The organism is Azospirillum sp. SYSU D00513, assembly GCF_017356015.1.
In the GTDB taxonomy this organism is placed as follows: domain Bacteria; phylum Pseudomonadota; class Alphaproteobacteria; order Azospirillales; family Azospirillaceae; genus Azospirillum.
Genome location: NZ_JAFIQV010000018.1, coordinates 39,434 through 94,890 on the forward strand (window position 1 = coordinate 39,434; position 55,457 = coordinate 94,890).

Here is a 55,457-nt window from a genome sequence, read left to right on the forward strand (position 1 = left end):
CCCCTTCGTCATTTGGTCGGAGAGAGAGGATTCGAACCTCCGGCCCCTGCTTCCCGAAAGCAGTGCTCTACCAGGCTGAGCTACTCTCCGTTCGGTGCCGGCAGCGTCTCGTCCGCCGGTGAGCGGGGTATATAAAGGCCTCCGCGCGGGGACGCAAGCGTCCTGAGAGACCGACTGCCACTTTCTTTCGGAGCCGGAACGGAACCCGGATCCGGTGGCCCGGAACGGCAAAAGGGCCGGCGTTGCCGCCGGCCCCTTCGTCATTTGGTCGGAGAGAGAGGATTCGAACCTCCGGCCCCTGCTTCCCGAAAGCAGTGCTCTACCAGGCTGAGCTACTCTCCGTCAGTCACCGGCGGGCGTCTCGTCCGCCGGTGAGCGGGGTATATAAAGGCCCCCGGCGGGGGGCGCAACATCAAAAATCGCGGTCGATGACGAAATCGATCACGTCCAGCATGGCGCGCTTCACCGGCGCGTCGGCGAACAGGCCGAGCGCGTCGCGGGCGATGGCGCCATAGTGGCGGGCGCGCTCCACCGTGTCCTTCAGGGCGTTGTGCTTGGCCATCAGCGCCTGGGCGTGCTCCAGGTCGCCGTCGCGCTGGTCCAGCTCCTCCAGCGTGCGGCGCCAGAAGGCGCGCTCCTCGTCGTTGCCGCGCCGGAAGGCGAGCACGACGGGCAGGGTGATCTTGCCCTCGCGGAAATCGTCGCCGACCGTCTTGCCCAGCTTCGCCTGGAGCGCCGAGTAATCCAGCACGTCGTCGACGAGCTGGAAGGCGATGCCCAGGTTCATGCCGTAGTCGTACAGCGCCATCTCCTCGGCCGGCGGGCGCTTGGCGACCACCGCGCCGACGCGGCAGGCCGCGCCGAACAGCTCCGCCGTCTTGGCCTTGATGACGTCGAGATAGGCCTGCTCGCTGGTTTCCGTGTCGTTGGTGGTGCGCAGCTGCAGCACCTCGCCCTCGGCGATGATGGCCGAGGCGTTGGACAGGATGCGCAGCACGTCCAGCGACCCGACCTCGACCATGAGCTGGAAGGAGCGGGAGAACAGGAAGTCGCCGACGAGCACGCTGGCCTTGTTGCCGAACACCGCGTTCGCCGAGGCGAGGCCCCGGCGCAGGTCGCTTTCGTCCACCACGTCGTCGTGCAGCAGCGTGGCGCTGTGGATGAACTCCACGACCGCCGCCAGCATCCGGTGATTCTCGCCCTGATAGCCGCACAGCTCGGCCGAGGCCAGCGTCAGCACGGGGCGCAGCCGCTTGCCGCCGGCGGCGATGAGATAGCCGGCGAGCTGCGGGATCAGCTCCACCGACGAGTCCATCCGCTTGACGATCAACTCGTTGACGGCGCTCAGATCGTCGGCCACCAGGGCGGTCAGCTCGTCGAGCGGGGTGGACTTGCGCCGTTTCGGCTCGAGGTTGGTCACGACCGCCAAGGTCGACTCCAATGATGATTGAGATGATTGACGGATTCCATTCCGGGACGGAGCATAACGGCCTAGCCTGTTCGGTCAAGCCCGCAAGGCTTGCGCCGCCCCTACGTCCCACTTTTGAGAGAGCGTGCCGACACAGCGATGCGAGAGATCCTGCGCAGCAACGACCCGGTCCGCCTGTCCTGGCTCACGGCCCTGCTGGCCGATGCCGGGATCGAGGTGGTGGTGTTCGACACCCACACCAGCATATTGGAGGGCTCCATCGGCGCCATCCCGCGCCGTCTGATGGTCGCGGACGAGGACCACGCGGACGCCCTGCGCGTCCTGCGGGATTCGGGCGAGACGCCGTGACCGTCCCCGCCATGACCGTCCCTGCCGACAGCGCGCCGGAGGACTTCCTTCTCGGCGGCCGCGTCCGCCTGACCCAGCCCGAGGGCGCCTACCGCGCGGCCATCGACCCGGTGCTGCTGGCCGCCTTCACCGCCGCGCGGGAGGGGGAGCGGGTGCTGGACGTCGGGGCCGGCACCGGCGCCGCCTCGCTTTGCCTCGCCGCCCGCGTCTCCGGCGCCCAGATCACCGGCCTGGAGCAGCGGGCCGACGCCGCCGCCTATGCCCGGCGCAACATCGCGCTGAACGAGATGGAGGAGCGCGTCGCCCTGGTCGAGGGCGACCTTCTGGCGCCGCCGCCGGTTCTCGCCGGTCTCCGCTTCGACCGCGTCATGATGAACCCGCCCTACCTGAAGGCCGGCGCCGCCTCCGTCCCCCCCGACGACTGGAAGGCCGCCGCCAACGTGGAAGGGGCGGCAAGCCTCCCCGACTGGCTGCGCTTCGCCGCCCGCATGCTGAAGCCGCGCGGCACCCTGACCCTGGTCCACCGCGCCGACCGGCTGGACGAAATCCTGGCGGCGCTGCACGGCCGCTTCGGCGGGGTCCTGCTGGTCCCCGTCTGGCCCAAGGCGGGGGAGGCGGCCCGGCGCGTCCTCCTCTCCGCCCGCCTCGGCGGCAAGGCCCCCTTCCGCCTGTCCGCCGGCCTGACCATGCACGAAGCGGCCGGCGGCTACACCGAAGCCGCCGAACGGGTGCTGCGCGGTGCAGAGGCGCTGGAGGGATAGGGCATGGACCTGAGAAACACGGCGCTGGCCTCCGAACGCCTGTCCTTGAGATCCTTCACACCGGGGGATGCGCCGGAGATCTTCGCGGCCGTCACGCCGACTCTCACGCGCTTCATGGTCTTCGATCCGTCGCCTTCCCTTGTGTCCTTCTCGGAGGTCTGGCGGATTTGGCTGCCGAACATGGCGGCCGGCACAGATCTTTACCTGGTGGTGCGCGCCACCGGATCGGGGGAGTTCCTGGGCCTCACTGGCCTGCACGGCATCGGCGCGCCGGAACCGGAAGCCGGCATTTGGATCAAGGAGAGCGCACACGGCTCCGGATTCGGACGGGAGGCGGTCTCGACGTTGGTCGGCTGGGCTGGCCGCGTCATCGGTGTGAGGAGCATCCTTTATTCCGTCGCCGAGGAGAACCGGCCAAGCCGCAGGGTCGCCGAAAGCCTCGGCGCGCACGTCGTCGGGACGAGCAAGCTGCCGAAAGCCGGCGGCGTCCTGCATCCGATGCTCGTCTATCGGATTCCGGTTCCCCAATCCGCCGTTTGATCAACAAGCCTCGGTGAAATGACCGTCTATCTTAATCACGGCAGGAATTTTATCATGTCCGGAGCCGTTGGATAGACGCACGCCAATCCCTGCCTTCGTCGGAGTCTCAGAATGGCCGTGATGCAGAACGAAGTGTACGAGGCGTTCCGAGCCATCGACATTCCGGAGGACAAGGCGCTCAAGGCAGCGGAAGCGCTGAGCAAGCGCGACGATGACGTCACGGCCCTGAAAACGGACACCATGATCCTGAAATGGATGATGGGGTTCGTCCTGGCCTTCCAGGTCGCCGTCTTCGTGAAGCTCTTCCTCCAGTAGCCCGCGGCCCGCAAGCCGGCGCGCACCGGCTCATTGAAAGCAGCTTCAGCGTCACCATGTCTGCGCGATGACGATGCAAACCTTCCTTGCCAAGCTCCCGTTCGGCCCCTGGCGCAAGGCCGGGCCGGTCGTGTCCGTCCTGCGGCTGTCCGGCGTGATCGGGCAGGTCGGTCCCCTGCGCGCCGGCCTGACCATGGCCGGCACCGCCGGGCTGATCGAGCGCGCCTTCGCGCCGAAGCAGCAGGCGGCGGTCGCGCTGATCGTCAATTCGCCGGGCGGCTCGCCGGTCCAGTCGGCGCTGATCGCCAAGCGCATCCGCGACCTCGCCACCGAGAAGAAGGTCCCCGTCTTCGCCTTTTGCGAGGATGTGGCGGCGTCCGGCGGCTATTGGCTCGCCTGCGCGGCGGACGAAATCTGGGCCGACGACAGCTCGATCATCGGCTCGATCGGTGTCGTCTCCAGCGGCTTCGGCCTGCACGAGTTCATCCAGCGCCACGGCATCGAGCGGCGCGTCCACACCGCGGGCGAGAAGAAGGTTCTGCTCGACGCCTTCTCGCCGGAGCGCGAGGACGCCGTCGCGCACCTGAAATCCATCCAGGCGGACATACACGAAAGCTTCAAGGCGATGGTCCGCGCGCGCCGTGGCGCGCGGCTGAACGGGCCGGAGGAGGACCTCTTCTCGGGCAGCTTCTGGGCCGGACGCAAGGCGCTGGAACTGGGGCTGATCGACGGGATCGGCGACCTGCGCTCGATCCTGCGCGGCCGCTTCGGGGAGAAGGTCCGGCTGCGCGTCATCCAGGAGGACCGCCGCTGGTTCCGCCGCCCCGGCCTGCGCATCGGCGGGGCGACCATCGACCCGTCGGCGCTCGACCTCTCCACACTGGCCGCGAACCTGCCCGGCGCCGCGCTCGCCACGGTGGAGGAGCGGGCGCTCTGGGCGCGGTTCGGACTGTAGGGGTTCCCTTACTCGTCCACCATCCGCAGGCGGCGCGACGGCTCGGGCATCCGGGTGCCGGCGGCCCTGGCGGCGTCGATCAGCGTCTGGATGGCGGCCAGCACATTTTCGTTGGCTTCCGCCGGCGTCGCTCCGCTGGAGACGCAGCCCGGCAGGTCGGGCACTTCCGCCACGTAGCCGGTGCCGGCCTCGGGCGCCATCGGGCGGACGATGACCGGATACTCGCTGGCGTCCATTTCGACTCTTCCTCCGGAGGAACGTTTCGTTGGGACCTATCAATGTACGGAATCCGAAAAATCCGGCAAGTGTCATAAGCCTTGAGGCGTAAACACCCGGAGCAAAGGATAAGCCGCAGTTCCTGACCCCGGCCCCGGCCCCCGGCACTTGCCCCCTGCACTTGACCGCGGCCCTTCGGCCCAATAAAGCTGGACCCATGTTCTCGAAGATCCTCTTCCTGGCGCTGGTGATCGGCGCCGTCTGGTTCGGCTGGCGCTGGTACAACCGCATCGGCGCGGTCGGGCGCGAACGGCTGCGCGAGCGGCAGGCCCGCCGCCAGGGCGGGGCCAATCCATTCGCCGGCACGCCGCCCCAGCCCGGCCTCAAGGCCGAGGACATGGAGAAATGCCCGGAATGCGGAGCCTACGTCGCGCCGCGCTCCGCCGTCTCCTGCGGGCGCCCCGCCTGCCCCTACGGGCGCTGAACGTCGCCGGGAAGCTGCGGCGAAGCGTCGGGTTGATTCCGCGGACTCCGCCGCGTATCGTGCGGCGCGCCTAGCAAACCGTTGAAACAACCCATTTCGTGATATCGCCCATGGCCTCCCAGAGCGGGTCTTCCCCCGGCAGCCGCGGCCTGTCCTTCCAGGCCCTGATCCTCAAGCTCCACCAGTACTGGTCGGAGCAGGGTTGCGTGATCCTCCAGCCCTACGACATGGAGGTGGGGGCCGGCACCTTCCACCCGGCGACGACGCTGCGCGCCCTGGGCCCGGACCACTGGAAGGCCGCCTATGTGCAGCCCTCCCGCCGCCCGAAGGACGGTCGCTATGGCGAGAACCCGAACCGGCTCCAGCACTATTACCAATACCAGGTCATCATGAAGCCCTCGCCGGCCAACGCGCAGGAGCTGTACCTGGACAGCCTGCGCGCCATCGGCATCGACCCGGCGCTGCACGACATCCGCTTCGTCGAGGACGACTGGGAGAGCCCGACGCTCGGCGCCTGGGGCCTGGGCTGGGAGGTCTGGTGCGACGGCATGGAGGTGACCCAGTTCACCTATTTCCAGCAGGTCGGCGGCATCGAGTGCGACCCCGTCTCGGTCGAGCTGACCTACGGGCTTGAGCGCCTCGCCATGTACGTACAGGGTGTCGAGAACGTCTACGACCTGGACTTCAACGGCCAGGGCGTCTCCTACGGCGACGTCTTCAAGCGCGCCGAGATCGACTATTCCAAGTATAATTTCGAGCATGCCGACACCGCCAAGCTGCTCGTCCATTTCGAGGACGCGGAGGCCGAGTGCCGCAAGCTCGTCGAGGCGGGTCTGGCCCAGCCCGCCTACGACCAGTGCATCAAGGCCTCCCACCTCTTCAACCTGCTGGACGCGCGCGGCGTGATCAGCGTGGTCGAGCGCGCCGCCTACATCGGCCGCGTCCGCGCGCTGGCGAAGGCCTGCTGCGAGGCCTGGGTGAACGGCGCCGCCACCGGCGCGCAGAAGGTCTGATCCGATGGCTGAACTTCTCATCGAATTCTTCTCCGAGGAAATCCCCGCCCGCATGCAGGCGCGCGCGGCCGACGACCTGCGCCGCCTCGTCACCGACAAGCTGGGCGCGGCCGGCCTGACCTTCGCGTCGGCCGCCGCCCATTCCACCCCGCGCCGCCTGGCCCTGGTGGTGGACGGCCTGCCGGAGCGCACCGCCGACGTCCGCGAGGAGAAGAAGGGCCCGCGCGTCGGCGCCCCCGACCAGGCCGTCCAGGGCTTCCTGAAGTCCGCCGGCCTTTCCAGCCTCGACCAGTGCGAGCAGCGCGACAGCGGCAAGGGCGTCTTCTGGTTCGCCGTCGTGGAGAAGCCCGGCCGCGACACGGCCGAGGTGCTGCCGGAGATCATCCTGGCCGCCATGGCCGAGCTGCCCTGGCCGAAGTCCATGCGCTGGGCCGCCAACACGGTCCGCTGGGTGCGCCCGCTGCACTCCATCGTGGCGCTCTTCGGCGGCAAGGTTCTGACCGGCGCCTTCGATCTCGGCAACGGCGCCTCCGTGCCCTTCGGCGACACCACCCGCGGCCACCGCTTCCTGTCGCCGGACGCCTTCACAGTCACCGGCTTCGCTGATTACCGCGACCGGCTGCGCGCCGCCCACGTCATTCTCGACCGCGAGGAGCGCAAGGCGAAGATCAAGGCCGACGCCGAGGCGCTGGCCGCGGCGCAGGGCCTGACCCTGTCGCCCGACGACGCGCTGCTCGACGAGGTCTGCGGCCTCGTGGAATGGCCGTCCGTCCTGATGGGCGGCATCGACGAGGCCTTCATGGACGTGCCGTCGGAGGTGCTGATCACCTCCATGCGCACGCACCAGAAATACTTCGCCGCCCTGGATGCGGAGGGGCGGATGGCCCCGCGCTTCATCGTGGTCACCAACATGATCACGACGGACGGCGGCCGGATGGTCATCGCCGGCAACGAGCGCGTCCTGCGCGCCCGCCTGTCCGACGCCAAATTCTTCTGGGACCAGGACCGAAAGACGAAGCTGGAATCCCGCCTGCCGGCGCTGGAGAAGATCACCTTCCACGCAAAACTCGGCACGGTCGCCCAGAAGGTCGAACGCATCCAGACCCTGTCCGCCGCCATCGCGGAGGCCACCGGCGCCGACGTGGAGGCCGCCAAGCGCGCGGCCCTGCTGACCAAGGCCGACCTCGTGACCGAGGTGGTCGGAGAGTTCCCCGAGGTCCAGGGCATCATGGGCCGCTACTACGCGCTGGGGCAGGGCGAGAGCCCGGAGGTGGCCGACGCCATCGCCAACCATTACAAGCCGCTGGGACCGTCGGACAGCTGCCCGACGGCCCCGGTCTCGGTCGCCGTCGCGCTGGCCGACAAGCTGGACACGCTGGTCGGCTTCTTCGCCATCGACGAGAAGCCCACGGGATCGAAAGACCCCTACGCGCTCCGCCGCGCGGCGCTCGGCATCATCCGGCTGGTGCTGGAGAACGGTCTGCGCCTGCCGCTGACCCGCGTCTTCGCGGCGGCCCACGGCGCCTATTCGGTGGGCGGCCTTGCCCCGGCCGAAACGGTGGCCTCGGACCTGCTGGCCTTCTTCGCCGACCGGCTGAAGGTGGTGCTGCGCGAGCAGGGCGTGCGCCACGACCTCGTGGACGCGGTCTTCGCGCTGGGCGGCGAGGATGACCTGTCCCGCCTGCTGGCCCGCGTGAAGGCGCTCCAGTCCTTCGTCGGCTCGGAGGACGGCGCCAACCTGCTGACCGCCACCAAGCGCGCCGGCAACATCCTGCGCATCGAGGAGAAGAAGGACGGCGCCAGCTACGACCAGCCGGTGGACGCCGCCAAGCTGGCCCAGCCGGAGGAGAAGGACCTCTACGGCGCCCTGTCCGCCGCGTCCGAGGCCGCCCGCCCGCTGCTGGCGTCGGAGGATTTCGCCGGCGCCATGGCGACGCTCGCCCGCCTGCGCGGCCCGGTGGACGCCTTCTTCGACAAGGTGACGGTGAACGCGGAGGACGCGGCGCTGCGCGCCAACCGCCTCCGCCTCCTCAGCCAGATCCGCGCGACGCTGAACGCGGTGGCGGACTTCTCGAAGATCGAGGGCTGATCAAAGGCAAGGGCCGCCCCTTCCCATCCCGACGCCCATTCCTTCTCCCCTCCGGGGAGAAGGTCAGGATGAGGGGGGCGCCCAAAGGCGGCCCGCGCCGCCCGGCGAGTCCTCCGCAGAACGTTGGAGCCAAATCCTCTCCCCTCCGGGGAGAGGGTAGGGTGAGGGGGATGTCCACCCGCCGAACGTCGCGCCGAACCTCGCGTTTCAAACCCGGTCCCGGATTTCGTTACACCGCTCTTACCCTCGTGCCGCCATCCGGTTGGAACGCTTCTCACCCAACCTTGGTGGCCTTTTCCCGCTACGTCATCAGCCACGGCAAGATCCCCGACAACCTTGCACATGGGCGCCCCGGCCACTTCCATATTCAAGGTTTTCCTCATAACCTTAAATATGGATGCCGATCGGCCGCCTTGATGAAGGTTCACGGGTATGCGACGCGACGATCTGTGCCCGGCAATCCGCGAACGGCTGCACCGCTTGCCGTCGCCCTATCAGGCGCATTACGGAGTTATCCCTCCGCCGCCGCCCGAGGAAGCCGTGTTCATGGAACCGGTGCGCGCGCGCAGCGAGGCCGCAAACCGTGCGCTGGCCCAGGTCGATGTCCTGGCACGGGAGCTTCAGGATCCTTACCTGTTCAGCCGGCTCCTGACCCGGAGAGAGGCGGTGTCCAGCAGCGTCATGGAGGGCACCAACTCCACGCTCGATGAACTCCTGACCATCGAGGAAAGCAGCGATGGCACGGTGGGGGAGGCCGCCGCCCAGGTCAGGGATTACGCACTGGCGCTGGACACTCTTGTTCCGCGGGCCCGGGACGAGGGGCCGGCGCTTTTCACCGTCCCCTTGTTCCAGGACCTGCACCGGACGGTGATGAGGGGAGACACCACATACCGGGACATACCCGGTGACCTTCGGAAAGGCGTCGTCTGGATCGGTGCCGGCGGGCAGGACATCAACTACTCCACCTTCAACCCGCCGCCGCCGGCCTTCGTCGCGGAGTGCCTGGAGCGGACGGCCGGATACATGCGCTGCGACGGGATGCAGCAGCAGACCCAGGGTCTCCTCACGCGCATGGCGGTGGCGCATGCCCATTTCGAGGCGGTCCACCCGTTCCGCGACGGGAACGGGCGGGTCGGCCGCCTGCTGCTGCCTCTCATGATGGCCGCCGAGGGGCAGCTGCCGCTTTACCTGTCCCCCTATATCGAAGCCCACAAGGTGCTGTATTACGGCGCGTTGAAGGACGCTCAGCAGCGCCTCGAATGGCATGCGATGATCGGCTTCTTGGCCGATGCGGTGGTGGGCACCGTGGACGAGTTGTTGAAGACGCGCACGGCCCTGGCGAGCCTTCGCGGGATCTGGCTGCAACGCCGGGCGTTCCGGGCCGGCTCCACCGCCTTGCGCGCGCTCGACCTGCTGCCCCATTACCCGGTCATCACCGCCGGACGCCTCGCGGCCATCCTGGGGGTGAGCGCCCCGGCGGCCTCGGCGGCGCTGGTCCAATTGCAGGAGGCCGGGATCCTGGTCGAGCGGACCGGCTATCGGCGGAACCGGATTTTCGCGGCGGCCGAAGTGCTGTCCGTCATCAACCGTCCCTTCGGGGCGGCGCCGGTCCTGCCGGGCGACTCCATGGAGGACCAGTAAAGGAGCATCCTACGCGGTCGGCGTCTCGCGGCTGCTCAGTTCGCGGCGCAGCAGCCCATGACCGATGAAGAGCCGGTGGAGCGTGGCAATGGATCGGGTTTCGGCGATGTCCTGCTCGGTGCGCTCCAGCATCCGGCGCAGCCGGTCGGACGGCATTTCGGCGAGTTGCCGCCGAAGGACGGAAATCGGGGCGTTCTCGTCCAGACCGACTTCCAGACTGCAATCCGACGCGCTCATTCGGCACCCTGACCTGTTCATCGCCGGCACTAAACTGCGTGGGCACACCAATGGTTCAACGCAAGCCGGAGCTTTTCCGGATTCACCCCGGCCTATGTGGCGGGGCCGTTCCGCCGTCACGCCTGAACCAGCACTTAGGTGCTGCGTTGTAATACAAACGTCATGACCTTTTCCAGACCAAAAGAGGTAGGCTGCGCCCGTTCGCAGCCGAAGGCGGACAGTATGTGCGGCCCGCCGCCTCACCCCTGAGAGGCGGCGGGTTTCCCAGACCGACACGGTGACGTCGCGACATTCGCCAGGAACGGGATGCCGTCCGGGGCCTGCCTGGCTCCCATGGACGGCGCGGGCCTGCCGGCAGGGATGGAATGCCGGCAGGCCTCATTCGCGCGCGAACCCGCGACACGGCAATCGGAAGGGCGCTTCACCAAGGCCACCGGAAAGTGCGGGATCATCCCTGCCGGATCCCGGTGCGGCTCAAGCCTGGGTGCGGCCAGGAACGCTACGGTACCGCGCTCTCAGGTGTTTCAGGTCTTCTTCTGATCCAGCTCCGGAACGGTGGCCGGCCCGGTCAGGGAGGTGGTCGCCAAGGCGGCTTTCCGGCTCCTGCTTCGAGCGTTGCGGGGAGCCGCCTCGGTTCCGTCGGCGGCGGGGGCAGCGGCAGGGGGCGCCTTTTTCCTGCCCTTGGTCGAAGGCAGCAGTGTCTCGGCAGCCTTCGCGACCGCGCCTTCCACGGCTTCGACCGCGTCCGTCGTCACCTCGCGCGCGATAGCGCCGCCCGCCGATCCGGCCTCGGCGGCCTGTTGCCCGAGACCGGCGACGAGCTTCTTCACGCGGTCACCGCCCGCCAGGGCTCCGGCGATCGCGACCAGCGCCGCCGCGGCGACCTCGCGGCCCTGCGGGGTGTTCAGGAAATCCAGCAGCGAATCGCTGGAATCTCTCAGCGATTTCGGAACCTCGATCCCGGCGATCACCTTCGGCAGCTTGAACTTGCTCTTTTTCCCCTTGGGCACCACGGGCCTCCCGAAACCGCAACGATTCTCTAAACCGAATGTGCTCCCGAGGGTTCCGGAGTCAATGGGTTTTGAGCCAAATTTCTCCGTCCGGATCGTGGGGCCTGCGGAGCCCACGACGTGACGTTCATGACGCTTGGGAGTGGGGACACCCGGCTTCCTCACCCCCTTCGCGGTCCTCCGCGTGACCGGGACTAGGCCAGCGACGGTTTCGGATCGAGAATGGCGAACTCATCCCCGGTGGTCTCCATCTCCGCGATGGCGTTGCGGTCGACGGAGCGCCGCTCCGTGTCGATGCGGTCGATGAGAAGGAAGGCGCGCTCCGCGTTGCCGAGCAGGGCGACGAGGGCCGCGCGGTCGGCTGGTGTCAGCGACTCCAGGGTCAGGCAGCGGCGGCGCAGGTCGGTCAACCCGCTGATCCGCGTGTCGGCCCAGCCGGCCGGGTTCATCTGTGCGCCACCGTGCAGCAGGGGGGTCAGGGCCTCGGTGATCTGATCGAGGACCCCGGTGACCAGTTCACGCGCCGGCGGGGACAAATCCTCGTTCTTCACGCGCACGGCCATCTGATGAAGCGTGTCGCTGAGGCTCTCCACATAATCCGCCTCCTCGATCAGGCTCGCCACCAGATCGGTCTGGGAGTAGGGCTGCCCGGGCCGGAGCAGAGTGACCGCGAAAGCACCGATGTCCCGGCTGAGGATGCCGAGTGCGGCATGGTGTGTGTGCGGATCCTTGGGTGCCTGCGGCAGGCCGCGCGCCGATTCCAGGAAGACGGCCCCTGCTTCCAGAAGGCGCCCGATCTCCTTCTGGAGTGCCGGCACGCCCCTCCGGATGTCCCCGCGCCGGTCGGGCGTGAGGTGCTTCGGGACCGAGTAGTCCTCGACGTCCTCCGAGGCGTCCCGGCCGACGCGCGACAGCACCCGTTCGAAGGTCCCGACGAAGGGGAACAGCAGCAGCGTGTTGAAGATGTTGAAGAAGGTCGAATAGATGCCGATGGCAACGGGCACCAGCGGATAGGTTTCCTTGCCGTTCACGATCAGCGGCACGCCCGGATCGCCGCCGAACCATTGCATCACGAAGCGCAGTGCGTCCATCGACAGGAAGAACAGCGGGATGGTGACCATCACCCCGATGATGTTGAAGGATATGTGGGCGTAGGCCGCGCGTTTGGCGTTCTTGGACAGGTTCAGCGACGCCAGCCAGGAGGTGATGGTCGTCCCGAGATCGGCGCCGAGCGAGAAGGCCACGGCGGTCTGCCAGTCCAGGATGCCGGACGCGCCCAGCCCCATGACGATGCCGATGGTCGCCGACGAGGAATGGATCATCGCGGTGATCAGGGCGGCCGTGGCGACGCAGGTCAGCAGGCCGACGATGTTGTCCGCCTGAAGCGAGGAGATCGCCGACATCACCTCGGGCATGCCGCGCAGCGGCCGCAGGCCGCCGGTCATCAGGTTCAGGCCGTAGAAGATCAGGGAGAAGCCGATGCAGGCCAGCGCGATGCTCTTCACCTTCTCCGAACGGGCGAAAATGTGAACCAGCGCGAAGAAGCCTGCGAGCAGGAGGCCCAGCGGCCCGAGAGGCAGGGCGATCAGCCCGTTGCCCAGCGTTGTTCCGATGTTGGCGCCCATGATGACGCTGATCGCCGGACGCAGCCCGACGACCCCGGCGTTCACCAGCCCGACGACCATGACCGTCATGGCGGTGGAGGACTGGATGATGCCGGTGATGAAGGTGCCCGCCAGCACACCCTTCACCGGTGTTCCCGCGAAGGTGCCGAGCAGCCTTCGCATCTTGTTGGCGGCGACGGCCTGGATGCCGTTCGACATGAACTCCAGCCCGAGCATGAAGATCCCGAGCCCGCCGATGACCGGCACTATGATCTGGGTGAAGACATCCACCTGCACGTCGTGCTCTCCTTTGGTTTGGCCGGATTCGTCCGGCCGCCCGAAGTGGCGCCTGACCCCTCCGTCAGGGTTGCCAGTAGGACTTCCAGTAAGTTCTGACCTGCTCGACCGCCCGGTCGGGCAGGGGCACGTAGCCGAGGTCCAGCGCGTCCTGCTGCCAGCGGGTCAGGGCACCGTCGAACAGGCGGAGCGCCCTCCTCCCCCGGTCTCCCGAAGGGGGCGCCTGCGGCATCAGCGCATAGACGGTGGCCGTGATCGGATAGGCGTCCGCCCCGGCCATGTCGGTGGTCAGCAGGTCGAAATGCGGCTTGCCGGCCCAGTCCGCGCCCTCCAGGGCGCTGGCGATCGTATGTCGTGACGGGGCGACGAACTGCCCGGCCCGGTTCTCGACCCGCGCGACGGTCAGCCCGATGCGGGCGGCTTGGCCGAACTCGACATAGCCGATGGAATTCGGGTTCGCCTTGACGGTCTCGATGACGCCGCCGCTGCCCCTCGCTCCGGTGCCGGCCGGCCAGCGGAGTTCCGTGTCCACGCCGACCCGATCGCGCCATTCCATGCTGGCGCTCGCGAGATACGCCGCGAAATTGTAGGTGGAACCGGAGCCGTCAGCCCGATGCACGACCATGACCGGTTCATCGGGCAGCGGAAGATCGGGGTTGAGCCCCTTCAGCGCCGGGTGCGTCCAGCGGTCGATCTTTCCCAGATAGATGTCGGCCAGTGCCGCGCGGGAGAGGCGCAGGGTGCCATCCGCAACCCCCGGCACATTCACCACCACGGCGATGCCGCCCGCGGCGATGGGAAACTGCGCCAGCCCGTGGCGGACGACCTCGTCCGCCCCGAGCGGAGCCTCGGTCGCCCCGAAATCGACCGCCTTCGCGATCACCCGCATGATCCCGCCCAACGAGCCGACGGGCTCGTAATCCAGGCCGCCCTCCGGGGCCGGAAAATCGCCGCCATCGGCCTCGGCGTTTCTGAATTTCTCGGCCCAGGCGCTGAGCAGCGGAAAAACGAAGGTGGATCCCGCACCGGTGACAGGCTCCGCGCGGGCCGGTGCGGACAGCGCCATGCAAACGCAAACAGCGGCAATCAGACGAAGGCGTGTCATACGTTCACCACTCCTCGACGAGTAACCTTATCCGGAGACATCGCCGATCAGAGTAGATGCGGAGAATGACAGTTGGATGAACCGTGCGTTATTAGTGCGAGTGACACGCGATTGCGCTGTCATTTATCCGAAATATTGGAAGAGAGGCGTGCCGGTTGGACTTGGATGGCCTTTGATATCCATATTTCTGTTCCTGATATGGGGCAGTTGTTGGGGCAGGACGACACGCGGAGAATCCGGTGGCTGGCCCGACATCCTCGACCCGCACCTGGCTCGCCACTTCGTCATGTCAATCACGCGCATTCCATGGCGCGACCAAGAACGTGGACGCGAAGCGCTTCCTTGCGTCCGCGAAGGAGCTTAAGTCCACCCCTGCCGGCAACGGTACCGCCGTTCTCGGTAATTCTCGTAACGTCCGCGACAACGCTGCTTGAGAGGGACGGGTTTTCACATGATCGCGGCGCCGGGAGCAGGAGCGACGAAAGCTGCTAGCGCAATGGAAACCATCACCGTTTCCTCCACCGGCCCTTTGCGCGAAACACCTATTTATTTCAGGCCTGCTAGCTGCATGAATGTATCGGTATAACCTCATAAAATCCTGGTTATTCGTTTCTACTTTTTGTTCTGCTGTATCGAGCATCAGAATCGGTAAGGGATGTGCCGCAGACCGCAATATCAACACAGCAACGAACTCCGCATGCCCCAGCGGCGTCCAGTGATCGTCTCGGCCTCATTATCCCCTGATGCCTCACCGCCGCCGCGGCCCGAACCGCTTCCTCGGCGCGCCCCTGAACCCCGCGGCGGGCGGGGGTGGGCGGCGTTTGGCCCGGGAGGCGAGAAGCTCTGAAAGGCGCTTGCCGATGGCGTCGCGGCGCGTGCGGACGGCGTCGCGGTCGGGGAAGAGGGGGCGGAACTTGCGGGCGCACCAGTAATAGAGGTCGCAGGCCCGCGACAGCCCTTCCAGCGTCTCGGCGTCCAGGCCGTCGAGACGCGCGGGGACGACATGGCCGATGGGCAGGCCGGTGTTCGTCTCCACCGCGTCCAGCACGGAACGGAAGAAGCGCGCCTCCGCCTCCTTGTCGAGGTCGGCGGGGGCGAGCAGCAGGTCCAGCTTGGCCGGCAGGGCCAAGTCGCGGGCGTCCAGCAGCAGGGCGATGCGGCGCATGGCCGACAGATCGGCGACGCGATAGGGTGAGCCCGCCGTGCGCGCGTCGGCGAAGCAGTCCACCAGGAGGGTGGCCTGATCCGTGCGCAGGTAATCGGCAAGGCGGCCGAGCATGGCGCGGGTCGGGCGGACGGCGAGCGGAGCGTCGGGCAGCAGCCGGTGGTCCGTCCGTTCCAGCAGCTGGCGGAGCGCCTGGGGCGTACCGCGCGCGATGACGCCGAACTCGCCGGCCTCGAACTTGCCGAATCGGCCGGCGCGGCCGGCGATCTGCTTGATCTCCGTCGGCGTCAGGGGGCGCACGCTGGTGCCGTCGAACTTCTCCAGTGCCGTGAACAGCACGCGGCGGCAGGGCAGGTTCAGCCCCATGCCGATGGCGTCGGTCGCCACCACCACGTCGGCCTCGCCCGACAGGAAGCGCTTGGCCTCGCGCCGCCGCACGTCCGGGGCGAGCGCGCCGTAGATCGCCGCGACGGACAGGCCGCGCGCCTGGAGCGTGTCGCGCACGCCGTGCACCTCCCGCCGGGAGAAGGCGATCAGCGCGTCACCGGCCTGCACCTCGTCCCATTCCAGCCGGCGGTCCAGCATGGTCAGCGGGGTCTTGCGCTCCAGCTCGACCACCTCCAGCGGCTCGCCCAGATGGGCGGCGGCGCGCTCGACCAGCGGGCGCACCTCGGGCGCGCCCAGGATGAAGACGGTGGCGGCCGGCGCCCCCATCAGCGCCGCCGTCCAGGCCCATCCCCGGTCCGGGTCGGCCAGCATCTGGATCTCGTCGATGACCGCGACATCGACGGGCCGGTCCGGGTCCATCATCTCGATGGTGGAGGCGGTGTGGCGGGCGCCGGGGGTGGCGATCTCCTCCTCGCCGGTCAGCAGGGTGGTCGGCGTGCCCTCCGCGTTCAGCCGCTCCATCACCTCCAGCGCCAGCAGGCGCAAGGGGGCCAGATAGACGCCATCGCGGGCACCCTTCAGCGCCTCGATGGCCTGGTGGGTCTTGCCGGAGTTGGTCGGGCCGATCACCAGCACCAGCCGGCGGCCCATGCCGCGCGCCACCGGGAACAGCCGCTCGAAGCGGGCGAAGTCGAAATAGCGGTCCACGTAGAGCCGCCCGCGCGCCTCCGCCCGCTCGCGCCGCCACGCGTCGAACTCCCGGTCCCAGCGGGACAGCAGCTCCTCCCAGCCGTAGCGGTTGCGGGCGACGCGCGCCAGCCGGTCGCCGAAGGCCTCGAAGGTCCAGCCGTCGTCCGGCTCCCCGATCTCCTCGGCGTAGGCGCGTAGGCGGGCCGCCGTGGAGGACAGCGCCGTTTCCATAGCGGAGGCGAGCTGCGGGTCGCGCTCCACGCGCTCGGCCAACTCCCCGTCGGACAGGCCGGCCAGCTCGTCGGCGTCGAAGGTCCGGGCGACCTGGAGCCGCACGGGGGACGCCATGCCGCGCCAGGGCAGCTCGTCCGTCAGGGTGGCACGGACGCGGGTGCGGTCGTCCGCCGGGTGCAGGGAGGCCGGCCGCCGGTCCAGCGCGCGGCGCCCCTGCTCCAGCAGGGCGTTGCGGCGGCCCGCGCGGTCGATGAGGCCCTGGATTTCCAGGAGGATGCCCTCCTTCCGGTCGGCGGGCACCAGCAGGTCGCGCTTGCCCTTGGGCAAGGGCAGGCCGAGCGGGACCAGCCCCATGATCTCCGCATGGTCCATGCGCGTCGCCCCCGCCGCCGACAGGCTCAGCACCTCCGGGTGGGAGGAGGCGAGGTCATGCACGAGGTGCGGGTCGGCGGCCTCCTGCGCGGAGGGTTCGGGCGTCGGGGACGGAGCGTCTGCGGGATTTTCCATGGCCGATAACTAGCCGTGCCGCCGGCGCGCGGCAACCTTTGTCCCTTTGAACTTTTGTTCCCCGGACTGTTGAGGAGAACATGACCGACCCAGACGACTTATCCGCGAAGGCCCTGGAAATCCACCGGCGCCTTTGCCTCGTATACGGATGCCCGGTGGCGTACTTCCACGATCTCGATCCCCTGAGCGAGCTGGTGTCCTCCCTGCTGTCCCATCGCACGCGCAACGCGGCCTCCTCCAAGCCCTTCAAGGCCCTGCGCCGGCGCTGGCCCGACTGGGCCGCCGTGCGCGACGCGCCGACGGCGGAGGTCGAGGAGGCCATCGCCGGCGTGACCTGGCCGGAGCAGAAGGCGCCGCGCCTCCAGGCGATCCTGCGGCGGATCACCGAGCTGCGCGGCGCGCTGGAACTGGACTTCCTCACGGAGATGACGGTGGAGGAGGCGCGGGCCTGGCTGGAGGGGCTGCCCGGCGTCGGGCCGAAGACGAGTGCGGCCGTGCTGAGCTTCAGCAGCCTGCGCCGCGCCGCCCTGCCGGTGGACAGCCACCATCACCGGGTCGCCGCGCGCACCGGACTGATCCCCGGAAGCCTGCCGGTCGGTCCGTCGCACCGCGTGCTGGCGGCGATGCTTCCGCCGGACTGGGACGCGCAACAGGTCTACGACAACCATGAGGTCATGATGCTGCACGGGCAGCGCTGCTGCTATTACCAGGATCCCGCCTGCCACCGTTGCGTCCTGCTGGAGCTGTGCCCGACGGGCCAGGCGCTGATGCCGCCGGCGCGGATCTCCGCCTGATGAGCGAGGCCGCCACGCCGGCCAAGGCGCCGCCGCTGCTGGAGGTCGGGCGCATCTATGTGGAGCCGGCCGCCGCCGCGCACCCGCGCGGGCGCCAGATCCTGGAGCGCTTCCCCGACGCCGAGCGCATCGAGGTGAAGTCGCACTGGAACATTCCCGGCCTGCACGGGAACGAGGAGGCGCTGGACGATTACGTCCGCATCAAGCGCACGGCGCTGGTGCTGGGCGTGAAGAAAGGGCTCACGGTCCGCGACAATGGGCGTAGCGCGGACTTCATCGCACCCTCCCACTCCAACGGCTGCGCCATGGCCTGCGCCTATTGCTACGTCTCCCGGCGCAAGGGCTATGCCAACCCGATCAGCACCTTCGTCAACATCGAGGGCATCTGCGCCGCCCTCGAGCGGCATGCCGGAAAGCTCGGGCCGAAGATGGCGCCGAACCAGGTGGATCCGCGACTCTGGGTCTATGACCTGGGGGAGAATGGCGACTGTTCCGTGGATGCCCAGATCTCCGACAATGTGCTGGACCTTACGGCGCTGTTTCGCCGCCTTCCCAACGCCAAGGGCAGCTTCGCCACCAAATACGTGAACCGCGACCTGCTGGACTATGACCCACGGGGGAAGATGCGCATCCGCTTCAGCCTGATGCCGCCGGACGTCGCCCGCGTGCTGGACGTGCGCGCCAGCCCGGTGCCGGAGCGCATCGCAGCCATCAACGACTTCGTCGCGGCGGGCTGGGAGGTCCACCTGAACTTCAGCCCGGTCATCGTCTATGAGGGCTGGACGGCGGCCTACGCCGAGCTGTTCCAGGCCGTGGACGCGGCCCTGTCGCCGGAGGCCAGGGCGCAGATGGCCGCCGAGGTCATCTTCCTCACCCACAATGAGGGGCTGCACGAGGTGAACCTGCGCTGGCACCCCAAGGCGGAGGATCTTCTCTGGACCCCGCGCTGGCAGGAGGCCAAACGGTCGGAGAACGGCGCAGACAACGTGCGCTACCGGGCGGGAATGAAGGGCAAGATGCTCGGCATGTTCCGCGAACTGCTCGAACGTCATCTGCCCCATTGCCCGATCCGCTACGCATTTTGATCCGGGGTGCTGGGAGGATTCGCGGTCTGGAGCGTTATGCACGCTGGCGCGGGTTGGTGGTCAGCGCAGGGCGCATTGCGGCGTTTTGAGTCTGACGGTGCTTTTCCGTCATCCCCGCGAAAGCGGGGATCCAGTCCTCCGGTCGCGTGCATGCATTGCGGAGCCTGGATCCCCGCGTTCGCGGGGATGACGGTCGATGCTGTGGGACGGCCGAATGCGTGACGCGATGCCCTGACGGGATTGCCGGGACTTTCACACGAAGCGGGTGCGGATCATGAAACTGTTCGAATGTCAGGCGTGCGGGCAGCCGCTCTATTTCGAGAATGTCGTGTGCGAGCGGTGCGGGCACCGGCTGGGCTATCTTCCGCGGCTGACGACCCTTTCGGCGGTCGAGCAGCAGGACGGCGAGATCTGGCGCGCGCTCGCCACGACGGAGCCGCTCTACAAGTTCTGCCCGAACGCGGAGCATGCCGTCTGCAACTGGATGCTGCCCGCGGATTCGCCGGAGACCTTCTGCGCCGCCTGCCGCCACAACAACACGATCCCGGACCTGTCGAACCCGGAGAACCTCGCGCACTGGCGCAAGCTGGAGAACGCCAAGCACCATCTGTTCTACACGCTCCTGCGGCTCGGCCTGCCGCTGGAGACGCGCAAGCAGAACCCGGAGGAAGGGCTGGCCTTCGACTTCCTGACCGACCAGGTGGACGCGGCGGGGAACGTGACGAAGGTGCTGACCGGCCACGCCACCGGCCTCATCACCATCAACCTCGCCGAAGCCGACGACGCGGAGCGCGAGAAGCGCCGCACGGCGATGGGCGAGCCCTACCGCACGCTGCTCGGCCATTTCCGGCACGAGGTCGGCCATTATTTCTGGGACCGGCTGGTCCGTGACGCCAACCGGCTGGAGGAGTTCCGCGCGGTCTTCGGCGACGAGCAGGAGGATTACGGGGCCGCCCTGCAACGGCATTACCAGAACGGCCCGCCCGCCGACTGGCAGGCCAATTACGTCAGCAGCTACGCCACCGCCCACCCCTGGGAGGATTTCGCGGAGACCTGGGCCCACTACCTGCACATCGTGGACACGCTGGAAACCGCCCGCGCCTTCGGGCTGAAGGTGCGCCCGCGCATCAAGGAAGGCGCGGAGCTTCAGGCCGAGGTTGACTTCAACCCCTACCGCACCTCCAGCATCGAGGACATCATCGAGACCTGGCTGCCGCTGACCTACGCGGTGAACAGCCTGAACCGCAGCATGGGCCAGCCGGACCTCTACCCCTTCATCATCTCGCCGACTGTCGTCGAGAAGCTGGGCTACATGAACAACCTCGTGCAGACCAGCCGGGTGGAGTGAACGGAAGCTGCTGGACCGGCGCTCAGCGTTGGTCCAGCTTCAGCTCGATGCGGCGGTTGCGGGCCAGGGCTTCCTCGCTGGTGCCGGGGTCGAGCGGCTGGAACTCGCCGAAGCCGGCGGCGGCGAGCCGTTCCGGCGGCAGGCCCTGGGAGGTGAGGTACTTGACCACCGAGATGGCGCGGGCCGCCGACAGCTCCCAGTTGGACGGGTAGAGGTTGCGGTTGATCGGCCGGCTGTCGGTGTGACCGTCCACCCGCAGTACCCAGTTGATGTCCGACGGGATGCGCTGCCCGACATCCATCAGCGTGCGCGCAAGCTCGACGAGCTGGTCCTGGCCGGCCCCGCCCAGAACGGCCGACCCGGAGGGGAAGAGCAGTTCGGACTGGAAGACGAAGCGGTCGCCGACGATGGAGACGTCTGGCCGGTCGCCCAGCGCCTCGCGCACCCGGCCGAAGAACTCCGACCGGTAGCGGGCCAGCTCCTGCACCTTGCTCGCCAGCGCCTGGTTGAGGCGGGAGCCGAGTTCGGCGATCTGCACCTGCTGCTCGCGCGCCCGGCCTTCCGACACCTCAAGCACCGCCCCGATCTGGGTGAGCTGCTGGCGCAGGGCCGCGATCTGCTGGTTCAGGAACTCGACCTGCCGGCGTGCCTCCTCCGACTGCGCGCGCTCGCCGGTGAGGGAGCCCTCCAGCTCGGCGATGCGGGCGGTGCGCTGCTCGATCTCGCGCTGCGCCAGCATGGTCCGCTCGGTTTCGCGGGCGAGCTGGTCGGTCTTCTCGGCCAGCTCGCCGCTGGTCCGGGCCAGCTCCGTCTCCAGCGCCTTCGACCGGTCGCGCTCGCTGCCGAGCTGGCCCAGGAGCGCCTGGCGCTGCTGCTCGGTCATGCTGAGCGTGACGTGCGCCTCGGCCAGCTCGCCTTCGAGCCGCCGGCGGACCTCGCGAAGCTGGGTGATGTCCTGCTGAAGGCTCGCCAGTTCACGCCGCCGCTCGTCGAGCGTGCGGGCACTCTCGTCCTGCTGGGACTGGAGCGTGCCGAGCTGCGCCGTCATGTCGTCGCGCGTCGCGACGGAGGCCTGCAGCTCCGTGGAGAGCTGCGCGATGCCGACGCGCAGGTCGGCGTTCGCGTCGCGCTCCAGCGTCAGCAGCTCGTTCAGCTCGGCCACCTTGCGGTTGAGGCTGGTGAGCTGCTCGTCCCGGCCGGTCAGCGCCGTCGCCAGGTAGAACTGCGCGACGACGAAGATCATCAGCAGGAAGATGACCACCATCACCAGCGACGACAGCGCGTCGACCCAACCGGGCCATGCGCTGGCGTCTCGGTGGCTGTTGCGGCGGCTGAGGCTGGCCATGTGGGCGGATTCCTAGGCTTCGGACGGGTGGAGCGTCTAGCGCTCCGATTCCTCGGCGAGTGCGGCGATGGTGCGGGCGAGGACCTTGATCTCGCTGCGGATCTCCTGAACCGCCTGGTTGCGGCCGGTCGAGGCTTCCTCGACAAGGCGCGCGAGGTAGACGTCCATGTTGCGCAGGTGCTGGCGCGACCCCTCGTCGAAGCCGCCGTTCGTCATTTCCGAGAGGCGGTCCAGCAGGTTCTTCATCTCCAGCTGCCCCTCGCCGAGCCGCAGCAGGAGCTGCTGTTCGGCGCGCATCTGGTCGGTCAGGGTGGACAGCCGCTCGGTCAGCGCCATGAGGTTGTTGTTGGCGGTGCGGCGCCCCTCCTCGGAGGTGGCGACGGTGCGCTGGAGCGCGTCCAGGTTCTCCGCCGTCTGCTCCAGCAGGGCCTGGAGATAGGCCGAGGCCGACTGGTCGCCCGTTTCAAGCCCGCCACCGCCGCCGCTGGACAGGCGCGTGGCGCCGGACAGCCAATTCTCGACGTCCTGGAAGAAGCGGTTGTGCGCCTGGCTCGCCTGAAGCTCCAGGAAGCCCAGCACCAGAGAGCCAGCCAGTCCGAACAGCGAGGAGCTGAAGGCCGTGCCCATGCCGGTCAGCGGTGCCGCCAGCCCGCGCTGCAGGTCCGAGAACATCGAGCCCACGTCGCCGCCGGTAACGGACAGCCCGCCGATGACCCCGGCCACGGAGCTGACCGTGTGCAGCAGGCCCCAGAAGGTGCCGAGCAGGCCGAGAAAGATCAGCAGCCCGATCAGGTAGCGCGACAGCTCCCGCGATTCGTCCAGCCGCGAGGCGATGCCGTCGAGCAGGGAGCGCATCGACAGGGCCGACAGGGTCAGCCGGCCGCGCCGCTCGCCCAGCATGCGCGCCATGGGGGCGAGCAGGGTGGGGGCGGGCGGCTCGGCACCAGGGCGCTGGGCGCCGTTCTGGAAATGCTCCAGCCATGCCACTTCCGGGCGCAGCATCAGCACCTGGCGGAAGATGAAGAGGATGCCGGCGAACAACGTGCCCAGGATCAGCCCGTTCAGCGCCGGGTTGTTCATGAAGGCACCATGGAGTGCTGGGTACATCAGCCCGACCACGGCCCCGACCACCAGAAGGAAGAGGATCATCCGGGTCAGGAAGCGCTCTGGGCGCGTCATCGTGGATCGCTCCTCCGGGTGGGTTGTCTGGGCGGTCACGGCCATGGGCGTCACTCGTTCAGGAAATCGATGTCGATGCGGTCCGGCGGCCCTCCGCCCTCCGCGATGCCGAGCGGGCGCACGCCGACGCGGTTGCGCGGGACGCCCAGCGCCTCCAGCCGTTCGCGCAGGGCGATCCCGCGCGACAGCGAGAGCTGCCGGGCCTCGCGCGCCGTCTCCGCCGTGCCGGAGGCGTAGGAGCGCAGCTCCAGCCGCGCGCTCTGGGAGGCCCGCATCCGCTCGGCGATGGCCTCGGCCATCGCCTGCACGCCGGGCGGCAGGTCGCCGCTGCCCTGCTCGAAGACGATGTTGAGGTCGGAAGGCCGGTTCTCCGCCGGGCGTGGCGCCGGCGCCGACGGGGGCGGAAGCGCCGCCGTCTGGGTGGACGTGGACCCGGGCGGGCCGGAGGGTGCCGCGCCCTGCGCCGTTTCCGGCGGCTGGGCGGTGGGGGGCTGGCCCGGCGCGGCCGCCTGCGCCTGTGCCGGGGGCTGCGCGGCCGCCGTGCCGCGGTTCGGCGCGGCGTCGCGGGGCGCCGGGCCGATGGTGATCTGCGGCGGTTCGGGCGCCTGCATCACGTCGGGCGTGACGAAGCGCGGCGGCGCCTTGATCGGCGCGGGCGGGCGGAGGTTGGGGCGTGGTGGAACGGCGAGTGGACGCGCGTTCTCCAGCGTCAGTGCCGCCGACTCGAAGCGGCCTCCCGGCTCCTGTTCCGCGGCGGCGGGCAGGGCCGATCCGGCGAGCATCGCGGCACCCAGAAGCGCGCCGGCCGCGGCCCCGTTCCGGCGGAAGGCCTTTTCAGGCCAAGCCTTTCGCTCGGGCACGCGCTGGGAGCGGGCCGGGCGGTCGGGGAGGTCGGCGGCGGAGACTCTGGAGACGGGCACGATCGATCCAACGACACGGTAAGGTGTCGAACCATAGCCCATCGATCGGCGTAGCGACAACGCCCTTGGCCGGGTTTAACGCCATCGAACGAGGCAGCACCCCGAAGCCCTAGGCCGAGGCGCCGTGCCCGCGGAGCCCGAGGCTATGGCCCGGAACGATCTATGGCGCGCCTCTATGACCGGTCCGATACAGGCGAGCCTGATACCGGCCAGTTCGATCGGCCGGCCGTCAGGCCGGCTGGGAACCGGCCGGGGAGGCGGGCGGAAGCACGCGGCGGTCGCCGGCCACGCGCAGCAGCTTGGCGAGCGGCAGGTGAAGGTGCGTGTTGGCGGCGAGGATGCTCTTGCCGAACACCGGGTTGCGGCCGCCGCCGATCTCGCCGACGAATCCGCCGGCCTCGGTCACCAGAAGCACGCCGGCCGCGGCGTCCCAGGGGCTCAGCCCCCGCTCCCAATAGCCGTCGTAACGGCCGGCCGCCACATAGGCGAGGTCGAGCGCCGCGGCGCCGAAGCGGCGGATGCCCGCGACCTCCTTCATGATCATCTCGGCTTCGTTCAGGAAGCCGGCATGGTCGCCGCGGCCCTTGAAGGGAATGCCGGTCGCGACCAGCGCGTCGGACAGGTTGCGGCGCTCGGACACGCGCAGGCGCTGGTGGTTCAGGAAGGCGCCCTGGCCCTTCTCGGCCCAGAACATCTGGTCATGGACCGGCTCGTACACCACGCCGGCGACGATCTCGCCGCTCTTTTCGAGCGCGATGGAAATGGCCCAGTGGGGCAGCCCGTGCAGGAAGTTGGTCGTGCCGTCGAGCGGATCGACGATCCAGCGCGCCGTGGCGTCCGAACCCTTGCTGCCGCCGCTCTCTTCCATCAGGAAGCCGAATTCGGGGCGGGCCTTGCTCAGCTCCTCGCGGATCATCTTCTCGGCGCGCAGGTCGGCGGCGGACACGAAGTCCGACGGCCCCTTGCGCGACACCTGGAGCTGCTCGACTTCGCCGAAGTCGCGCACGAGACCCCGGGCGGCCTTCTCGGCAGCGCGGACCATGACGTTGATGAGGGCGGAACGGGTGGCCATGGGCTTTGTGTTTTTCTGTGCTTCGGAGAGACGGTCATCGGCCCCCGGGCGTGCCGGAGGCCGATGCGGTGCTGTGTCGGACGCTTAGTCCTTCGCGCGCTCGACGTAGGTGCCTTCGGCCGTGTCGACGACGATGCGGGTGCCTGCCTCGATGTGCGGCGGCACGAGGATGGAGACGCCGTTCTCCAGCTTCGCCGGCTTGTAGGAGGAGGAGGCCGTCTGGCCCTTCACCACCGGGTCGGCCTCGACGATCTGCAGCGTGACCTTGCCGGGGATCTCGACGCCGAGCGGGGAGCCCTCGTGGCTCTGCACGGTGACTTCCATGCCGTCCTGGAGGAACACGGACTGGTCGCCGATCACCTCGCGGGCGATGGTGACCTGCTCGTAGCTTTCCTTGTCCATGAAGGTGAAATTGTCGCCTTCCGAGAAGAGGAAGGTCATTTCGGTCTCGTCGAGGCGGGCGCGCTCGACCGTCTCCTGAGTGCGGAAGCGCTCGCTGATGCGGGTGCCGGTGCGGACGTCCTTGCCCTCGATCTGGATGAAGGCGCCGCCCTTGCCGGGCTGCACGATCTGGGTCTTCTGGACGACGTAGAGCTTGCCGTTATGCTCCAGCACATGGCCGGGACGCATCTGGTTGGCGTTGACCTTCATAGGACGATTCCGTGTTTTCCAAGAAACGAGCGGCGCGGACCCTAGCAGCTTGCCGGGCGAAGGGCAACGGCGGGCGCGGCCAATACCACGCCCGATCGCCGGCTTTCGCCCGCTTCCCGCCCATAACAGGCGGCAACGCCCGCCGGCACGCGAATCTTCCGCCCGCGCCGCGGGTTTGCTAAGCAGCGCGCGACAGCATTCTTGCCGAAAGCCGCCACCGATGTCCACCGCGCCCACGCCCGCCGGTCTGCCCGCCTGGCACCCGGAGTCCTTCCGCCGCCGCCGCCCGCATCTCGCCGCGCGCGGGCGCGTGCTGGGCGCGTTGCGCCGCGTCTTCGAGGAGCAGGGCTTCATCGAGGTGGACACGCCGGCGCTTCAGGGCTCACCGGGCATGGAGCCGCACCTCCAGGCCTTCGCGACCGACCTCCAGGGACCGCACCCGGACGACCGGCGCCGGCTCTATCTGCACACAAGCCCCGAATTCGCGATGAAGAAGCTGCTGGTGGCCGGCGTTCCGCGCCTCTACCAGATCGCCCACGTCTACCGGAACGGCGAACGGTCCGACACCCATTCGCCGGAATTCTCGATGCTGGAATGGTACCGGGCGGGGGAGGGGTACGAGATCCTCATCCGCGACTGCGAGGATCTCGTCCGCGCCGCCGCCGAGGCCGCCGGGCGCCGGACCTTCTCCCGCAACGGGATGGACTGCGACCCCTTCCGGCCCTGGCGCATCCTGACGGTGCAGGACGCCTTCCTGGAATATGCGGGCATCGACCTGCTCGCCACCTACGACGGCAGCCACGAGCCGGACCCGGTGCCGTTGGCCGAGGCGGCGGCGCGCGCAGGCATCGCGCCGCATGCGGGCGACCGCTGGGAGGACATCGTGTTCCGCGTCATGTTCGACCGGATCGAGCCGCATCTGGGGCAAGGCGTGCCCTGCGTCCTGACCGACTACCCCCTCTGCATGGCGGCCCTGTCCCGCCCGAAGCCGGAAGACCCGCGGCTGGCCGAACGGTTCGAGCTGTACGCCTGCGGCGTCGAACTCGCCAACGCCTTCGGCGAACTGACCGACGCCGCCGTCCAGCGCGCCCGCTTCGAGGCCGACATGGAGCTGAAGCAGCGCCTCTACGGCGAGCGCTTCCCCGTGGACGAGGACTTCCTCGCCGCGCTGGAGCACGGCATGCCGCAGAGCAGCGGCATCGCGCTGGGTTTCGACCGGCTGGTCATGCTTTGCAGCGGCGCCGAGAGTATTGACGACGTGCTGTGGCTGCCGGTGACGAAGGCGTGAAGGGCCGCCCCACCCCCACTCTCACGCGGTAATGTCGATCACCACCCGGCCGCGGATCTGGCCGGCGAGGATGCGTTCGGCCAGTTCCGGCAGCTTGGACATCGGTGCCGTCTCGGTCATGGCGGCCAGCCTGTCCTTGTCCAGGTCGCGGGCCAGACGCGCCCAGGCGCGTTCGCGCTTGGTGGGCGGAGCCATGACCGAATCGACGCCGATCAGCGCGACGCTGCGCAGGATGTGCGGGAACACCGTGCCGGGCAGGTCGGTGGAACCGGCGAGGCCACAAGCGGTGACCGCGCCGCCGTAGACGGTCTGGGCGAGGACGTTGGCGAGCGTCCGTCCGCCGACCACGTCCACGGCTCCGGCCCAGCGCTCCTTCTGGAGGGGCTGGCCGGCTTCGGCCAGGCTGTCGCGGTCGATGATTGCGGTGGCCCCGAGGTTCCGGAGGTAGTCGTGCGTCTCTGGCCGGCCGGTGGCGGCGATAACCGGATATCCGGCGCGGGACAGCAGCGCCACGGCGACGGACCCAACGCCGCCGGCGGCTCCGGTGACCAGCACTTCCTTGCCGTCGTTGGCGACGCTGCCCCAATCCTCCAGCGCGTCCACGCACAGGGCGGCCGTGTAGCCGGCGGTGCCGATGGCCATGGCCTGCTGCGGGGTGAAGGCGTCGGGCAGGCGGGTCAGCCAGTCCGTCTTGACGCGCTGGTAGCGGCCGTAGCCGCCCCATTGGGTTTCGGACAGGCCCCAGCCGTTCACCACTACGCGGTCCCCGGCCTTCCAGGCGGGCGAGCGCGATTCCACCACCGTGCCGGCGAGGTCGATGCCCGCGACCATCGGCAGCTTGCGGGCGATGCGGCCCTTGCCGGACACGGCCAGCCCGTCCTTGTAGTTCAGAGTGGAGCAGGCGACCTCGACCAGCACCTCATGGTCGGGAAGGTCGCCCAACGAGAGCTGGCGGAAGCCGCCGCGCGGCTTGCCGTCCACGTCCTCGATCACGAATGCGGTGAAGGTTTCGGCCATTCCTTGATCCCCCAAGCTGTTCTTATGGCGAACGGTTCGGGGGAGCCTATCACAGGCTCCCGGCGTGGCGGGAGCCTGCGGGGGGGCAAGGCGGACCGCTAGAAGGAGAGCTTGTTCTGGATCGCGATGACGTGGACATGGGCGTCGTAGCTGGCCGACAGGTTGCCGCGGAAAGCCTCCGGCCCGGTCAGGTCGTCGGTCAGGTTGATCCTGGCCTTGCGGCCGAGCACCAGGGAATAGCCGACGTCCGTCCGGACATGGTCGAACAGCGAGAAGCCGACCCCGGCGGACAGCCAGTAACGGTCGGTATCCGGCAGGCGCGGCCCCCGGTGCTCGTCCGGCGCGGCGCCCTCGTCATAGCCGATGCCGGCCCGCAGGGTCAGCCCGTCGCTCCACTTGTAGGCGGCGCCGACGGAGGCGAACCAAGTATCGTGAAACTGCTGCTCCGTCACCGTGTCGGGGCGCAGCGGGTTGGCGTAATCGACGCGCGATTCCCGGTAGCGCGACCAGTTCGTCCATTGCAGGTCGCCCATCACCGCCCAGCGGCTGTCGATCTCGTGATAGGCGCCAAAGGACAGGATCTCCGGCGTGACGAGCTTCGCCGTCACGTCGGAGGTGGCGAAGCTCGCCGCCAGCGGAGCCGGTACGTTGGAGAAGCTGCCCTTGCCCTTCAGTTCGTGATGCACCGCCGAGCGGAAGGACAGGCCGAAGCGCGTGCCCCGCATGGGCTCGTACAGGACGCCCGCCGTGGCGCCGAATCCGAAATCGTCACCGCGGATGTCGCCGTAGCCGTCGCGGGTGCCGGGCGCGCCCAGGATGCCGCCGAAATCGACGAACTGCGTCAGCCGCGCGCGCGCGTACTGCATCTGGACGCCGGCGCCGAGCGTCAGCGAGGGGGACAGCTTGTAGGCGGCGGTCGGCTGGAGGTTGACCGTCAGCAGCGAGGAGTGACGGGCGTGATAGCGCCCGATCCAGTCCTTGGGATAGACGGTGGCGAGACCCCAGGGGGCGGTCAGCGAGACGCCGAGCGTCAGGTCCGGTGTCACGGCGTAGCTGCCGTAGCCGGCGGCCACAGGCGCGTCGCGCCCGATGTCGCCGGGCGACGCGTTCCCGGAGATCGGAGCGCCGCCGAGGCGGGAGGCCCGCGTGGCGGACGCGCCCTCGACCCTCGATTCGGGGAAGATGCCGGACAGAACGCCGACGCTCTGGTTGCCCTCCAGCATGCCCAGCGTGGCCGGGTTGTAGAACATCGCGCTGGCGTCGCCGTTGGCGCCCGCGGTGATGCCTGCGAAGGACGCGCCCTGGCCCGACGCGCTCTGCTCCTTCAGCGCGAAGCCGGAGGCAAGGGCCGGGGCGGGCACCGCCAGCGTGGCCGCGGCCAGTCCGGCCAGCAGCGATGGCCCAAGCGCCGACAGCTTCATCCCGACCCGCATCTCTTCCCCCGCATTGTCCGTCCCCGTGATGGGGACCCTTATGCCATCGGAGGGGATAACCTTCCAGCGTGCATACCCATATAGGAGTAATGCGGTGGAAGAGTGTGGCTCACAGGAACCAGTGGAGCAGGGCGGAAGCCGCGCCGCGCAGGATGTTGTCCGGATCGGTCCAGACCAGCCGCGCCGTGACGGCAAGTGAAGCGGCCACCAGCATCGGCCGGACGAGCCGTGCGCCGTTGTTGATGACGAGCTGGGCGCCGATCTGCGCGCCCAGGAACTGCCCGACACCCATCAGCAGCCCGGCCACCCACAGGATGTGCCCGCCCGCCAGCAGGAACAGCAGCCCGACGATGTTGCTGGTGAAGTTCAGGATCTTCGTGTGGGCCGTTGCCTTGCGCAGGTTGAAACCCAGTGCCGTGACGAAGGCGATCGTGAAGAAAGTGCCGGTGCCCGGCCCGAAGAACCCGTCGTAGAAGCCGATGGTGGTGCCGCAGATCAGGGCGAAGGCGCCTTCGCTCAGCCGCTGACGCGCGTCCACGTCGCCGGCCTTGGGGCTGAGCAGAAGGTAGAGCGCGATGCCGATCAGAAGGACGGGGATAACGTCGCGCAGGAACTCCGTGTCGAGGATCTGCACCAGGATGGCGCCCCCGGCGGAGCCGAGCGCGGTGAAACCGATCATGACGAGCATGCGGCGTGGGTCGGCCTCCCCGTTGCGGACGAAGCGGAGCGCCGCCGAGAAGGAGCCGAAGGAGGATTGGAGCTTGTTGGTGGCGACCGCCTGGACCGGCGTCAGCCCGACCGAGAGCAAGGCGGGAAGGGAGAGGAGCCCGCCGCCGCCCGCGATGGAGTCGACGAAACCGGCGAGCAGGGCGACTCCGAACAGGAGCCCCAGCGTTTCGAAAGGAAGGCTTTCCATGAGATCACGCGCCGGCGGGGGTCAGCCGGCCGCGGCCTCCGCGATGGCGGCGTTGAAGGCCTTGACGGCCGCGGCCGGCCCATCCGGGTGGTTCCAGACCGCGCCGACGACGGCGAGGAAATCGACGCCCGCGCGCACGAGCGGGGGGCAGTTCTCCGGCGTGATGCCGCCGATGGCGACGCAGGGAACTTCCATCATCTCCGCCCACCAGGCGATCAGCTCGACCTCGGCCTTCGTCTCGGCGATCTTGGTGCCGGTGGGGAAGAAGGCGCCGAAGGCGACGTAGTCGGCTCCGGCCTCGCCGGCTTCCATGGCGAGGTGGCGGCTGTCATGGCAGGTCACCCCGACGATGGCGTCCTTGCCGACGATCCGGCGCGCCTTGTCGTAGGGGGTGTCGGTCTGCCCGACATGCACGCCGTCGCAGCCCAGCTCGCGGGCGAGTTCCGGGTGGTCGTTCAGGATGAAGGCGACGCCGCGCTCCTGCGCGATCGGGCGCAACGCGTCGCAGGCCCGGCGGATCGCGTCCTCCGGACAGTCCTTCAAACGAAGCTGGACGCAGGCGACATCGCCCGCGTCCAGAGCCTCGATCAGCTTCGGCGCGAACGCCGCCGGCTCCAGGGCCGGCGGCGTCACGAGGTACAAGCGGCAGTCGGCCAAGCTTATTCCTTACCCTGGTAGATCTTCATGATCCGGTCGAGCAGGGCGAGTGCTTCCTCGCGCGGACGCTGGAAGGCGTTGCGGCCGATGATCGAGCCGTTGCCGCCGCCGTCGCGGATGGCGCGCGCGTCCTCGAACACCGCGTCCTCGCCCTTGGTCGCGCCGCCCGAGAAGACCACCAGGCGGCGGCCGTTGAAGGCCGACTGCATGACGTGCTTGACGCGCTCGGCCTGGCTGCCGATCGGGATGTTCTTCGATTCGTAGACCTTCTTGGCCTCGGCGTTCTCCAGGTGGGCGCTCGGCAGCTTCACCTTGATGATGTGGGCGCCGAGCAGCGCCGCCATGTGCGCCGCGTAGGCGATCACGTCGATCGCCAGCTCACCGTCCTTGGTGATGGTGCCGCCGCGCGGGTACGACCAGAGGACCGTGGGGATGCCGTAGGACTTCGCCTCGGCGGACAGCTCGCGGATCTCCTCGTACTGGTCGTACATGGCGTCCGAGCCGGGATAGATCGTGAAGCCGATGGCCGAGCAGCCCAGCCGCAGCGCGTCGCGGACCGAGGCGGTCACCGCTTGGTCGGCGCCTTCCTTCTGGCGCGACAGGCTGTTGGCGCTGTTCATCTTCAGAATCGTCGGGATCGAGCCGGCGAAGGTGCTGGCGCCGGCCTCGAGCGGGCCGAGCGGAGCGGCGTAGGCGTTGCAGCCCGCGTCGATGGCGAGCTGGTAGTGATAGTGCGGGTCGTAGCCCGGCTCGTTCGGGGCGAAGCTACGGGCCGGACCATGCTCGAAGCCCTGGTCGACCGGCAGGATCACCAGCTTGCCGGTTCCTCCCAGCTTGCCTTCCATGAGGATGCGGGCGAGGTTCGCCTTGACGCCCGGATTGTCGCTCTCGTAATTGGCCAGGATTTCCTTAACGCGGCGCGTGAGCTTCATTTTTGTTCTTTCCCCAAGGCATTTTCAGGAAGTGCCGTGCTCATAGCCCAGCCCCAGCCTCTTTGCAACGGGCGCAGGGACATACTTCGCTTGGTTTGCAGGCCGAAACGGCTAGGAATGGCGGCCAAACGGGGCGCGAATGGATAGGCGGAGGCGCTCTGCGTTTGGTCAGAAGAGGAGCGAACGGGCGAGGCTGTAGAGGCCGTAGCCGACCCCCGCCACCACGCCCCAGGACAGGGCCATGAGGCCGACCCAGATCACGATCCGCACCGGGGTGCTGTACTTCACCACCTCCGGATGCGGCATCCCGGCGGGGTGGAGTGTCCGGACGAGGTCCTCCGGCCCGCGCGTGCCGGCGGCCGTGACTTTCGCGGCGGCGCGCGTCCTGTCCCTGGTTTCCGGCGCCTTCGGATCCGGTGGCGGCAATGTCGAGGTCGTGTGACTCATCGGGGGCACGGGCTTACCGCAGTTTCGCGTTATCCGACACGATACACCACTTTCGCGCGGAGAGTTCCGGCGAATTGGCGTTAACGCACCCCGATTGTCAGTATAGTCAACTTTCTTCCAGCCAGGCGCGGCAGGCGGCGGCCGGGTCGCGTACCGTCCGCAGGTCCAGCGCGCCGGGGAGGGCCTGCAACAGCACGGCCCCGCGCGCGGCGGCGACCTCCGCAAGCGCGCGGGCAGCGTCCGGGTGGCCCGTGAAGAGGATGTGCGTGACGCCGGATGCGAGCGCGCCCTGCACGTCCCCGGCGCGGTCGGCGCAGTCCAGCACTGCCGTCACCACGACGTCCGGAAAGGCGGCACGGGCCTTCGCCACGACTTCCCTGAACCATAGGGCGCCGGCATGCGCGGCGGCGCCGGGCGCGCTGACCAGCGTCAAGGGCCGGTGCAGTTCCGAGGCGGTGCTGAGGGCGGCGAGGGCGTCGGCAAGGCCGTGAATGCGGATCGGGCGAGGGGCTGTCATGGGAAGGGTGGGATGGCGGGAGAGCAGGCGCGGGCGGGAACGCGGCGCGGGGGAGGGCCGTTGAACCTACCATCAGCCACGGCAAGAGTAACCGCCATGCGTGGGAATCTCCTTTTGACCAGCGCCCTCCTGCTTGGCCTGAGCGCCCCGTCCCTGGCCCAGGCGCCGCCCGCCGGCTCCGCCGCCGGGGAGAACCCGGCGGCGGCGGCCGGTGCCGATCCCATGTCCGAGCCGCCGCCCGAGGTTCCCGCGGACGGCGCGCAGGCCGGCATATCGGTGAACGAGCAGCCGATTCCGCCCGAAGCCCTGATGGACAAGACCCTCATCGGGGAGGACGGCAGCGAGTTCGGCACCGTCGAGGACGTGATCCTCGGATCCGACGGGCAGCCGGAACAGGTCGTCGTCTCCCATGGCGGCTTTCTCGGATTCGGCGACAAGCAGGTCGCCATCGATATCGGCAACGTGAACTGGCAGCCGGGCCAGGACACGGTCGGACTCAGCGGCCTGACCAGGCAGGAGGTCGAGGCGATGCCCGCGTTCGAGTACAGCGACAGCATGACCTCGCTGCGCCGGCAGTAAAGGCGCAGACTGAGGCGGAAACGGTGACCGGCGGAGTCAGCCCCTCCGACGGTTGCCGAGTTCGGTGGCATAGCAGGCGAGCGCGATCACCGGGAAGGCGAAGCCGATCCAGGTGACCGGCACCCAGCCGCCATGGGCGAAGGCATAGCCGGCGAGCGCCGAGCCGAGCGCGCCGCCGAAGAAGAAGATCGCCATGTAGATGCCGTTCATGCGGCTGCGCACTTCGGCCCCGAGCGAATAGATGGCCCGCTGCCCGACAACCATGTTGCACTGGACGCCCGCGTCCAGCAGCAGCCCGGCCAGGATCAGCATGGCAATGGAGTCGCGCCCCAGCCAGGCGACGGGGAAGGCGGCAGCGATGGACAGCAGAGCGACGCCGGTTGCCGGACGGCTCCAGCCGCGGTCGGCGATGCGGCCGGCGATGGGCGCCACCAGCGCGCCGGCCGCACCCGACAGCGCGAACAGCGCGATGCCGCTCTGCGACAGGTGGAAGGGCTCTCCTGCCAGATGCAGCGGCACACCGGTCCAGTAGAGGCTGAAGGCGGCGAAGGCCATGGTCTGGTAGGCGGTCCGGCGCTGCAGCACCGGCGTGCCGCGCAGCAGCGACCAGAGGGAGCCCAGCAGCCCGCCGTAGCTGGCGACGCGCGCCGGCCGGCGGTAGGGCAGCACGCGGGCGAGCAGCAGAGCGAAGGCGACCGTGATCAGGGCCGAGACGCCGAACACCGCGCGCCAGCCGAAATGGTCGGCGATCAGGCTCGACAGCGGGCGTGCCAGCAGGATGCCCAGCAGAAGGCCGCTCATGACGTTGCCGACCACCCGCCCGCGCATCGCGTCGGGCGCCATGTGAGCCGCGAGCGGCACCAGCATCTGCACCGCCACCGAACTCAGCCCGATCAGGAAGGACGCCGCCAGGAACAGGGCGCCATTCGGCGCCACCGCGGCCAGCAGCAGCGCCAGGACGGCGCCCGCCAGCGTGACGCCGACCAGCCGCCGGTTCTCCAGCAGGTCGCCCAGCGGCACCAGCAGCACGAGCCCCGCGCCATAGCCGATCTGCGTCAGCGTCACCACGAAGCTGCTGATCTCCGGCGGCAGCCCGAGCGCCGGCCCGATCAGCCCGACCAGGGGCTGCGCGTAATAGATGTTCGCGACGACGGCACCACAGGCCGCCGCGAGGACGAAGGTCAGCAGCGGCGTGATCGTCCGCTGCTCCGCCGGGCCGGCGGCCGGACGGAGCGCTTCGCTGGAGGACATGGGGGCTCCCAAGAAGTGGGTGCGACAATCAGGGTCGCACAAACGCAAACGGAAGAGGCGAGACCTTAATCTCGCGTCGGTGCAACACAACGGCGCAAAAGCCGAAGGCCCGCCCTGCGTTCCGTGCAGTTCAGCATCCGGTACGGACAAAAACCGTCAAAGCGAGTCGAGGAAAGCGTCGATGATCTTACGCTGGTCCTGGGGAACCAGCATCTGGGTGAGAAGCCGCTTGAGGTGGTTGCGGTCAAGATGGCGGGTGGCATGGCATTCGCGGATGAAGTCCTTGTCCTTTTCGCGAAGAACCATAAGCTTCGACACGATCAGATCGGACGTGTTTGGCGCGATGGCCCGCACAGTGTGCGCGTCAACCTCGATTTTGCGGATCACGGCGCGGCTGCGCCAGCCATGAGGAAGTTTTGCGGTTCGGTCATCACATCCATCGATGTAAAAGCCGTGCGTCTTGTGAAACTCCGAACCTGGACCGAAAAGCGCGAATATCTCCTCGGATGCTTCCGCGTCTTGCCCTTCTGCCGCCCGCGCCGCCTCCCATTCTCGGGCATTGGCGGGATAAGCGTCGATCTCCGGAGAGGTGCGCATGATGACGGGAGCGTTTGGCCATCCAACCAGTATGGCCTGACTTCCGATGATGATGGCGGTATCACAGTTGAAATGCCGCGTCAGGGCGCGGACAGCGCGTTCCAAGTCGTCGATCGTGCGAACGTCTTGGCCTTTCGCCACAACCGCCTCCGTATCTGCTCGTCTTCGATGGAGAGTTCCGGGAGCAAGGGAAAGGGAGAACTGATGCGAAGCCGCGTCGCATCCTGCCCCCTGGAGACGATGAAATTGCGGATTTGACCATCGGATCCGGCGAGCACGTTCCTCCACTCGCCGACGTAGGCCCGCTGATTTGGGTCCGTCGCCAGATTGTCCAGGACGTTGCGGGCGCGCCTGACCAGATCAGGGTCACCCGCGATCCGGCGCGCGATGAGGCGATGGTAGATCAGCTTCGCACGGTCGTTGACGATCTCGCTGTTCATGCTGCCCGAATCCAACCTGCCCATGACAAGAAGAATAGTTGCGACACGCCCATCCCTCAAGCGGCCCTTCAAGCGGAGAAGGGGCGAAGGCGCAGGACCAAAGAAAGAAGGGCGCCCCCTCGCGGAGGCGCCCCTTGTCAGCAGACAGTAACGCTCGGGCTTACTTCGCGTTGGTCATGGCGACGGCGGTGTCGCTCATGCGGTTCGAGAAGCCCCACTCGTTGTCGTACCAGGTCATGATGCGGACGAAGTTGCCGTCGATGACCTTGGTCTCGTTCAGCGCGAAGATCGAGCTGTGGGCGTCGTGGTTGAAGTCGGTGGAGACCAGCTCCTCCGTGTAGGCGCCGAGAATGCCCTTCAGCGGGCCGGCGGCGGCGTCGGAGATGGCCTTGTTGACCTCTTCCGCCGTGGTGGCGCGCTTGGCGATGAACTTGAAGTCCACGACCGAGACGTTGGGGGTCGGCACGCGGATGGCGGTGCCGTCCAGCTTGCCCTTCAGGTCCGGCAGCACCTTGCCGACGGCCTTGGCGGCGCCGGTCGATGTCGGGATCATGTTCAGGGCCGCCGCGCGGGCGCGGTGCAGGTCCTTGTGGTTCGTGTCCACGATCCGCTGGTCACCCGTGTAGGAGTGGATCGTGGTCATGAAGCCCTTCTCGATGCCGACGAGGTTGTGCAGCACGAAGGCGACGGGCGACAGGCAGTTGGTCGTGCAGGAGGCGTTGGACACGATCCGGTGCTCGGCCTTGAGCTGGTCGTGGTTCACGCCATAGACGACCGTCAGGTCCTCGTCGGTGCCCGGGGCGGAGATCAGCACCTTCTCGGCGCCGGCTTCCAGATGCTTGGCGGCGTCGAGGCGCTTGGTGAAGATGCCCGAGCATTCCATGGCGACCTGGACGCCCAGATCCTTCCAGGGAAGCTTGGTCGGGTCGCGTTCCTGGACGACCTTGATCTCATGACCGTTGACGACGAGATTGCCGTCGCGGACCTCGATGGTGCCGGGGAAGCGGCCGTGCACGCTGTCGTACTTCAGAAGGTGCGCGTTGGTGCCGAGGTCGGCGAGGTCGTTGATGCCCACGACCTCCACGTCCTTGCGGCCGCTCTCGTAGATGGCCCGCAGGACCAGACGGCCGATGCGGCCGAAACCGTTGATCGCAACCCGAACAGCCATAACCAATCCTCCTTCTTGTTTTTGCGGGGTCCGGCCTTGCGGCCGGGACCCTTACAGACCCGCCTTGGCGGCGGCCACCACGGCGTCGGCCGTGATGCCGAAATGCTTGTACAGCTCCTGGTAGGGGCCGGACTCGCCGAAGCCGGACATGCCGACGAAGGCGCCGTTCTCGCCCAGCCAGCGGTCCCAGCCCTGGCGGATGGCCGCCTCGACGGCGACGCGCATCCCGGTCCCGAGCACCTGCTTCTTGTACGCGGCGTCCTGCGCCTCGAACAGTTCCCAACTCGGCATAGACACGACGGCCGTACCAATCCCTTCGGCCTGTAGCGCCGCACGGGCCTCGGCGGCGATCGACACCTCGGAACCGGTGGCGAGCAGCGTCACCTTGCGCTCGCCCTCGGCCTCCTGAACCACGTAGGCGCCGCGGGCGCTGCGGTTCTCCGACGTGTGCTCGGTGCGCAGCGTCGGCAGGTTCTGGCGGGTCAGGGCCAGAACCGACGGGCCATTCACCCGCTCCAGCGCGATCTGCCAGCACTCCGCCGTCTCGACCGCGTCACAGGGGCGCAGGGTCAGCAGGTTCGGGATGGCGCGCAGGGCGGCCAGGTGTTCCACCGGCTGGTGGGTCGGGCCGTCCTCGCCGAGTCCGATGCTGTCGTGCGTCATGACGAAGACGGTGCGGGTCTTCATCAGCGCGGCCAGCCGGATCGCCGGGCGGCAATAGTCGGCGAACTGCATGAAGGTGCCGCCGTAGGGGATGACGCCCCCGTGCAGCGACATGCCGTTCATCACCGTCGCCATGCCGTGCTCGCGCACGCCGTAGCGGACGTAGCGGCCGCCGTAGCTGCCGGGCTGCACGTCGGCGGTGTTCTTGACCTTGGTGTTGTTGGACGGCGTCAGGTCGGCCGAGCCGCCGACCAGTTCCGGAATGGCCGGGACCAGCACCTCGAGCACGTTGCCCGACGCGACGCGGGTCGCCCAGCTCGGCTTGTCAGCACTGACCTTCTGCTTGAAAGCCTCGATCGCCTCCGACAGGCCGGCCGGGACGCCGTGGCTCATCGCCGCCTCGAAGGCCTTGCGGGCCTGGGCGTCCAGCGAGTCGAAGCGCTTGGCCCAGGCGGCGTACTGCTCGTCCGCACGGTGGCCGGCGGCGCGCCAGGTGTTCAGCACGTCGTCCGGAACGACGAAGGGCTCGTGCGGCCAGCCGATCGCCTCGCGGGTCGCGGCGACCTCCTCCAGCCCCAGCGGCGCGCCGTGGGCGCTGTGGGTGTTGGCCTTGTTGGGGGCGCCCTTGCCGATGATGGTGCGGCAGGCGATCAGCGACGGCTTGTCGGACTCCTGCGCGGCGGCGATGGTCTTGGCGACCGCCTCCGGGTCATGGCCGTCCACCCCGACCGTGTTCCAGCCGTAGGAGCGGAAGCGGGCCTGGGTGTCGTCGGTGAAGCTGAGGTCGGTCGAGCCGTCGATGGAGATGTGGTTGTCGTCCCACAGCACGATCAGACGGTTCAGCTTGAGATGGCCGGCGAGCGAGCAGGCCTCGTGGCTGACGCCCTCCATCAGGTCGCCGTCCGACGCGATGACGTAGGTGAAGTGGTTCACCAGGTCGTTGCCGAAGCGGGCGTTGGTGATGCGCTCGGCCAGCGCCATGCCGACGGCGGTGGAGATGCCCTGGCCGAGCGGGCCGGTGGTCATCTCGATGCCCAGCGAGGGATCCACCTCCGGATGGCCGGGCGTCAGGCCGCCGATCTGGCGGAAGCGCTTCAGCTCGTCGATGGTCATGCGCTCGTAGCCGGTCAGATAGCCCAGCGCGTAGATCAGCATTGAGCCGTGGCCGGCGGACAGCACGAACCGGTCGCGGTCGGCCCAGTTGGGCTGCCTCGGGTTGAACTTCAGGAAGCGCGTGAACAGCACCGTCGCGACGTCGGCCATGCCCATGGGCATGCCGGGATGGCCCGACTTGGCGGCCTCGACACCGTCCATGGCGAGCGCGCGGATGGCGTTCGCCATGACTTGGATGGGGGCGGGGGGAGTGGTGGGGTTGGCAACGGGCATCGGAGGGCTTCCTGCGCTTCCTGTAGGGCGATCGCGTGAAACGGGCAGAAAATGACAGTCAAGCGGCGGGAAAAGGGTCATTTTCCCTGAGAACGCGGGCACCATGCAGAAGCCTCGTTCCCAGGTCAACACGGGAATGGAGGCAGGAAAATCCACGCCAATGGCTTGGCCGCGAAAAGGTTTTGATGATATACAATATGCCATCTGTGACGGTGCGCGGCCTTGCGGGTCCGCCCTTCGCGCGGCGATCGCTGTGCGGGCGCACAGTTCCCCATCGACAAGTGGAGCTAGAGGTTTGCCGGAGAACGTTATGCAATCTCTTAGCAACGCGCTGGAACGCCTTGCGGCGTCTGTGGAACGTCTGGAGCGGGCCGCCGAGGCGCGGGAGGCCCGTGCGGTGCGGCGCGAGGATGAGCTGACCGCTGCGCTGCAAGAAGCGCGGGCTGAGCAGTTCCATGCCCAGGAGAAGGCCGACGTGGTATCCCAGCGGCTGGACGCCGCCATCGGGCGGCTCGAAACGGTGCTGGAGGCACGATGACGACGGCGGACAGCGGCGGTATGTCGCAGGTGGACATCGAAGTCAACGGGCGCGCCTACCGGCTGCTCTGCCAGCCGGGGCAGGAGCCGCGCCTGCGCGAACTGGCTGCCTATGTGGACGGGCGCCTGAAGGAGCTGACCGGCGGCGGGCGCTCCGGCTCGGAGGCGCAGATGCTGCTGATGACCAGCCTCGTCCTTGCGGACGAGCTGCAGGATGTCCTGGCCGGGCAGGGGGCACGGAGCGGCGCCAGCGGCGGTGCGCAGGCCGAAACCGCGCCAAGCGTGGACGAGGCCGAACTGGCCGCCGCCGTGAATGATGTGGCCGAGCGCATCGAAGAGGTTGCCGCGCGGCTCGAGCGCACCTAGATTAGTCCTCGGAAGGTGACTGCCTGGTTCGGCAGGTCGCATCAATCCCCAGGGCCGATAACCTTGACTCTTTGGGAGTTGTCCCTGCCCGGGCCGTGGCCCGGGTACACGACGCCCACCTGCTCACGCAGGCCATGGAGGATGGGCACCATGGCCACCGGCCGAGGCGGTCTCCTTCCACCCCTCCTAAATCCTTTCCCGCATCGATCCCCAAGGGCATGACCGACCTCCGCAGCGCCAAGATGGCGGCCCGCGAACGGGCCAAGCTGGTGCGCGATGCCCTGTCGGACCCGGCGGAACGCGAGGCGGCGGCCTTGCGCCTGCGCGACCGTTTCCTGGACGCCATCGATCTCGACTCCATCGCGCCGCGCGAGGCGGTTGTCGGCGGCTACTGGCCGCTCGGCTCGGAGATGGATGTGCTTCCGCTGCTGCGGCACCTCCGCTCCCTCGGCCGCACGGTGGCGCTTCCCATCTCCGGCCCGCGTGGGCAGGCACTGACCTTCCGCGACTGGGACCCGGCCCTTCCCATGGTGACCGGCCGCTACGGCATTTCCGAACCCGGCCCCGACCGGCCCGAACTCGCACCCTCGGTCGTGTTGGTGCCCTTGCTCGCCTTCGACGGAAGTGGGCGGCGGCTCGGCTATGGTGCGGGCTATTACGATCGGACGCTGGACGGGCTGCGCGCGCGCGGGCCGGTGACGGCCATCGGCATCGCCTTCGCCGCGCAGCGGATGGACGCGGTTCCCGTTGACGAATACGATCAGCCCCTGGACTGGATCGTGACGGATCGCGAGGCGCTCCGTTTCTAAAGGGCCGCGCCCCGCGCGACCCCGGCAGCGATCCGGACGGCGTTCCATCAGACGGCAATTCATAAGGGTCCGGCCATGCGCATTCTTTTTCTCGGCGACGTCGTGGGGCGGAGCGGCCGCGACGCGGTGATCGCCCATCTGCCGAGCTTGCGCGAAAGGCTCGACCCCGACCTGACGGTGGTCAACGGCGAGAACGCGGCGGGCGGATTCGGCATCACCGTGAAGATCGCCGAGGAGTTCTTCGAGGCGGGCGTGGACGTCATCACGCTCGGCAACCACAGCTGGGACCAGAAGGAACTGGTCTCCGCCATCGACCAGCAGCCCCGCATCATCCGCCCGCTGAACTATCCGGAAGGCACGCCGGGGCGCGGCTTCGTGCTGTTGCAGGCCCGTGGCGGACGCAAGGTGCTGGTCATGAACGTCATGCTGCGCCTTTTCATGGATCCGCTGGACGATCCCTTCGCCGCCGTGGACCGGGTGCTGCGCGCCCACCGGCTCGGCCCCGGCAACGTGGACGCGATCCTGCTGGACGTGCATGGCGAGGCGACCAGCGAGAAGATGATCATGGGTCACTTCTGCGACGGCCGCGCGTCGGTGGTCGTCGGCACCCACACCCATACGCCGACCGCCGACCACATGATCCTGCCGGGCGGCACCGCCTTCCAGTCGGACGCCGGCATGTGCGGCGACTATGACAGCGCCATCGGCATGAAGAAGGAAATCGCCATGGCGAAGACCATCCGCAAGCTGCCGACCGAGCGCCTGTCCCCGGCCGAAGGAGAGGCGACCGTCTGCGGCCTCTATGTGGAGACGGACGACCGCACCGGCCTCGCCGTCCGCGTGGAGCCGTTGCGCCTCGGCGGCCGTTTGAGTCAGACTTTCCCGACGCGGGGATAGCGGTTCGAGCGTTCCGGAGGCGGTCATGGGTTTCGACGCCAAGTACGATCGGGATTTCTACGCCTGGACGCGGGAGCAGGCGGTCCGGCTGCGCGAGGCCGCCGCGACCGGCACCAACCTGCCCCTGGACTGGGAGAACCTCGCCGAGGAGATCGAAAGCTTGGGGCGCAGCGACTACCGCGGTCTTGCCAGCCAGATGAGCCGCCTCATCGAGCATCTCCTCAACCTGGAACACTCGCCGGCATCCAACCCCCGCGGCGGCTGGGCGCGCACCGTGCGCGACGCCCGGGGGCAGATCGAACTGATCACCGCCGACAGCCCGAGCCTGAAGGCCCGCTATGCCGAGGCGCTCGACTGGGCCTGGCGGCAGGGACGCAACAAGGCGATGGACGGGCTGGAGCAGGACGGCCTCGGCGAGAGCGCGCTGCCGGCCCAATGCCCCTACAGCCTCGAACAGCTTTTCGACGACGATTTCCAGCCCGTGAACCGCCACGGTCTGGATTGATGGAACGCGCGGTCCGAGAGGCGGAAATGGGTTTCAACGCCAAGTATGATCGGGACTTCTACGCCTGGACGCGGGAGCAGGCCGCCCGGCTGCGCGAGGCCGCCGCGACCGGCACCAACCTGCCGCTGGATTGGGAGAACCTCGCCGAGGAGATCGAAAGCTTGGGGCGCAGCGACTTCAACGGATTGACCAGCCAGATGACCAGGATCATCGAGCATCTGCTGAAGTTGGAACTGTCTCCCGCATCCGACCCCCGGAAGGGCTGGCGGCATTCCGTCGAGGATGCGCGGGTGGACATCGAATATCTGCTGGAGGACAGCCCCAGCCTCGGGCCGCGCCTCCCGGATGCGCTCGCCCGATCCTGGAGGAAAGGCCGCATCGCCGCCGCCAGGGGGCTGGAGCGGGACGGCATCATGCCCCAACAGCTTCCCTCCGACTGCCCTTACAGCATCGACCAGATCCTCGACGGGGCGTTCTGGCCCGTGAACCGCCACGGTCTGGCCTGATCCGGCAATCGCCTCAAATACGCCATATTGACTTTCCATCCTCGCGGGTGTGGTCTGCCGCGCCGAGGGCGTGCGGTGGCGCGCGCGATTCTGGTAAAGCTGCGCCACAACATTCCACCTTTCCAGCAGACCCTGTTCGAGGCTCGTTCGACGCATGGCCGGTCATTCACAGTTCAAGAACATCATGCACCGCAAGGGCGCGCAGGACGCCAAGCGGTCCAAGATCTTCAACAAGCTCGCCCGCGAGATCACCGTCGCGGCGAAGAGCGGCCTGCCGGACCCGGCGGCCAACCCGCGGCTGCGCGCGGCGATCATCGCCGCCCGTTCGCAGAACATGCCGCGCGACCGTATCGACCGCGCGATCAAGAGCGGCGCGCCGGGCGGCGACGACGCGAACTACGAGGAGGTACGGTACGAGGGTTACGGCCCCGGCGGCGTCGCGCTGATCGTCGAGGCGCTGACCGACAACCGCAACCGCACCGCGGCCGAAGTCCGTTCCGCCTTCACCAAGTACGGCGGCTCGATGGGAGAGACCAACTCGGTCAGCTTCATGTTCAGCCGCGTCGGCGCGCTCTACTACCCCGCCTCGGTGGCGGACGCCGACTCCATGTTCGAGGCGGCGCTGGAGGCCGGGGCCGACAACGTCGAGTCCGACGAGAACGGGCATGAGGTCACCACCACGGTGGAGAGCTTCGCCGCCGTGCGCGACGCGCTGGAAGCCAAGTTCGGCGGCGCCGAGAGCGCCCGCCTGGCCTGGAAGCCGCTGAACACCGTCGCGCCGAGCGAGGACGCCGCCGCGTCGCTGCTGAAGCTGATCGACGTGCTCGACGACAACGACGACGTCCAGACCGTCGAAGGCAACTTCGACATTCCGGACGAGCTGATGCAGAAGCTGACCGCCTAAAGGGCAGGAGACCGGTGTGCGCGGGCAGGGCGTCAGGACGGGGGCGGGCCCCGGGGGTGGAGCGACTCCGCCGGTGCGCCTCCTGGGGCTCGATCCCGGCCTGCGCCACACCGGCTGGGGCGTCATCGAGCTGTCGGGCAACCGGCTGATCCACGTCGCCGACGGCGCGGTGCATTCCGACGGCGACTGCTCGCTCGCGGAGCGGCTGTGCCAGATCCACGACGCGTTGACCGAGGTGGTGGAGCGCTATCGCCCGGACGAGGCGGCGGTGGAGGAGACCTTCGTCAACACGAATGCCGCCTCCACCCTGAAGCTCGGCCAGGCGCGCGCCGTGTCGCTGCTGGTGCCGGCCCTGGCGGGGCTTGCGGTCGCGGAATACACTAACAATATGGTCAAGAAGGCAGTCGTCGGGCAGGGCCGCGCCGAAAAGGCGCAGGTCCAGGCGATGATCCGCCTCCTGCTGCCCGGTTGCGAGATCTCAACCCCGGACGCCGCCGACGCGCTGGCCGTCGCCATCTGCCACGCCCATCACCGCGCGAGCTGGACGATGTGGCGCAGGGGGGCGGGCGAGAGCACTGCTGGCGGCATGCTCCCGGCACGGAGCGCCGAAGTTGCCCTCTCCCCTGGGGGAGAGGGTGGCGCGCAGCGCCGGGTGAGGGGGTTCACGGGGGACGGCGAACTTTCGCAACGCGGATCCCCCTCACCCCAACCCTCTCCCCGGGGGGGAGAGGGGGCGGTGCTGCGCTCCGCCAAGGACAAGCCGACTCCCTCGGAAACCGCCCGTGCGCGCAATCTACGGCTGAATGCGACGGACGTCGAAAAGCTGTTGTGGCAAAAGCTGCGCAATGCGCAGCTCGGCGCGAAGTTCCGGCGACAGGAGCCGATCCTCGGCTTCACGGTCGATTTCGTCGCGCATGATCACCGGCTGATCATCGAACTGGACGGTGGTCAGCACGCTGACAGGGTCGAGCACGACCAGCGGCGCACCCGCATGCTGGAGCAGGTAGGTTTCCGTATCCTCAGATTTTGGAACAACGAAGTGAACGAGAACTTGGAGGGCGTTCTGCAAACGATCGCCTCCACCTTGTCGGCGACCGCCGTCGTACGGCGTCCAGCCGCAGCGTTTGCACCCTCACCCGGCTCCCAGCGAAGCGAAGCTTCGCCTGCCGCCAACAGCGCAAACGGAGTTTGCGCGAGTGGCGCTTCGCGCCACCCTCTCCCGGGGCGGGAGAGGGATGATGGAGACGACCACAAGTGATCGCCAAGCTCACCGGCATCGTGGATTCCGTCGGCACCGATTGGGCCGTCGTCGATGTGAACGGGGTCGGCTATTCGGTGTCCTGCGGGAACCGCACCCTGTCGCGGCTCGTGCAGGGCGAACGGGCATCGCTGGTTGTGGAGACCTTCGTCCGCGAGGATCGCATCCATCTCTATGGCTTCGCCGACAACGCGGAGCGGGACTGGTTCCGGCTGCTGACGACCATCCAGGGGGTGGGTTCGCGGCTGGCGCTGGCGATCCTCGGCGTGCTCGGTCCGGACCAGCTCACCCATGCCATCGCGTCGCAGGACAAGACGGCGCTGACCCGTGCCGACGGCGTCGGCCCCAAAGTTGCCACGCGCATCGTCAATGAATTGAAGGACAAGGTGGGCAGCCTTTCGCTCGGCGTCCCGGCCGGTCCCGCTCCGGCGGGCGGCAAGGCGGGCGCGGGTGGGGCGGTTCCCGACAACACGGCCCTCGGGGATGCGGTCTCCGCCCTCGTCAACCTCGGCTACGGCCGCTCGGAAGCTTTCGCCGCGGTGGTGGCCGCCGGCCGGGCGCTGGGGGACGGGGCGGGGGTGTCGGAGCTGATCCGCCAGGGACTGAAGGAGCTTAGTCAATGAGTGCCGAACAGGAACGGCTGGTGCAGCCGGGGCAGGGCACGGGCGACGAGCCCGAGTCCTCCATCCGCCCGCTGTCGCTCGCCGAGTTCATCGGCCAGCGCCACGCGCGCGAGAACCTGTCGATCTTCATCCAGGCCGCGCGTGGGCGCGGCGAGGCGCTGGACCATGTGCTGCTGTTCGGCCCGCCGGGGCTGGGCAAGACCACGCTCGCCCAGATCGTGGCGCGCGAGCTGGGGGTCGGGTTCCGCGCGACCTCCGGCCCGGTGATCGCCAAGGCCGGTGACCTCGCGGCGCTGCTGACCAACCTCCAGCCGCACGACGTCCTCTTCATCGACGAGATCCATCGCCTTAATCCTGCCGTGGAGGAAGTGCTCTATCCCGCGATGGAGGACTTCCAGCTCGATCTCATCATCGGCGAGGGGCCGTCGGCGCGGTCGATCCGCATCGACCTGCCGCCCTTCACGCTGGTCGGGGCCACGACGCGTTCCGGCCTGATCACGCGCCCCTTGCGCGAACGGTTCGGCATTCCCGTGCGGCTCCAGTTCTACGAACCGGACGAGTTGGAGTTGATCGTGAGCCGTGCCGCCCGCGTGCTCGGCATGGGCATCACGCCCGAGGGCGCGCGCGAGATCGCCAACCGCTCGCGCGGAACGCCGCGCGTGTCCGGACGCCTGCTGCGCCGGGTGCGCGACTTCGCCGCCGTCGCCGGAATGGAGGAGGTGGACGCCCGCATCGCCGACGCGGCATTGACCCGGCTGGAGGTGGACCCGCTCGGCCTCGACAGCATGGACCGCCGCTACCTAAGCCTCATCGCCCACAACTACGGCGGCGGGCCGGTCGGGGTGGACACGCTGGGCGCCGCACTCGGCGAGCAGCGCGACGTGCTGGAGGAGGTTGTCGAGCCCTACCTGATCCAGCAGGGCTTCCTGCAGCGGACGCCGCGCGGGCGCATGCTGACCGACCACGGCTTCCGCTACCTGGGCCTCAACCCGCCGAACCAGCCGTTGCGCCAGCTCGACCTGCTCGACCGCGCGCTCCCGCCTGAGGAGGACGAGGATGACTGAGGCCGGCGCATCTCCGGATCCGCTCTCCGGCTCCTTCGACGGGCCGGGCCTGCACCGCTATCCGCTGCGGGTCTTCTATGAGGACACCGACGCGGGCGGCATCGTCTACCACGCCAACTACCTGCGCTTCATGGAACGGGCGCGGACGGAGATGCTGCGCCTGCTCGGGCTCAGCCACACCGATCTGATGGAGCGGGAGGGTGTGTCATTTGCGGTACGGCGCATGAGGATCGAATTTGTCGCTCCCGCTAAGCTTGACGATACGCTTGAAGTGGTGACCCGGATCGCCGATATCGGCGGCGCTTCTCTCGCGGCCGCACAATCGGTTCGCCGGGCCGGGCCGGACGGCCGGGAGCTGGCGCGGGCGGATCTCACGCTCGCGCTGATAAACCGGGCCGGGCGGCCTGCGCGCCTGCCGGCCCAGGTCCGCGACATACTGAACACATTGCACCCCAAGGCATGAGCGAGACACCCCGCGATGGACGCCGTTAACACCGCCCAGATGGTCGGGGCCGCCGCCCAGACCCACGACCTTTCCATGTGGGGCCTGTTCTGGCAGGCCGACCTGATCGTCAAGACCGTCATGCTGATGCTGGTGGTCGCCTCGGTCTGGTGCTGGAGCATCATCATCGAGAAGCTGATGCGCATCCGCCGGCTGAACGCGCAGGCGGACGCCTTCGAGGAGAGCTTCTGGTCGGGCGGGTCGCTCGACGCGCTGTACGACCGCATCGGCAAGACCCCGGCCGACCCCATGGCCGCGACCTTCGCGGCTGGCATGCGCGAATGGCGCATGGCCTCCGAGCGCGGCCTCAGCGGCGGACTGAAGGGCAGCCTCCAGCAGCGGGTCGAGCGCGTCATGTCGGTGACCATCGGCCGCGAGATGGCGCGGGCCGAACGCTACATGACCTTCCTGGCCTCGGTCGGGTCGACGGCTCCCTTCATCGGGCTGTTCGGTACGGTCTGGGGCATCATGAACTCCTTCACCTCGATCGCGGGTTCGGGCAACACCAGCCTCGCCGTGGTGGCGCCAGGCATCGCGGAGGCGCTGTTCGCCACCGCCATGGGCCTGCTGGCCGCCATCCCCGCCGTCGTCTCCTACAACAAGTTCTCCACCGACCTTGGCCGCTACGCCGACCGGCTGGAGACCTTCTCGGGCGAGTTCTCGGCGATCCTGTCTCGCCACCTCGAGGAGCGGGGGGCCGCCTGAGATGGGAGCGCAGCTCGCAGGAAAGAGCGGAGGCCGGGGCAAGCGCCGCGGCTACCGCGCGATGTCCGAGATCAACATGACGCCCTTCATCGACGTCATGCTGGTCCTGCTGATCGTCTTCATGGTCGCCGCCCCGATGCTCACCGTCGGCGTGCCGGTCGATTTGCCCAAGACCAACGCGGCTCCATTGGAGCCGCAGAAGGATCCGCTTTTCGTGACGGTGCAGACCGACGGGCGCGTCTTCGTGCAGGAGACTCCGGTGGAGTTGACGGCCATGGTGCCGCTGCTGATCGCCGTCACCGACAACAACCCGGAAGCCCGCATCCTGGTGCGCGGTGACGCCAAGATCGCCTATGGCAAGATGCTGGAAGTCATGGGCACCATGAGCGCCGCCGGCTTCAAGAAGGTCGGCCTGGTCGCCGAGATGCCCAACGCCCCGACCGCGCCCGGCCCGAAGGTCGGCGCCGCGGCCCCGGCGAACCGCTGAGGCCGGGTCCGGACGCCATGCGCAAACCCCTGATCGCCTCGGCAACGCTGCACGTCGCGCTGGTCGCGCTGTTCGTGCTCGGCATGCCGCCCAGCGATCGCACGCTGGAGCTGCCCGCCTCCGTCCCGATCGAGATCGTGGACGTCAGCGAGCTGACCCAGATGGCGCGGATCGACCAGGGCGAGCCGACGCCGAATCCGCCGGCACCGAAGCCCCCGACCCCGGAAGCCAAGCCGGCCCCGGCCCCGCCCGAGCCCGTGGCCGAGGCGCCTCCACCCCCGCCTCCGCCGCCTCCCAAGGCGCCGGAGCCGCCCAAGGTCGCCGAGACGCCGCCGCCGAAGCCGGCCCCCACGCCGGCTCCGCCGCCGCCCCCACCACCGCCTCCTCCCCCGCCGCCTCCGCCGGACCCGGAACCCGCGCCGACTCCCAAGCCGCCGCCCTCGCCGCCGGAGCCGCCCAAGCCGCAGCCTCCCAAGCCCGAGCCCCCGAAGCCGGAGCCCCCGAAGGAGCAGCCGAAGCCCGAGCCTCCCAAGGAGCAGCCGAAGAAGCCGGAGCCCCCGAAGGAGCAGCCGAAGCCCGAGCCTCCCAAGGAACAGGCGAAGAAGCCGGAACCGCCGAAGGAGCAGCCCAAGAAGCCGCCTCCCAAGGAGGTCGCCGAGACCGACCCTCTGGCCGATCTGCTGAGTTCGGTCGACAAGATCAAGCCTTCGACGAGTTCCAAGTCCGACGCCAAGGCGGCTCCGAGCGACGCCAAGCCGACGCGGACGGCTCAGGCGCCGTCCGGCGCCGCGAAGGCCGTCGCCGGCCCCGACAAGCCCTTCAAGCCGTCGGGCCGGGCCATCGACGCGATCCGCGGCCAGGTGGGGAAGAACTGGAACTTCGATCCGGGGCGGAAGGACTCGAACTCGATGCAGGTGGAGATCCGCATCGAGGTCGGGCGCGACCGCCGGGTGCTGAACGCGTACATCGACGAGAAGTACCGTTCGCGCTATCTCTCCGACGCCGCGTTCCGCGCCGCCGCCGACGCGGCCGTGCGCGCGGTCAAGCGTTCGAGCCCGCTCGACCTGCTGACGGAAGAGTTCACGGACAGCACCTACGAACAGTGGCGTTACATCGTGTTCACCTTCGACCCGAGGGACATGTTCTGACCATGAATAAGAAGACACGGCTTCTGCTGAAGCTCGCCGGCTACGCCGGCGCGTTGATCCTCTCCCTCGGCGTCGCCGCCCCGCACACGGCGCAGGCCGAACTGCGCATCGACATCACCCGCGGCGTCGTCGAGCCTCTGCCCATCGCGATCACCAGCTTCGCCGGTTCCGGCGGGCGGGAGGCGCAGATGGGCGCCGACATCTCGCGGGTGATCTCCGCCGATCTGGAGCGGTCGGGCCTGTTCCGTCCGCTCGACCCGCGCGGCTTCCTGCAGACGCCGGAACAGCTGCGCGCGGGCGAGCCGCGCTACGAGGACTGGCGCGCCGCCGGCGCCCAGGCGCTGGTCGCGGGCAACACCACGGCACTGGGCGATGGCCGCACCAAGGTCGATTTCCGCCTGTGGGACGTCGCCGCCGGCCAGTACATGCAGGGCCTGTCCTACACCGCCACCCCGGACAGCTGGCGCCGCATCGCGCACATCATCGCCGACGCCATCTACAAGCGGCTGACCGGCGAGGACGGCTATTTCGACACGCGCATCGTCTACGTGTCGGAATCCGGCCCGGCGAACAACCGGCTGAAGAGGCTGGCGATCATGGATCAGGATGGTGAGAACCACCAGTTCCTGACCGACGGACAGAGTCTGGTGCTTACTCCGCGTTTCTCGCCGACGACGCAGGAGATCACCTACATGTCCTACTTCAACCGCCGGCCGCGCGTTTACCTGTTCAACATCGACACGGGCCGCCAGGAGGTGCTGGGCGATTTTCCCGGCATGACCTTCGCGCCGCGCTTCTCGCCGGACGGCAACCGCGTCGTCATGAGCATGGCGCAGAACGGCAACACGGACATCTACACGCTGGACTTGCGCACCCGCCGCCAGACCCAGCTCACCGACAGCCCCGGCATCGACACCGCCCCCAGCTATTCGCCGGACGGCCAGCGGATCGTCTTCGAATCCGACCGCGGCGGCAGCCAGCAGCTCTACATCATGGGCGCCAACGGTTCGGGCGTGAAGCGGCTGACCTTCGGCGAGGGTCGCTACGGCACGCCGGTCTGGTCGCCCCGCGGCGACCTCATCGCCTTCACGCGGCAGCGCGGCAGCAGCTTCGCCGTCGGCGTGATCCGGCCCGACGGCACCGGTGAGCGCATCCTGTCCGAAGGCTTCCACGTCGAAGGGCCGACCTGGGCGCCGAACGGCCGCGTCATCATGTTCTTCAAGGACTTGCCGGCCGGCAACGGGCGCAGCGCCAAGCTTTATTCCATCGATATCACGGGCAGCAATGAACGCCGTGTGATCACTCCGCTGGATGCTTCGGATCCCGCATGGTCGCCCTTGATTCCCTAGTGTAGTAGTACTATTTTGCGGCGCGCAAGAACGGCGCCCAGGCGTGGAACGAGGCTAAGCCCGGTCCACGCCGGCCGTCGGGGTCTGTCGGCTTAGCCGCCGTTCATGCGAGACAGCACAGCCAAAACACAGCATTCGTTTCAGGGGGTCATTGGACATGCGCGTTAAGTTTCTGAGCCTGCTCGCCGCCGTCGCTCTCGTCGCCGCTTGCGAAACCGCTCCGCAGGACACCGGCGCCGGCGCCGCCACCGGCGCGAACGCCGCCGGCTCCGTCCGTCCGGGGTCGCAGGAAGACCTCGTCGTGAACGTCGGCGACCGCGTCTTCTTCGGTCTGGACCGCTACGACCTGTCGCCGGAGGCCCGTGGCACTCTGGACCGTCAGGCCCAGTGGCTGAAGTCCTACCCGAACGTCACCGTGACGATGGAAGGCCATGCCGACGAGCGCGGCACCCGCGAGTACAACCTCGCCCTGGGTGAGCGCCGCGCCAACTCCGTGAAGAACTACCTCGTCGCCCAGGGCATCAACTCGGCCCGCGTCAAGGTCGTTTCCTACGGCAAGGAGCGTCCGGCCGTTCTCGGTTCGAACGAGGCCGCCTGGGCCCAGAACCGCCGCGGCGTGACCGTCGTCGACTAACGACACGGAACACACCGCTCCGGTGGTCCGGCACGGTCCGGACCACCGATAGAGGTCATGAAGCGCCGCTCCGGGCAACCGGGGCGGCGCTTCGCGTTTCATGCCCGGTTGCCCCCATGGGCGGATGCCCGCCCGCAAATTGATGCGGCCGGGCGGCGGAAAGGCGCGTGGCGCCTTCTTTCGCGCGGGCTGCGCTTCTGCTAAACAGCGGCCATAGTTTTGCCGGGATGACCCGGCAGGGTTGCCTCCATCGGCCATCTCGCGTCCGGACAGGGCCTCGCACATGACCAAGACCTCTTCCTTCGCCGCCCTTCTTCTCGGTGGCCTGATTTGCGGCGGCACCGCCTTCGCCCAGACCGACAATGGCGAACGCGCCATGGCCGAGCGGCTGGAACGGCTTGAGACGGGCGTCGCGGCGCTCGGCGGGAACATCGAGGTCGCGCAGGCATGGCCCCGGGAGGAGCAGGTCGCCCAGATGCCTCAAGGGCTCGCCGCCGACTTCGAGATCCGCATTCAGGCGCTGGAGCGCGCCCTGTCGGAGCTGACCGGCCGGTATGAGGAAGCCACCCACCAGATCACGCAGCTCCGCGACCGGATGGAGCGGATGAACAGCGACCTGGAATTCCGCCTGAAGGACATCGAGGCCGGTGCCGGCGGCGGTGCGCTCGCCGGTGGCGGAGCCTTGCCGCCTTCCGCGGATTCGGCCCTGCCGCCGGAGCCGGCCGCGCCCAAGCCCGCCCCCGCGAAGACGCAGACCGCGGCCGTGGCCGCACCCCCGGCGGGTGCCGGGCCGGACCAGCAGTACGAGCATGCCTTTGCGCTGCTGCGCGAGGCGAAGTATGCCGAGGCCGAGAAGGCCTTCACCGACTTCCTGGCCAAGAACCAGAACCACAAGCTTGCCGGCAACGCGCAGTACTGGCTCGGCGAGTCCTATTACGTGCGCAACAAGTTCCCGGAAGCCGCCGGCGCCTTTGCGGAAGGACTGAAGAAGTATCCGAAGAACGGAAAGGCGGGCGACAACCTGCTGAAACTCGGCATGTCCCTGCAGAAGCTGAACAAGAACAAGGAGGCCTGCACGGCCTATTCGCAGCTTCTTCAGAAGTTCCCGGACGCTTCGGCCAGCGTGAAGCGCCGCGCCGATACGGAGCGCAAGCGCCTCAATTGCGCGGCCTGACGCCGGAAACGTCTCCGGTCGGTCCGGAGGAATTCGCAACTCTCATGGCGCGGATCGGTGGCTTCGAGCCGTCGCCCCGACTGGCCGTCGGCGTCTCCGGCGGGGCGGACAGCCTGGCCCTCGCGCTGCTCCTCCAGGGCTGGGTGGCGGCGCGGGGCGGGTCGCTCCTGGCGCTGACGGTGGATCACCGCCTGCGCCCCGAGGCCGCCGCCGAGGCCGAACGCGTCGGCACCTGGCTCACGGCGCACGGAATTCCCCACGGCATCCTTCATTGGGAGGGCGACAAGCCTTCCGCCGGCATCCAGGAGGCAGCGCGCGGTGCGCGGCACCGCCTGCTGGGAGAGCGTTGCCGTGCCGAAGGCATCCTTCACCTTGCCCTGGCGCACCATCGGGATGACCAGGCGGAAACCGTGCTTCTGCGTCTGTCCCGCGGCTCGGGCGTCGATGGTCTCGCCGGCATGGCGCCGGTTCGGGCGGAGGGGCCCGTCCGGCTGATCCGCCCCTGCCTCGACCTCTCCCACGAGCGTCTTGCCGCCACCTGCCACGCGGCCGGGCAGGACTGGATCGAGGATCCCTCCAACCGCAACCCCGCCTATGCCCGCGCCCGGCTGCGCGCCGTCGCCGGCCTGCTGGCCGGGGAGGGGCTGGACGCCGGGCGGCTCGCCGCCACCGCGCGCCGCGCCGGACGCGCGCGCCGCGCGCTGGAGGAATCGGCCGCAACGCTTCTCGCGGAAGCCGCCGAGATCCACCCCGAGGGCTGGATCCGCCTCGACCCGGTTCCGCTGTTCCGGGCGCCCGCGGAGTTGGGCCTGCGCGCCCTGGGGCGGTGCCTCGCCGTCGTCGGCGGGGCCGCCTACGGTCCCAGGGACGAGGCGCTGGAACGGCTGCACGGCGAGATCGGCACCGCTCTGGCGCGCGGGGAGACGCCGAGGGCGCGGACGCTCGGCGGCTGCCGCATCCAGCCGCGCCGCGGCGGGCTGGCCATTGCGCGCGAGCCGGACGCGGCGGCCGAGCGGCTCCCGCTCGCGCCCGGCGGGAGCGTCTGGTGGGACCGCCGTTTCACCGTGTCGCTGGCGTCCGGCCCGGGGCAGGGCGGCGGGCGGGAAGGGCTGGCCGTGGCCCGATTGGGAGGGCAGGGCTGGCGCTCGGCCCTGGCGCTGCGCCCGGAACTCGCCCGCCTCGGCTCGCCCGAATCGGCGCGCTCCTCCCTGCCGGCCCTTTGGTCCGGGGACAGGCTGGTGGGGGTGCCGAGCCTCAACCTTATGGCAGAGGAACAGGCTCTTACGGCTGAGGCCCTTTTCACCCCCGCGGCATCGTTGGCCGGACCCGCCTTTTCGGTTGTTTATGGAACCGATGGCATTATGTAATCATGGAAACGTGCCCATGAGATCGGCCATGACATCGGGGGGTGGCCTACGTCTCGGCGTACCGATCGCCGCTGGGTTCGCAGAAAGGCGTGTAACGTGAACAACTTCGGCAAAAATCTAGCGCTCTGGATCATCATAGGGCTGCTGCTCGTAGCCCTCTTCAACCTGTTCCAGAGTTCTTCCACCCGTGGCCCGCAAACCACGGTCCCGTACAGCGAACTGGTGGCCGAAGTGGACCGTGGCCAGGTGGCCGACGTGACCATCAAGGGCAACCAGGTCTCCGGTCACTTCACCGACGGGCGCTCCTTCAGCACCTACATCCCGCCGGAAGCCAACCTGGTCCAGCGCCTGAGCGAGCGGAACGTCCGCATCAGCGCCGTGCCGGACGACAGCAACGTGCCGTCGCTCTTCTCGGTGCTGCTGTCCTGGTTCCCGATGCTGCTGCTGATCGGCGTGTGGATCTTCTTCATGCGCCAGATGCAGTCGGGCGGCGGCAAGGCCATGGGCTTCGGCAAGTCGCGCGCTCGCCTGCTGACCGAAAAGGTCGGCCGCGTCACCTTCGACGACGTCGCGGGCATCGACGAAGCCAAGCAGGAGCTGTCGGAGGTCGTCGAGTTCCTGAAGGACCCGCAGAAGTTCCAGCGCCTCGGCGGCAAGATCCCGAAGGGCGTGCTTCTGGTCGGCCCTCCGGGCACCGGTAAGACGCTGACCGCGCGCGCCGTGGCGGGCGAGGCCAACGTGCCCTTCTTCACGATCTCCGGTTCGGACTTCGTCGAGATGTTCGTGGGCGTCGGCGCCAGCCGTGTCCGCGACATGTTCGAGCAGGGCAAGAAGAACGCCCCCTGCATCATCTTCATCGACGAGATCGACGCCGTCGGCCGCCATCGCGGCGCCGGGCTGGGCGGCGGCAACGACGAGCGCGAGCAGACCCTGAACCAGCTCCTGGTCGAGATGGATGGTTTCGAGGCGAACGAGGGCGTCATCCTTATCGCCGCGACCAACCGCCCCGACGTGCTCGACCCCGCGCTGCTGCGTCCGGGCCGCTTCGACCGCCAGGTCGTCGTGCCGAACCCTGACGTTCTCGGCCGCGAGAAGATCCTGAAGGTCCACATGCGCAAGGTGCCTCTGGCGCCGGACGTGGACGCCAAGGTCATCGCCCGCGGCACGCCGGGCTTCTCCGGCGCCGATCTGTCGAACCTCGTCAACGAGGCCGCCCTGCTCGCCGCCCGCATCGGCAAGCGCGTCGTCTCGATGGCCGAGTTCGAGGCCGCCAAGGACAAGGTCATGATGGGCGCGGAACGCCGCTCCATGGTCATGACCGAATCCGAGAAGAAGCTGACCGCCTACCACGAGGCTGGCCACGCCATCTGCGCCGTGCACGAGGCGGACAGCGATCCGGTCCACAAGGCCACCATCATCCCGCGTGGCCGTGCGCTGGGCATGGTGATGCGCCTGCCGGAAGGCGACCGCATCTCCCTGTCGCAGGCCAAGCTGCGCGCCGACCTCGTCGTCGCCATGGGCGGCCGCATCGCCGAGGAGCTGATCTTCGGGCCGGATCGCGTCACCACCGGCGCCTCGGGCGACATCAAGATGGCGACCGAGATGGCGCGCCGCATGGTCACCGAATGGGGCATGAGCGACAAGCTGGGCCCGCTGCTCTACGGCGAGCCGACGCAGGAGGTCTTCCTCGGCCACTCCGTCACCCAGCACAAGAACATGTCCGACCGCACCGCCCAGGTGGTGGACGAGGAGATCCGCCGGATCGTGGACGAGGGTTACCAGAAGGCCCGCAAGGTCCTGACGGAGAACATCGACCAGCTCCACGCGGTCGCCAAGGCCCTGTTGGAGTACGAGACGCTGAGCGGCGAGGACATCCAGCGCATCCTGCGCGGCGAGCCGCTGATCCGGGA

General features: G+C 68.6%; 57 protein-coding genes, 2 tRNA genes, 1 other RNA gene and 1 pseudogene (1 of these 61 cut by a window edge). 35 read left to right on the forward strand and 26 right to left on the reverse strand.

What is annotated here, in order from left to right:
• Positions 1–13: 13 nt before the first annotated feature.
• From JUB11_RS14920 to JUB11_RS14930, 3 genes are all read right to left on the reverse strand, one after another.
• Positions 14–90: transfer RNA gene (locus JUB11_RS14920), tRNA-Pro, on the reverse strand.
• Between the two features lie 175 nt (positions 91–265).
• Positions 266–342: transfer RNA gene (locus JUB11_RS14925), tRNA-Pro, on the reverse strand.
• Between the two features lie 70 nt (positions 343–412).
• On the reverse strand, positions 413–1,429 hold the full coding sequence (locus JUB11_RS14930; protein ID WP_207459358.1) for a polyprenyl synthetase family protein: 1,017 nt from the start codon (positions 1,427–1,429) through the stop codon (positions 413–415).
• A gap of 138 nt (positions 1,430–1,567) precedes the next feature.
• Here JUB11_RS14930 and JUB11_RS14935 point away from each other — a divergent pair, with 138 nt between their 5' ends.
• From JUB11_RS14935 to JUB11_RS14955, 5 genes are all read left to right on the forward strand, one after another.
• Positions 1,568–1,777, forward strand: coding sequence for a DUF2007 domain-containing protein (locus tag JUB11_RS14935; RefSeq protein ID WP_207459359.1), 210 nt, complete (start codon positions 1,568–1,570; stop codon positions 1,775–1,777).
• Positions 1,774–2,538: a methyltransferase gene (locus JUB11_RS14940; protein WP_348771432.1), complete on the forward strand. Its 765-nt coding sequence runs from the start codon at positions 1,774–1,776 to the stop codon at positions 2,536–2,538. The genes JUB11_RS14935 and JUB11_RS14940 overlap by 4 nt, the downstream gene beginning before the upstream one ends.
• Before the next feature lie 3 nt (positions 2,539–2,541).
• Positions 2,542–3,078, forward strand: coding sequence for a GNAT family N-acetyltransferase (locus JUB11_RS14945; protein ID WP_207459360.1), 537 nt, complete (start codon positions 2,542–2,544; stop codon positions 3,076–3,078).
• A gap of 111 nt (positions 3,079–3,189) precedes the next feature.
• Positions 3,190–3,393, forward strand: coding sequence for a hypothetical protein (locus tag JUB11_RS14950; RefSeq protein WP_207459361.1), 204 nt, complete (start codon positions 3,190–3,192; stop codon positions 3,391–3,393).
• 73 nt (positions 3,394–3,466) lie between these two features.
• Complete coding sequence (locus JUB11_RS14955) at positions 3,467–4,348, forward strand: S49 family peptidase (RefSeq protein WP_247887069.1); 882 nt, start codon at positions 3,467–3,469, stop codon at positions 4,346–4,348.
• Positions 4,349–4,356: 8 nt separating this feature from the next.
• Here JUB11_RS14955 and JUB11_RS14960 read toward each other — a convergent pair whose 3' ends face one another.
• Positions 4,357–4,584: a type II toxin-antitoxin system HicB family antitoxin gene (locus tag JUB11_RS14960; RefSeq protein WP_207459363.1), complete on the reverse strand. Its 228-nt coding sequence runs from the start codon at positions 4,582–4,584 to the stop codon at positions 4,357–4,359.
• Between the two features lie 197 nt (positions 4,585–4,781).
• On the opposite strand from JUB11_RS14960, the gene JUB11_RS14965 reads away from it, so the two are divergent.
• From JUB11_RS14965 to JUB11_RS14980, 4 genes are all read left to right on the forward strand, one after another.
• Entirely contained in the window at positions 4,782–5,048 is a 267-nt protein-coding gene (locus JUB11_RS14965) for a hypothetical protein (RefSeq protein WP_207459364.1), read from the forward strand.
• Positions 5,049–5,158: 110 nt separating this feature from the next.
• Positions 5,159–6,061 carry a glycine--tRNA ligase subunit alpha gene (locus JUB11_RS14970; protein WP_207459365.1) on the forward strand — a complete coding sequence of 301 codons (903 nt, stop codon included), beginning with the start codon at positions 5,159–5,161 and terminating at the stop codon, positions 6,059–6,061.
• A 4-nt stretch (positions 6,062–6,065) separates the two neighbouring features.
• Positions 6,066–8,150, forward strand: a complete 2,085-nt coding sequence (gene glyS / locus JUB11_RS14975) for a glycine--tRNA ligase subunit beta (protein ID WP_207459366.1) — start codon at positions 6,066–6,068, stop codon at positions 8,148–8,150.
• Positions 8,151–8,696: 546 nt separating this feature from the next.
• Entirely contained in the window at positions 8,697–9,791 is a 1,095-nt protein-coding gene (locus tag JUB11_RS14980; protein WP_247887070.1) for a Fic/DOC family N-terminal domain-containing protein, read from the forward strand.
• Between the two features lie 9 nt (positions 9,792–9,800).
• Here the strand turns inward: JUB11_RS14980 and JUB11_RS14985 are convergent, their stop codons facing one another.
• The 5 genes from JUB11_RS14985 to JUB11_RS15005 all read right to left on the reverse strand — a co-directional run bounded on the left by JUB11_RS14985 (position 9,801) and on the right by JUB11_RS15005 (position 17,027).
• Positions 9,801–10,028 carry a hypothetical protein gene (locus JUB11_RS14985; protein WP_207459368.1) on the reverse strand — a complete coding sequence of 76 codons (228 nt, stop codon included), beginning with the start codon at positions 10,026–10,028 and terminating at the stop codon, positions 9,801–9,803.
• Between the two features lie 524 nt (positions 10,029–10,552).
• Positions 10,553–11,038, reverse strand: coding sequence for a hypothetical protein (locus JUB11_RS14990; protein WP_207459369.1), 486 nt, complete (start codon positions 11,036–11,038; stop codon positions 10,553–10,555).
• Between the two features lie 194 nt (positions 11,039–11,232).
• Positions 11,233–12,939 (reverse strand): Na/Pi symporter, encoded by a 1,707-nt coding sequence (locus JUB11_RS14995; protein ID WP_207459370.1) that lies wholly within the window; start codon positions 12,937–12,939, stop codon positions 11,233–11,235.
• 64 nt (positions 12,940–13,003) lie between these two features.
• On the reverse strand, positions 13,004–14,005 hold the full coding sequence (gene pstS, locus JUB11_RS15000; protein WP_207459371.1) for a phosphate ABC transporter substrate-binding protein PstS: 1,002 nt from the start codon (positions 14,003–14,005) through the stop codon (positions 13,004–13,006).
• 787 nt (positions 14,006–14,792) lie between these two features.
• Positions 14,793–17,027, reverse strand: a complete 2,235-nt coding sequence (locus JUB11_RS15005; RefSeq protein ID WP_207459372.1) for a helicase-related protein — start codon at positions 17,025–17,027, stop codon at positions 14,793–14,795.
• Positions 17,028–17,182: 155 nt separating this feature from the next.
• Between JUB11_RS15005 and JUB11_RS15010 the strand changes: the two genes are divergently transcribed.
• The 3 genes from JUB11_RS15010 (at position 17,183) to JUB11_RS15020 (ending at position 20,254) form a co-directional block, all read left to right on the forward strand.
• Entirely contained in the window at positions 17,183–17,821 is a 639-nt protein-coding gene (locus JUB11_RS15010; protein ID WP_348771434.1) for a Fe-S cluster assembly protein HesB, read from the forward strand.
• The gene (locus tag JUB11_RS15015; RefSeq protein ID WP_207459374.1) at positions 17,821–18,906 is read left to right on the forward strand and encodes a spore photoproduct lyase family protein; all 1,086 of its coding nucleotides are present in this window, start codon (positions 17,821–17,823) and stop codon (positions 18,904–18,906) included. The genes JUB11_RS15010 and JUB11_RS15015 overlap by 1 nt, the downstream gene beginning before the upstream one ends.
• Positions 18,907–19,180: 274 nt before the next feature.
• Positions 19,181–20,254: a putative zinc-binding peptidase gene (locus JUB11_RS15020; protein WP_207459375.1), complete on the forward strand. Its 1,074-nt coding sequence runs from the start codon at positions 19,181–19,183 to the stop codon at positions 20,252–20,254.
• Positions 20,255–20,276: 22 nt separating this feature from the next.
• On the opposite strand, the gene JUB11_RS15025 is transcribed toward JUB11_RS15020, so the two are convergent.
• The 5 genes from JUB11_RS15025 to efp form a co-directional block, all read right to left on the reverse strand.
• Positions 20,277–21,599 (reverse strand): peptidoglycan -binding protein, encoded by a 1,323-nt coding sequence (locus tag JUB11_RS15025; RefSeq protein ID WP_207459376.1) that lies wholly within the window; start codon positions 21,597–21,599, stop codon positions 20,277–20,279.
• Between the two features lie 36 nt (positions 21,600–21,635).
• Positions 21,636–22,778 (reverse strand): flagellar motor protein MotA, encoded by a 1,143-nt coding sequence (locus tag JUB11_RS15030; RefSeq protein ID WP_247887071.1) that lies wholly within the window; start codon positions 22,776–22,778, stop codon positions 21,636–21,638.
• Between the two features lie 50 nt (positions 22,779–22,828).
• Positions 22,829–23,698 (reverse strand): hypothetical protein, encoded by an 870-nt coding sequence (locus JUB11_RS15035; RefSeq protein ID WP_348771435.1) that lies wholly within the window; start codon positions 23,696–23,698, stop codon positions 22,829–22,831.
• 229 nt (positions 23,699–23,927) lie between these two features.
• Positions 23,928–24,770, reverse strand: a complete 843-nt coding sequence (locus tag JUB11_RS15040; protein WP_207459378.1) for an inositol monophosphatase family protein — start codon at positions 24,768–24,770, stop codon at positions 23,928–23,930.
• Positions 24,771–24,854: 84 nt separating this feature from the next.
• Complete coding sequence (efp, locus tag JUB11_RS15045) at positions 24,855–25,421, reverse strand: elongation factor P (RefSeq protein WP_207459379.1); 567 nt, start codon at positions 25,419–25,421, stop codon at positions 24,855–24,857.
• A gap of 220 nt (positions 25,422–25,641) precedes the next feature.
• On the opposite strand from efp, the gene epmA reads away from it, so the two are divergent.
• Positions 25,642–26,709, forward strand: a complete 1,068-nt coding sequence (gene epmA / locus JUB11_RS15050) for an EF-P lysine aminoacylase EpmA (RefSeq protein WP_207459380.1) — start codon at positions 25,642–25,644, stop codon at positions 26,707–26,709.
• Between the two features lie 21 nt (positions 26,710–26,730).
• Here the strand turns inward: epmA and JUB11_RS15055 are convergent, their stop codons facing one another.
• The 7 genes from JUB11_RS15055 to JUB11_RS15085 all read right to left on the reverse strand — a co-directional run bounded on the left by JUB11_RS15055 (position 26,731) and on the right by JUB11_RS15085 (position 32,628).
• Entirely contained in the window at positions 26,731–27,726 is a 996-nt protein-coding gene (locus tag JUB11_RS15055; protein WP_207459381.1) for an MDR family oxidoreductase, read from the reverse strand.
• A gap of 98 nt (positions 27,727–27,824) precedes the next feature.
• Entirely contained in the window at positions 27,825–29,147 is a 1,323-nt protein-coding gene (locus JUB11_RS15060) for an outer membrane protein transport protein (RefSeq protein WP_207459382.1), read from the reverse strand.
• A 121-nt stretch (positions 29,148–29,268) separates the two neighbouring features.
• A complete protein-coding gene (locus JUB11_RS15065; protein ID WP_207459383.1) occupies positions 29,269–30,075 on the reverse strand; it encodes a TSUP family transporter in 807 nt (268 codons plus the stop codon).
• A gap of 21 nt (positions 30,076–30,096) precedes the next feature.
• Positions 30,097–30,738, reverse strand: coding sequence for a thiamine phosphate synthase (gene thiE / locus JUB11_RS15070; protein WP_207459433.1), 642 nt, complete (start codon positions 30,736–30,738; stop codon positions 30,097–30,099).
• Positions 30,735–31,664, reverse strand: coding sequence for a class I fructose-bisphosphate aldolase (locus JUB11_RS15075; RefSeq protein ID WP_207459384.1), 930 nt, complete (start codon positions 31,662–31,664; stop codon positions 30,735–30,737). Before JUB11_RS15075 ends, thiE begins: the two co-directional genes overlap by 4 nt.
• Positions 31,665–31,832: 168 nt before the next feature.
• Entirely contained in the window at positions 31,833–32,111 is a 279-nt protein-coding gene (locus tag JUB11_RS15080) for a hypothetical protein (protein ID WP_207459385.1), read from the reverse strand.
• A gap of 106 nt (positions 32,112–32,217) precedes the next feature.
• Positions 32,218–32,628, reverse strand: coding sequence for a hypothetical protein (locus tag JUB11_RS15085; RefSeq protein ID WP_207459386.1), 411 nt, complete (start codon positions 32,626–32,628; stop codon positions 32,218–32,220).
• Between the two features lie 114 nt (positions 32,629–32,742).
• On the opposite strand from JUB11_RS15085, the gene JUB11_RS15090 reads away from it, so the two are divergent.
• Positions 32,743–33,207, forward strand: coding sequence for a PRC-barrel domain-containing protein (locus JUB11_RS15090; RefSeq protein ID WP_207459387.1), 465 nt, complete (start codon positions 32,743–32,745; stop codon positions 33,205–33,207).
• 36 nt (positions 33,208–33,243) lie between these two features.
• On the opposite strand, the gene JUB11_RS15095 is transcribed toward JUB11_RS15090, so the two are convergent.
• The 5 genes from JUB11_RS15095 to tkt form a co-directional block, all read right to left on the reverse strand.
• Positions 33,244–34,458, reverse strand: a complete 1,215-nt coding sequence (locus JUB11_RS15095; protein WP_207459388.1) for an MFS transporter — start codon at positions 34,456–34,458, stop codon at positions 33,244–33,246.
• Positions 34,459–34,614: 156 nt separating this feature from the next.
• Positions 34,615–35,160: a DUF6036 family nucleotidyltransferase gene (locus JUB11_RS15100; protein WP_207459389.1), complete on the reverse strand. Its 546-nt coding sequence runs from the start codon at positions 35,158–35,160 to the stop codon at positions 34,615–34,617.
• Positions 35,136–35,495 (reverse strand): hypothetical protein, encoded by a 360-nt coding sequence (locus JUB11_RS15105; protein WP_207459390.1) that lies wholly within the window; start codon positions 35,493–35,495, stop codon positions 35,136–35,138. Before JUB11_RS15105 ends, JUB11_RS15100 begins: the two co-directional genes overlap by 25 nt.
• A 160-nt stretch (positions 35,496–35,655) precedes the next feature.
• Entirely contained in the window at positions 35,656–36,663 is a 1,008-nt protein-coding gene (gap, locus tag JUB11_RS15110) for a type I glyceraldehyde-3-phosphate dehydrogenase (RefSeq protein WP_207459391.1), read from the reverse strand.
• A gap of 51 nt (positions 36,664–36,714) precedes the next feature.
• Complete coding sequence (gene tkt / locus JUB11_RS15115; protein WP_247887072.1) at positions 36,715–38,712, reverse strand: transketolase; 1,998 nt, start codon at positions 38,710–38,712, stop codon at positions 36,715–36,717.
• A 310-nt stretch (positions 38,713–39,022) separates the two neighbouring features.
• Here tkt and JUB11_RS15120 point away from each other — a divergent pair, with 310 nt between their 5' ends.
• The 21 genes and pseudogenes from JUB11_RS15120 to ftsH form a co-directional block, all read left to right on the forward strand.
• Positions 39,023–39,250: a hypothetical protein gene (locus JUB11_RS15120; protein ID WP_207459392.1), complete on the forward strand. Its 228-nt coding sequence runs from the start codon at positions 39,023–39,025 to the stop codon at positions 39,248–39,250.
• Positions 39,247–39,615 (forward strand): cell division protein ZapA, encoded by a 369-nt coding sequence (locus JUB11_RS15125; protein WP_247887073.1) that lies wholly within the window; start codon positions 39,247–39,249, stop codon positions 39,613–39,615. Before JUB11_RS15120 ends, JUB11_RS15125 begins: the two co-directional genes overlap by 4 nt.
• A gap of 13 nt (positions 39,616–39,628) precedes the next feature.
• Positions 39,629–39,792, forward strand: a non-coding RNA gene (gene ssrS / locus JUB11_RS15130) — 6S RNA.
• Positions 39,793–39,833: 41 nt separating this feature from the next.
• Entirely contained in the window at positions 39,834–40,424 is a 591-nt protein-coding gene (locus JUB11_RS15135; RefSeq protein ID WP_207459393.1) for a 5-formyltetrahydrofolate cyclo-ligase, read from the forward strand.
• 75 nt (positions 40,425–40,499) lie between these two features.
• Positions 40,500–41,321: a TIGR00282 family metallophosphoesterase gene (locus JUB11_RS15140; protein ID WP_207459394.1), complete on the forward strand. Its 822-nt coding sequence runs from the start codon at positions 40,500–40,502 to the stop codon at positions 41,319–41,321.
• Positions 41,322–41,346: 25 nt separating this feature from the next.
• Entirely contained in the window at positions 41,347–41,826 is a 480-nt protein-coding gene (locus JUB11_RS15145) for a DUF29 domain-containing protein (RefSeq protein ID WP_207459395.1), read from the forward strand.
• Positions 41,827–41,852: 26 nt separating this feature from the next.
• Entirely contained in the window at positions 41,853–42,332 is a 480-nt protein-coding gene (locus JUB11_RS15150) for a DUF29 domain-containing protein (RefSeq protein ID WP_207459396.1), read from the forward strand.
• 154 nt (positions 42,333–42,486) lie between these two features.
• Positions 42,487–43,236, forward strand: coding sequence for a YebC/PmpR family DNA-binding transcriptional regulator (locus JUB11_RS15155; protein ID WP_207459397.1), 750 nt, complete (start codon positions 42,487–42,489; stop codon positions 43,234–43,236).
• A 73-nt stretch (positions 43,237–43,309) separates the two neighbouring features.
• Positions 43,310–43,774 (forward strand): annotated as a pseudogene (gene ruvC, locus JUB11_RS32780) (crossover junction endodeoxyribonuclease RuvC); the annotation flags it as partial.
• 48 nt (positions 43,775–43,822) lie between these two features.
• Positions 43,823–44,494 (forward strand): endonuclease domain-containing protein, encoded by a 672-nt coding sequence (locus JUB11_RS32785; RefSeq protein WP_247887079.1) that lies wholly within the window; start codon positions 43,823–43,825, stop codon positions 44,492–44,494.
• Entirely contained in the window at positions 44,491–45,117 is a 627-nt protein-coding gene (gene ruvA / locus JUB11_RS15165) for a Holliday junction branch migration protein RuvA (RefSeq protein ID WP_207459399.1), read from the forward strand. The genes JUB11_RS32785 and ruvA overlap by 4 nt, the downstream gene beginning before the upstream one ends.
• Positions 45,114–46,181, forward strand: a complete 1,068-nt coding sequence (gene ruvB, locus JUB11_RS15170) for a Holliday junction branch migration DNA helicase RuvB (RefSeq protein ID WP_207459400.1) — start codon at positions 45,114–45,116, stop codon at positions 46,179–46,181. The genes ruvA and ruvB overlap by 4 nt, the downstream gene beginning before the upstream one ends.
• Complete coding sequence (ybgC, locus tag JUB11_RS15175; RefSeq protein ID WP_207459401.1) at positions 46,174–46,644, forward strand: tol-pal system-associated acyl-CoA thioesterase; 471 nt, start codon at positions 46,174–46,176, stop codon at positions 46,642–46,644. Before ruvB ends, ybgC begins: the two co-directional genes overlap by 8 nt.
• Before the next feature lie 15 nt (positions 46,645–46,659).
• Positions 46,660–47,388, forward strand: a complete 729-nt coding sequence (gene tolQ, locus JUB11_RS15180) for a protein TolQ (RefSeq protein ID WP_207459402.1) — start codon at positions 46,660–46,662, stop codon at positions 47,386–47,388.
• Between the two features lies 1 nt (position 47,389).
• Complete coding sequence (locus tag JUB11_RS15185) at positions 47,390–47,875, forward strand: biopolymer transporter ExbD (protein WP_207459403.1); 486 nt, start codon at positions 47,390–47,392, stop codon at positions 47,873–47,875.
• A 17-nt stretch (positions 47,876–47,892) separates the two neighbouring features.
• Entirely contained in the window at positions 47,893–49,023 is a 1,131-nt protein-coding gene (locus JUB11_RS15190; RefSeq protein WP_207459404.1) for a hypothetical protein, read from the forward strand.
• A gap of 2 nt (positions 49,024–49,025) precedes the next feature.
• Positions 49,026–50,372, forward strand: coding sequence for a Tol-Pal system beta propeller repeat protein TolB (tolB, locus tag JUB11_RS15195; RefSeq protein ID WP_207459405.1), 1,347 nt, complete (start codon positions 49,026–49,028; stop codon positions 50,370–50,372).
• A 157-nt stretch (positions 50,373–50,529) separates the two neighbouring features.
• The gene (pal, locus tag JUB11_RS15200; protein ID WP_207459406.1) at positions 50,530–51,006 is read left to right on the forward strand and encodes a peptidoglycan-associated lipoprotein Pal; all 477 of its coding nucleotides are present in this window, start codon (positions 50,530–50,532) and stop codon (positions 51,004–51,006) included.
• Positions 51,007–51,289: 283 nt separating this feature from the next.
• Complete coding sequence (gene ybgF, locus JUB11_RS15205) at positions 51,290–52,180, forward strand: tol-pal system protein YbgF (RefSeq protein ID WP_207459407.1); 891 nt, start codon at positions 51,290–51,292, stop codon at positions 52,178–52,180.
• A 44-nt stretch (positions 52,181–52,224) separates the two neighbouring features.
• Positions 52,225–53,547 carry a tRNA lysidine(34) synthetase TilS gene (gene tilS, locus JUB11_RS15210; protein ID WP_207459408.1) on the forward strand — a complete coding sequence of 441 codons (1,323 nt, stop codon included), beginning with the start codon at positions 52,225–52,227 and terminating at the stop codon, positions 53,545–53,547.
• 96 nt (positions 53,548–53,643) lie between these two features.
• A protein-coding gene (ftsH, locus tag JUB11_RS15215) for an ATP-dependent zinc metalloprotease FtsH (protein WP_207459409.1) crosses the window boundary here: on the forward strand, positions 53,644–55,457 show its 5' portion. Its footprint extends 118 nt past the window's final position; only the first 1,814 of its 1,932 coding nucleotides appear in the window; the start codon lies at positions 53,644–53,646; the stop codon falls past the right edge of the window.

Excerpts from the sequence above, each read along its gene's own strand:
- glyS (WP_207459366.1), top strand. The coding sequence starts at position 6,066 with ATGGCTGAACTTCTCATCGAATTCTTCTCCGAGGAAATCCCCGCCCGC.
- JUB11_RS15030 (WP_247887071.1), bottom strand. The coding sequence starts at position 22,778 with ATGACGCGCCCAGAGCGCTTCCTGACCCGGATGATCCTCTTCCTTCTG.
- JUB11_RS15135 (WP_207459393.1), top strand. The coding sequence starts at position 39,834 with ATGACCGACCTCCGCAGCGCCAAGATGGCGGCCCGCGAACGGGCCAAG.
- tolB (WP_207459405.1), top strand. The coding sequence starts at position 49,026 with ATGAATAAGAAGACACGGCTTCTGCTGAAGCTCGCCGGCTACGCCGGC.
- JUB11_RS14950 (WP_207459361.1), top strand. The coding sequence starts at position 3,190 with ATGGCCGTGATGCAGAACGAAGTGTACGAGGCGTTCCGAGCCATCGAC.
- efp (WP_207459379.1), bottom strand. The coding sequence starts at position 25,421 with ATGAAGGTCAACGCCAACCAGATGCGTCCCGGCCATGTGCTGGAGCAT.
- JUB11_RS15085 (WP_207459386.1), bottom strand. The coding sequence starts at position 32,628 with ATGACAGCCCCTCGCCCGATCCGCATTCACGGCCTTGCCGACGCCCTC.
- JUB11_RS15105 (WP_207459390.1), bottom strand. The coding sequence starts at position 35,495 with ATGAACAGCGAGATCGTCAACGACCGTGCGAAGCTGATCTACCATCGC.
- JUB11_RS15140 (WP_207459394.1), top strand. The coding sequence starts at position 40,500 with ATGCGCATTCTTTTTCTCGGCGACGTCGTGGGGCGGAGCGGCCGCGAC.
- epmA (WP_207459380.1), top strand. The coding sequence starts at position 25,642 with ATGTCCACCGCGCCCACGCCCGCCGGTCTGCCCGCCTGGCACCCGGAG.
- JUB11_RS15060 (WP_207459382.1), bottom strand. The coding sequence starts at position 29,147 with ATGAAGCTGTCGGCGCTTGGGCCATCGCTGCTGGCCGGACTGGCCGCG.
- JUB11_RS14960 (WP_207459363.1), bottom strand. The coding sequence starts at position 4,584 with ATGGACGCCAGCGAGTATCCGGTCATCGTCCGCCCGATGGCGCCCGAG.
- JUB11_RS14970 (WP_207459365.1), top strand. The coding sequence starts at position 5,159 with ATGGCCTCCCAGAGCGGGTCTTCCCCCGGCAGCCGCGGCCTGTCCTTC.
- JUB11_RS15080 (WP_207459385.1), bottom strand. The coding sequence starts at position 32,111 with ATGAGTCACACGACCTCGACATTGCCGCCACCGGATCCGAAGGCGCCG.
- ybgC (WP_207459401.1), top strand. The coding sequence starts at position 46,174 with ATGACTGAGGCCGGCGCATCTCCGGATCCGCTCTCCGGCTCCTTCGAC.
- JUB11_RS14965 (WP_207459364.1), top strand. The coding sequence starts at position 4,782 with ATGTTCTCGAAGATCCTCTTCCTGGCGCTGGTGATCGGCGCCGTCTGG.
- JUB11_RS14935 (WP_207459359.1), top strand. The coding sequence starts at position 1,568 with ATGCGAGAGATCCTGCGCAGCAACGACCCGGTCCGCCTGTCCTGGCTC.
- JUB11_RS14985 (WP_207459368.1), bottom strand. The coding sequence starts at position 10,028 with ATGAGCGCGTCGGATTGCAGTCTGGAAGTCGGTCTGGACGAGAACGCC.
- JUB11_RS15025 (WP_207459376.1), bottom strand. The coding sequence starts at position 21,599 with ATGGCCAGCCTCAGCCGCCGCAACAGCCACCGAGACGCCAGCGCATGG.
- JUB11_RS15095 (WP_207459388.1), bottom strand. The coding sequence starts at position 34,458 with ATGTCCTCCAGCGAAGCGCTCCGTCCGGCCGCCGGCCCGGCGGAGCAG.
- JUB11_RS14945 (WP_207459360.1), top strand. The coding sequence starts at position 2,542 with ATGGACCTGAGAAACACGGCGCTGGCCTCCGAACGCCTGTCCTTGAGA.
- pal (WP_207459406.1), top strand. The coding sequence starts at position 50,530 with ATGCGCGTTAAGTTTCTGAGCCTGCTCGCCGCCGTCGCTCTCGTCGCC.
- JUB11_RS15155 (WP_207459397.1), top strand. The coding sequence starts at position 42,487 with ATGGCCGGTCATTCACAGTTCAAGAACATCATGCACCGCAAGGGCGCG.
- JUB11_RS15145 (WP_207459395.1), top strand. The coding sequence starts at position 41,347 with ATGGGTTTCGACGCCAAGTACGATCGGGATTTCTACGCCTGGACGCGG.
- ybgF (WP_207459407.1), top strand. The coding sequence starts at position 51,290 with ATGACCAAGACCTCTTCCTTCGCCGCCCTTCTTCTCGGTGGCCTGATT.
- JUB11_RS32785 (WP_247887079.1), top strand. The coding sequence starts at position 43,823 with ATGCTCCCGGCACGGAGCGCCGAAGTTGCCCTCTCCCCTGGGGGAGAG.
- JUB11_RS15190 (WP_207459404.1), top strand. The coding sequence starts at position 47,893 with ATGCGCAAACCCCTGATCGCCTCGGCAACGCTGCACGTCGCGCTGGTC.
- tolQ (WP_207459402.1), top strand. The coding sequence starts at position 46,660 with ATGGACGCCGTTAACACCGCCCAGATGGTCGGGGCCGCCGCCCAGACC.
- JUB11_RS15040 (WP_207459378.1), bottom strand. The coding sequence starts at position 24,770 with ATGGCCACCCGTTCCGCCCTCATCAACGTCATGGTCCGCGCTGCCGAG.
- JUB11_RS15150 (WP_207459396.1), top strand. The coding sequence starts at position 41,853 with ATGGGTTTCAACGCCAAGTATGATCGGGACTTCTACGCCTGGACGCGG.
- JUB11_RS15120 (WP_207459392.1), top strand. The coding sequence starts at position 39,023 with ATGCAATCTCTTAGCAACGCGCTGGAACGCCTTGCGGCGTCTGTGGAA.
- JUB11_RS15065 (WP_207459383.1), bottom strand. The coding sequence starts at position 30,075 with ATGGAAAGCCTTCCTTTCGAAACGCTGGGGCTCCTGTTCGGAGTCGCC.
- JUB11_RS15185 (WP_207459403.1), top strand. The coding sequence starts at position 47,390 with ATGGGAGCGCAGCTCGCAGGAAAGAGCGGAGGCCGGGGCAAGCGCCGC.
- JUB11_RS14955 (WP_247887069.1), top strand. The coding sequence starts at position 3,467 with ATGCAAACCTTCCTTGCCAAGCTCCCGTTCGGCCCCTGGCGCAAGGCC.
- JUB11_RS15125 (WP_247887073.1), top strand. The coding sequence starts at position 39,247 with ATGACGACGGCGGACAGCGGCGGTATGTCGCAGGTGGACATCGAAGTC.
- JUB11_RS15015 (WP_207459374.1), top strand. The coding sequence starts at position 17,821 with ATGAGCGAGGCCGCCACGCCGGCCAAGGCGCCGCCGCTGCTGGAGGTC.
- JUB11_RS14980 (WP_247887070.1), top strand. The coding sequence starts at position 8,697 with ATGGAACCGGTGCGCGCGCGCAGCGAGGCCGCAAACCGTGCGCTGGCC.
- tkt (WP_247887072.1), bottom strand. The coding sequence starts at position 38,712 with ATGCCCGTTGCCAACCCCACCACTCCCCCCGCCCCCATCCAAGTCATG.
- JUB11_RS15020 (WP_207459375.1), top strand. The coding sequence starts at position 19,181 with ATGAAACTGTTCGAATGTCAGGCGTGCGGGCAGCCGCTCTATTTCGAG.
- pstS (WP_207459371.1), bottom strand. The coding sequence starts at position 14,005 with ATGGCGCTGTCCGCACCGGCCCGCGCGGAGCCTGTCACCGGTGCGGGA.
- gap (WP_207459391.1), bottom strand. The coding sequence starts at position 36,663 with ATGGCTGTTCGGGTTGCGATCAACGGTTTCGGCCGCATCGGCCGTCTG.
- JUB11_RS15075 (WP_207459384.1), bottom strand. The coding sequence starts at position 31,664 with ATGAAGCTCACGCGCCGCGTTAAGGAAATCCTGGCCAATTACGAGAGC.
- JUB11_RS15005 (WP_207459372.1), bottom strand. The coding sequence starts at position 17,027 with ATGGAAAATCCCGCAGACGCTCCGTCCCCGACGCCCGAACCCTCCGCG.
- JUB11_RS15055 (WP_207459381.1), bottom strand. The coding sequence starts at position 27,726 with ATGGCCGAAACCTTCACCGCATTCGTGATCGAGGACGTGGACGGCAAG.
- tilS (WP_207459408.1), top strand. The coding sequence starts at position 52,225 with ATGGCGCGGATCGGTGGCTTCGAGCCGTCGCCCCGACTGGCCGTCGGC.
- ruvB (WP_207459400.1), top strand. The coding sequence starts at position 45,114 with ATGAGTGCCGAACAGGAACGGCTGGTGCAGCCGGGGCAGGGCACGGGC.